General features: G+C 67.6%; 49 protein-coding genes. 26 read left to right on the top strand and 23 right to left on the bottom strand.

Translation table 11 applies throughout. The features are described from left to right. The first annotated feature begins 41 nt into the window (after window positions 1-41). The 4 genes from BHE75_RS08015 to BHE75_RS07995 all read left to right on the top strand — a co-directional run bounded on the left by BHE75_RS08015 (window position 42) and on the right by BHE75_RS07995 (window position 5453). Window positions 42-1238 carry a sensor histidine kinase gene (locus BHE75_RS08015; protein WP_015460058.1) on the top strand — a complete coding sequence of 399 codons (1197 nt, stop codon included), beginning with the start codon at window positions 42-44 and terminating at the stop codon, window positions 1236-1238. Between the two features lie 72 nt (window positions 1239-1310). Next, a complete protein-coding gene (locus BHE75_RS08010; RefSeq protein ID WP_015460057.1) occupies window positions 1311-2075 on the top strand; it encodes a LytR/AlgR family response regulator transcription factor in 765 nt (254 codons plus the stop codon). Window positions 2076-2567: 492 nt separating this feature from the next. Continuing rightward, a complete protein-coding gene (ligA, locus tag BHE75_RS08000) occupies window positions 2568-4703 on the top strand; it encodes an NAD-dependent DNA ligase LigA (RefSeq protein WP_070933561.1) in 2136 nt (711 codons plus the stop codon). 309 nt (window positions 4704-5012) lie between these two features. Continuing rightward, a complete protein-coding gene (locus tag BHE75_RS07995) occupies window positions 5013-5453 on the top strand; it encodes a DUF2834 domain-containing protein (RefSeq protein ID WP_015460054.1) in 441 nt (146 codons plus the stop codon). Window positions 5454-5475: 22 nt separating this feature from the next. Here BHE75_RS07995 and BHE75_RS07990 read toward each other — a convergent pair whose 3' ends face one another. After that, window positions 5476-6126 carry a glutathione S-transferase family protein gene (locus tag BHE75_RS07990; RefSeq protein ID WP_070935619.1) on the bottom strand — a complete coding sequence of 217 codons (651 nt, stop codon included), beginning with the start codon at window positions 6124-6126 and terminating at the stop codon, window positions 5476-5478. 129 nt (window positions 6127-6255) lie between these two features. Here BHE75_RS07990 and phhA point away from each other — a divergent pair, with 129 nt between their 5' ends. Continuing rightward, the gene (gene phhA / locus BHE75_RS07985) at window positions 6256-7119 is read left to right on the top strand and encodes a phenylalanine 4-monooxygenase (RefSeq protein ID WP_070933560.1); all 864 of its coding nucleotides are present in this window, start codon (window positions 6256-6258) and stop codon (window positions 7117-7119) included. 44 nt (window positions 7120-7163) lie between these two features. Here phhA and BHE75_RS07980 read toward each other — a convergent pair whose 3' ends face one another. The 3 genes from BHE75_RS07980 to BHE75_RS07970 all read right to left on the bottom strand — a co-directional run bounded on the left by BHE75_RS07980 (window position 7164) and on the right by BHE75_RS07970 (window position 9291). Further along, window positions 7164-8216 carry a ribonucleotide-diphosphate reductase subunit beta gene (locus tag BHE75_RS07980; RefSeq protein ID WP_015460051.1) on the bottom strand — a complete coding sequence of 351 codons (1053 nt, stop codon included), beginning with the start codon at window positions 8214-8216 and terminating at the stop codon, window positions 7164-7166. A gap of 105 nt (window positions 8217-8321) precedes the next feature. Beyond that, window positions 8322-8585 (bottom strand): hypothetical protein, encoded by a 264-nt coding sequence (locus tag BHE75_RS07975; RefSeq protein WP_015460050.1) that lies wholly within the window; start codon window positions 8583-8585, stop codon window positions 8322-8324. 301 nt (window positions 8586-8886) lie between these two features. Beyond that, the gene (locus BHE75_RS07970; protein WP_070933559.1) at window positions 8887-9291 is read right to left on the bottom strand and encodes a DUF805 domain-containing protein; all 405 of its coding nucleotides are present in this window, start codon (window positions 9289-9291) and stop codon (window positions 8887-8889) included. Between the two features lie 217 nt (window positions 9292-9508). On the opposite strand from BHE75_RS07970, the gene dinB reads away from it, so the two are divergent. The 8 genes from dinB to BHE75_RS07930 all read left to right on the top strand — a co-directional run bounded on the left by dinB (window position 9509) and on the right by BHE75_RS07930 (window position 16304). Beyond that, complete coding sequence (dinB, locus tag BHE75_RS07965; RefSeq protein ID WP_015460048.1) at window positions 9509-10600, top strand: DNA polymerase IV; 1092 nt, start codon at window positions 9509-9511, stop codon at window positions 10598-10600. 64 nt (window positions 10601-10664) lie between these two features. Next, entirely contained in the window at window positions 10665-11369 is a 705-nt protein-coding gene (locus tag BHE75_RS07960) for a 2OG-Fe(II) oxygenase (protein WP_070933558.1), read from the top strand. Next, window positions 11356-12021 carry a DNA oxidative demethylase AlkB gene (gene alkB / locus BHE75_RS07955; RefSeq protein WP_217494716.1) on the top strand — a complete coding sequence of 222 codons (666 nt, stop codon included), beginning with the start codon at window positions 11356-11358 and terminating at the stop codon, window positions 12019-12021. Before BHE75_RS07960 ends, alkB begins: the two co-directional genes overlap by 14 nt. An 84-nt stretch (window positions 12022-12105) precedes the next feature. Continuing rightward, a complete protein-coding gene (modA, locus tag BHE75_RS07950) occupies window positions 12106-12921 on the top strand; it encodes a molybdate ABC transporter substrate-binding protein (RefSeq protein ID WP_070933557.1) in 816 nt (271 codons plus the stop codon). Further along, window positions 12922-13590 carry a molybdate ABC transporter permease subunit gene (modB, locus tag BHE75_RS07945; protein ID WP_070933556.1) on the top strand — a complete coding sequence of 223 codons (669 nt, stop codon included), beginning with the start codon at window positions 12922-12924 and terminating at the stop codon, window positions 13588-13590. A 22-nt stretch (window positions 13591-13612) separates the two neighbouring features. Beyond that, on the top strand, window positions 13613-14302 hold the full coding sequence (locus tag BHE75_RS07940) for an ATP-binding cassette domain-containing protein (protein WP_070933555.1): 690 nt from the start codon (window positions 13613-13615) through the stop codon (window positions 14300-14302). A 252-nt stretch (window positions 14303-14554) separates the two neighbouring features. After that, window positions 14555-14968, top strand: coding sequence for a nucleoside diphosphate kinase regulator (gene rnk, locus BHE75_RS07935; RefSeq protein ID WP_070933554.1), 414 nt, complete (start codon window positions 14555-14557; stop codon window positions 14966-14968). Between the two features lie 214 nt (window positions 14969-15182). Next, window positions 15183-16304 (top strand): NADH:flavin oxidoreductase/NADH oxidase, encoded by a 1122-nt coding sequence (locus BHE75_RS07930; RefSeq protein ID WP_070933553.1) that lies wholly within the window; start codon window positions 15183-15185, stop codon window positions 16302-16304. A gap of 40 nt (window positions 16305-16344) precedes the next feature. Here BHE75_RS07930 and BHE75_RS07925 read toward each other — a convergent pair whose 3' ends face one another. The 3 genes from BHE75_RS07925 to BHE75_RS07915 all read right to left on the bottom strand — a co-directional run bounded on the left by BHE75_RS07925 (window position 16345) and on the right by BHE75_RS07915 (window position 18320). Beyond that, entirely contained in the window at window positions 16345-16833 is a 489-nt protein-coding gene (locus BHE75_RS07925; protein ID WP_070933552.1) for a hypothetical protein, read from the bottom strand. Window positions 16834-16897: 64 nt separating this feature from the next. Further along, entirely contained in the window at window positions 16898-17911 is a 1014-nt protein-coding gene (locus tag BHE75_RS07920; protein WP_070933551.1) for a L,D-transpeptidase, read from the bottom strand. Window positions 17912-17999: 88 nt separating this feature from the next. Further along, window positions 18000-18320 (bottom strand): YnfA family protein, encoded by a 321-nt coding sequence (locus tag BHE75_RS07915; protein WP_070933550.1) that lies wholly within the window; start codon window positions 18318-18320, stop codon window positions 18000-18002. Between the two features lie 80 nt (window positions 18321-18400). Between BHE75_RS07915 and BHE75_RS07910 the strand changes: the two genes are divergently transcribed. The 3 genes from BHE75_RS07910 to BHE75_RS07900 all read left to right on the top strand — a co-directional run bounded on the left by BHE75_RS07910 (window position 18401) and on the right by BHE75_RS07900 (window position 23126). Continuing rightward, complete coding sequence (locus BHE75_RS07910; RefSeq protein ID WP_070933549.1) at window positions 18401-19033, top strand: murein L,D-transpeptidase catalytic domain family protein; 633 nt, start codon at window positions 18401-18403, stop codon at window positions 19031-19033. 78 nt (window positions 19034-19111) lie between these two features. Continuing rightward, window positions 19112-21172 (top strand): amidohydrolase family protein, encoded by a 2061-nt coding sequence (locus BHE75_RS07905; RefSeq protein ID WP_254684394.1) that lies wholly within the window; start codon window positions 19112-19114, stop codon window positions 21170-21172. Between the two features lie 31 nt (window positions 21173-21203). After that, a complete protein-coding gene (locus BHE75_RS07900; protein WP_191225163.1) occupies window positions 21204-23126 on the top strand; it encodes a M61 family metallopeptidase in 1923 nt (640 codons plus the stop codon). A gap of 150 nt (window positions 23127-23276) precedes the next feature. Here BHE75_RS07900 and BHE75_RS07895 read toward each other — a convergent pair whose 3' ends face one another. From BHE75_RS07895 to BHE75_RS07860, 8 genes are all read right to left on the bottom strand, one after another. After that, the gene (locus BHE75_RS07895; RefSeq protein WP_070933548.1) at window positions 23277-24854 is read right to left on the bottom strand and encodes an MFS transporter; all 1578 of its coding nucleotides are present in this window, start codon (window positions 24852-24854) and stop codon (window positions 23277-23279) included. After that, window positions 24851-25270 (bottom strand): DoxX family protein, encoded by a 420-nt coding sequence (locus tag BHE75_RS07890; protein WP_070935611.1) that lies wholly within the window; start codon window positions 25268-25270, stop codon window positions 24851-24853. The genes BHE75_RS07895 and BHE75_RS07890 overlap by 4 nt, the downstream gene beginning before the upstream one ends. Further along, window positions 25270-27117 carry an amidohydrolase gene (locus BHE75_RS07885; RefSeq protein ID WP_070935610.1) on the bottom strand — a complete coding sequence of 616 codons (1848 nt, stop codon included), beginning with the start codon at window positions 27115-27117 and terminating at the stop codon, window positions 25270-25272. Before BHE75_RS07885 ends, BHE75_RS07890 begins: the two co-directional genes overlap by 1 nt. A gap of 110 nt (window positions 27118-27227) precedes the next feature. After that, window positions 27228-27740 carry a hypothetical protein gene (locus tag BHE75_RS07880; RefSeq protein ID WP_254684393.1) on the bottom strand — a complete coding sequence of 171 codons (513 nt, stop codon included), beginning with the start codon at window positions 27738-27740 and terminating at the stop codon, window positions 27228-27230. A 30-nt stretch (window positions 27741-27770) separates the two neighbouring features. After that, on the bottom strand, window positions 27771-28055 hold the full coding sequence (locus BHE75_RS07875) for a XapX domain-containing protein (RefSeq protein WP_015460030.1): 285 nt from the start codon (window positions 28053-28055) through the stop codon (window positions 27771-27773). A gap of 64 nt (window positions 28056-28119) precedes the next feature. Next, window positions 28120-28779: a hydrolase gene (locus tag BHE75_RS07870; protein ID WP_015460029.1), complete on the bottom strand. Its 660-nt coding sequence runs from the start codon at window positions 28777-28779 to the stop codon at window positions 28120-28122. A 142-nt stretch (window positions 28780-28921) separates the two neighbouring features. After that, complete coding sequence (locus BHE75_RS07865; protein WP_070933546.1) at window positions 28922-29956, bottom strand: 2-oxoacid:ferredoxin oxidoreductase subunit beta; 1035 nt, start codon at window positions 29954-29956, stop codon at window positions 28922-28924. Next, window positions 29953-31827, bottom strand: a complete 1875-nt coding sequence (locus tag BHE75_RS07860; protein WP_070935609.1) for a 2-oxoacid:acceptor oxidoreductase subunit alpha — start codon at window positions 31825-31827, stop codon at window positions 29953-29955. Before BHE75_RS07860 ends, BHE75_RS07865 begins: the two co-directional genes overlap by 4 nt. 417 nt (window positions 31828-32244) lie before the next feature. Between BHE75_RS07860 and BHE75_RS07855 the strand changes: the two genes are divergently transcribed. The 10 genes from BHE75_RS07855 to BHE75_RS07810 all read left to right on the top strand — a co-directional run bounded on the left by BHE75_RS07855 (window position 32245) and on the right by BHE75_RS07810 (window position 42944). Continuing rightward, a complete protein-coding gene (locus BHE75_RS07855; RefSeq protein WP_438830582.1) occupies window positions 32245-33276 on the top strand; it encodes an alpha/beta hydrolase in 1032 nt (343 codons plus the stop codon). Continuing rightward, complete coding sequence (locus tag BHE75_RS07850; protein WP_084653017.1) at window positions 33273-33746, top strand: RNA pyrophosphohydrolase; 474 nt, start codon at window positions 33273-33275, stop codon at window positions 33744-33746. The genes BHE75_RS07855 and BHE75_RS07850 overlap by 4 nt, the downstream gene beginning before the upstream one ends. Window positions 33747-33785: 39 nt before the next feature. Next, on the top strand, window positions 33786-34829 hold the full coding sequence (locus BHE75_RS07845; protein ID WP_070933544.1) for a DUF481 domain-containing protein: 1044 nt from the start codon (window positions 33786-33788) through the stop codon (window positions 34827-34829). A 16-nt stretch (window positions 34830-34845) separates the two neighbouring features. After that, entirely contained in the window at window positions 34846-35856 is a 1011-nt protein-coding gene (locus tag BHE75_RS07840; RefSeq protein WP_070933543.1) for an aldo/keto reductase, read from the top strand. Between the two features lie 64 nt (window positions 35857-35920). Beyond that, on the top strand, window positions 35921-36703 hold the full coding sequence (locus tag BHE75_RS07835) for a hypothetical protein (protein WP_041864971.1): 783 nt from the start codon (window positions 35921-35923) through the stop codon (window positions 36701-36703). 267 nt (window positions 36704-36970) lie between these two features. Beyond that, entirely contained in the window at window positions 36971-37918 is a 948-nt protein-coding gene (locus BHE75_RS07830; protein WP_070933542.1) for a DUF7065 domain-containing protein, read from the top strand. Next, a complete protein-coding gene (locus BHE75_RS07825) occupies window positions 37915-39219 on the top strand; it encodes a phosphotransferase family protein (protein WP_070933541.1) in 1305 nt (434 codons plus the stop codon). The genes BHE75_RS07830 and BHE75_RS07825 overlap by 4 nt, the downstream gene beginning before the upstream one ends. Next, complete coding sequence (locus BHE75_RS07820) at window positions 39216-39965, top strand: tyrosine-protein phosphatase (protein WP_070933540.1); 750 nt, start codon at window positions 39216-39218, stop codon at window positions 39963-39965. The genes BHE75_RS07825 and BHE75_RS07820 overlap by 4 nt, the downstream gene beginning before the upstream one ends. Window positions 39966-40110: 145 nt before the next feature. Continuing rightward, window positions 40111-40710 carry a TetR/AcrR family transcriptional regulator gene (locus BHE75_RS07815; protein WP_015460018.1) on the top strand — a complete coding sequence of 200 codons (600 nt, stop codon included), beginning with the start codon at window positions 40111-40113 and terminating at the stop codon, window positions 40708-40710. A 38-nt stretch (window positions 40711-40748) separates the two neighbouring features. After that, window positions 40749-42944: a TonB-dependent receptor gene (locus tag BHE75_RS07810; protein ID WP_084653013.1), complete on the top strand. Its 2196-nt coding sequence runs from the start codon at window positions 40749-40751 to the stop codon at window positions 42942-42944. Between the two features lie 33 nt (window positions 42945-42977). Here the strand turns inward: BHE75_RS07810 and BHE75_RS07805 are convergent, their stop codons facing one another. The 8 genes from BHE75_RS07805 to BHE75_RS07770 form a co-directional block, all read right to left on the bottom strand. Beyond that, window positions 42978-43946 (bottom strand): glucokinase, encoded by a 969-nt coding sequence (locus BHE75_RS07805; protein WP_070933538.1) that lies wholly within the window; start codon window positions 43944-43946, stop codon window positions 42978-42980. Between the two features lie 2 nt (window positions 43947-43948). Beyond that, a complete protein-coding gene (edd, locus tag BHE75_RS07800) occupies window positions 43949-45772 on the bottom strand; it encodes a phosphogluconate dehydratase (protein WP_070933537.1) in 1824 nt (607 codons plus the stop codon). Next, on the bottom strand, window positions 45765-47219 hold the full coding sequence (gene zwf, locus BHE75_RS07795; protein ID WP_070933536.1) for a glucose-6-phosphate dehydrogenase: 1455 nt from the start codon (window positions 47217-47219) through the stop codon (window positions 45765-45767). Before zwf ends, edd begins: the two co-directional genes overlap by 8 nt. A gap of 7 nt (window positions 47220-47226) precedes the next feature. Next, window positions 47227-49719, bottom strand: a complete 2493-nt coding sequence (locus tag BHE75_RS07790) for a glycoside hydrolase family 3 protein (RefSeq protein ID WP_070935606.1) — start codon at window positions 49717-49719, stop codon at window positions 47227-47229. A 76-nt stretch (window positions 49720-49795) separates the two neighbouring features. Next, complete coding sequence (locus BHE75_RS07785) at window positions 49796-51112, bottom strand: sugar MFS transporter (protein WP_070933535.1); 1317 nt, start codon at window positions 51110-51112, stop codon at window positions 49796-49798. Between the two features lie 43 nt (window positions 51113-51155). Further along, window positions 51156-53417, bottom strand: coding sequence for a beta-glucosidase (locus BHE75_RS07780; protein ID WP_070933534.1), 2262 nt, complete (start codon window positions 53415-53417; stop codon window positions 51156-51158). Between the two features lie 15 nt (window positions 53418-53432). Next, window positions 53433-54971, bottom strand: coding sequence for a tryptophan halogenase family protein (locus BHE75_RS07775; RefSeq protein ID WP_070933533.1), 1539 nt, complete (start codon window positions 54969-54971; stop codon window positions 53433-53435). A 103-nt stretch (window positions 54972-55074) separates the two neighbouring features. Then, entirely contained in the window at window positions 55075-57543 is a 2469-nt protein-coding gene (locus tag BHE75_RS07770; RefSeq protein WP_070933532.1) for a TonB-dependent receptor, read from the bottom strand. Window positions 57544-57671 lie beyond the last annotated feature (128 nt).

Genomic DNA, 57671 nt, shown 5'->3' with positions numbered 1-57671 from the left:
TGATGTGGCCAGTTGCTGCCGGACTGCCAAAAACCCCCGGCATGGAACTCGCACTGCGTGACGAAAGCGTGATTTTGGGGCAGAACGGCTCGCATACCCACCGGGGGGTCACCACGTTCATGCCAGCCGCGAAATCCGATGCGCGATGGGCCGATGCCGTGCCGCTCACGATCGGGCTATGGCTGTTCATGCTGCTCGTCTTCATGCCGGGCATCATCGCGCGCCATCCGGGGGACTGGGTGGGCGTGGCGATCGATTCCTCCACCGTCTGCCTTTCGATCGGCCTCGGGCTGCTTCTCTTCATATTGTTTCGCGGCACGGCGGACTGGCAGGGCGGCCCGCGTCTGGTGCTGATGGTTGCCGCCACGATCGGCATGGCGCTGGCCAGCACCATCTTCGATCTGAAGTTCACGGATTGGGGCGCTCGCAACCTCGGCGGCAACTGGCTGGCGATCCCGGTCGATTTCAAGCGCGCCTCGCAATCGCTGCTCAACTATCTCTGCGTCTTCTCGGTCAATGTCGCGCTGTTCCAGTTCTCCTTCTCCCGCCGCCGTTCGCTGACCCGCGAACGCCAGCTCGCCGCCGCTGAGACCGCCGCGCGGCAGGCGGAGCTGGAGGCGCTGCGGCTCCAGCTCAACCCGCATTTCCTGTTCAACACGCTGAACGCCATCTCCTCGCTGATCGTGACGCGCCGGAACGAGGATGCGGAGGAGATGACCGACAAGCTCTCCAGCTTCCTGCGCGCCTCGCTCGCCTGCAATCCGACCGAACTGGTCCCGCTGGAGGAAGAGCTGGACCTGATGGCCGATTATCTCTCGATCGAGGCCGTCCGCTTCGGCGAGCGGCTCCGCGTGGAGATTAGCTGCACGCCGGAAGCCCGCGCCGTCCATGTGCCGGGCCTCCTTATCCAGCCGCTGGTGGAGAATGCGGTGAAATATGGCGTGGCCCGCTCCGCCCAGCCGGTGACGATCGCGATCGACGCGGTGGTGGACGAAGGCGACCTCTGCATCGTCATCACCAATGATGGCGGCGCGGGCCTGCCTTCGGTGAAATCGACGGCCACCGGCGTCGGCCTGCGCAACGTGCGGCGGCGGCTGGCGGCGCTTTACGGGGAACGGGCGAGCCTGGTGGCGGAGCCGGTGGGCGCGGGCTTCCTGGCCCGCATCTGCCTGCCGATCGACAAGGATGTCGTGGCCGCCCTGCTGCACCGCCAACAGGGATTGCCCCTTCCGCGCTGATGCGGGGAAGCCGCATTTCTGATATGGGCGGAATCGGCGTGTGGGGGCGATGTGTTGGGGGTGGACGGTATAATGCGCGTGCTGCTGGTCGATGATGAGGTGCTTGCCCTCGATCGCCTGAAGGCGCTGTTCGCCAATGTCGACGGCGCCGAAGTCGTCGGCCAGGCGATGACCGGCGAGGAAGCGCTGGAAGCGATCGTCACGCTGAAGCCGGATCTCGTCATCCTCGATATCCAGATGCCCGGCCGCAACGGGCTGCGCACGGCCGCCGACATCGATGTCGATCCGCGGCCGGAGATCGTGTTCGTCACCGCGCACGAACATTATGCCCCCGATGCCTTCGACGTGGATGCCGCCGATTATGTGCTGAAGCCGATCCGCTTCGATCGCCTGCGCCAGGCGGTGGAGCGCGCGCGGCGGCGGCGCGTGCTGAGGGAACAGGCGGAGCGCGTGGACGTGCTGGAGGAGCAGGTGCAGACGCTCCGTTCCAGCGCGGCGGAATCGCGGGACGACGCCGCCTTCTGGATTCCCGAGCGCCACGGCCAGCGCCGCGTGCCGCTGGAGACGATCAACTGGATCGAGGCCGCGCGCGATTATGTGCTGCTGCATACCGAAATGCGCAGCCACATGCTGCGAACGACGATGAGCGCGCTGGAGGAGAAGCTGGCCGGCAGCGGCCTGATCCGCGTCCACCGTTCGGCCTTCGTGCGGCCGGAAAGGGTGATGGAGGTGCGCCGCGCCAACCGTTCGATCGCGCTGGTGCTGGAGGACGGGGCCGAGGTGCAGGTGGGGCCAAGCTATTCGCAGGTCGTGGATTCCGCGCTCGGCCTGAACTGAGGGAACGGGGTTCGCGCGCCCGGAGCCGGCCCCACGCCGGCGCCGGGCGGCGCATATCGCATCAGAGCATCTGGTGCAGCGGCCCCTGCGCGAAGGATGTCGCGGCCGTCACGAACAGGCTGGTCGTGAACAGGGCGGCGAACCAGGTGGCCGCGGTGCGAACATGATTGCTGGTCATTCTATGTCCTTCCCAATGTGATTCCGGTTTTCGGGCACGCGCCCGTCGCGGCTTGGGCATGGCCTGTTCCCGGCCCGGCCCCCGCTTTCCCCGCGGGATCGCCGCCATGCCGATCGATTCCCGTCCGGCGCGGGGGCAGCCATAGGCAGGCGCGCGCCGCATCGCCCCGCACCCGCGACCGCCCCGCGCGGCGGCGCGATGGATGTTCCGGCGAAACGACGAAATCGACGCTTTCATCGACGAAGCCGCGCGCGCCCATGCCGGCGCCCAAAAACCGGCTCCCTCCGACTCCCGAAATGTTCTAGCGCAGGGCCATGACGACGCCCCCGTTCCCGACCGATGCGCTCGCCGCTGCCGAGCGGCTGGCATGGCTGGCTGCCGAGATCGCCCGCCACAATGCGCTCTATCACGACAATGACGCGCCCGAGATTTCCGACGCCGAGTTCGACGCGCTGGTGCGCGAGAATAACACGATCGAGGCGGCCTTCCCGCATCTGGTGCGGGCCGATTCGCCCTCGCGCGCGGTGGGTTCCACGCCGAGCGGGCCGCTCGCCAAGGTGACGCATGCCAAAGCGATGCTGAGCCTCGACAATGCCTTCGCCGACGAGGACGTGGCCGAGTTCGTCGAGCGTATCCGCCGCTTCCTGCGGCTGGCGGACGACGTTCCCGTGGCGATGACGGCCGAACCGAAGATCGACGGCCTTTCCTGCTCGATCCGCTACGAAAACGGCCGCCTCGTCCAGGCCGCCACGCGCGGCGACGGCCAGGTGGGCGAGGACGTGACCCCCAACGTGCTCACCATCGCCGATATCCCGCACCGCCTGCCGGCCGGCGCGCCCGACCTGTTCGAGGTGCGGGGCGAAGTCTATATGGCCAAGGCCGATTTCCGGGCGCTCAACGCCCGCCTGCTGGCCGAGGCGCCCGACCCGGAAAAGGCCCGCCAGTTCGCCAACCCGCGCAACGCCGCCGCCGGATCGCTCCGCCAGAAGGATGCCGCCGTCACCGCCGCCCGGCCGCTGCGCTTCCTGGCCCATGGCTGGGGCGAGGTCTCGGCCCTGCCCGCCGACAGCCAATATGGCGTGATGCGCGCGATCGCCGGCTGGGGCCTGCCGGTTTCCGACGCGCTCGTGCTGGTCGATGGCGTGGCGGCGATGCTCGCCCATTATCGCGCGATCGAGGCGGAACGCGCCGATCTGCCCTTCGACATCGACGGCGTGGTCTACAAGGTCGATCGGCTCGACCTGCAGGAACGGCTGGGCTTCGTCGCCCGCGCGCCGCGCTGGGCCATCGCCCACAAATTCCCCGCCGAACAGGCGCAGACGACGCTGCGCGCGATCGACACGCAGGTGGGCCGCACCGGCAAGATCACGCCTGTCGCCCGGCTGGAGCCGGTGACGGTGGGCGGCGTGGTCGTCACCAACGCCACGCTCCACAATGCCGACGAGATCGAGCGGCTGGGCGTGCGCCCCGGCGACCGCGTGGTGGTGCAGCGCGCCGGCGACGTGATCCCCCAGATCGTCGCCAACCTGACGCGCGAGGAGCCGCGCGCGCCATGGCACTTCCCCACCCAATGCGCCGAATGCGGATCGGCTTTGGCGCGCGAGGAAGGCGAGGTCGACTGGCGCTGCACCGGCGGCCTCATCTGCCCCGCCCAGCGCGTCGAGCGGCTGCGCCATTTCGTGAGCCGCCATGCGCTGGACATCGAGGGGCTGGGCCTCACCCATATCGAGGCCTTCTTCCGGGACGGCCTGATCCATTCGCCCGCCGACATCTACCGCCTCCACGAAAGGCGCGAGGCGCTGATCGCGCGCGAACGCTGGGCCGAAACCTCGGTGGACAATCTGATCCGCGCGATCGATGCGCGCCGGACGCCGCCGCTCGATCGCCTCCTCTTCGCGCTGGGCATCCGCCATGTCGGCGAGGTGACGGCGCGCGATCTTGCCCGGCGCTATTCCACCTGGGAGGCGCTGACCGCGATGATCGACGCCGCCCGCGCCCGCCGCGCGGAGCTGGTGCAGGCGGTGGGCGAGACCGACGAGAAGTTCCGCGCCCGCACCGCCAAGGAACTTGCCGCCATCGTCGAGACGGCCGGCGTCGGGCCGGAGGTGGCGCAGGCGCTGGTCGATTTCTTCGACGAGCCCCACAATCAGGAGGTGCTGGCCGATCTGCTGGCGCAGGTGACGATCGAGCCCGTGATCCACCAGACCCGCGCCTCGGAGGTCAGCGGCAAGACGGTGGTGTTCACCGGCAGCCTCGAAACCATGTCGCGCGACGAAGCCAAGGCCCAGGCCGAGGCGCTGGGCGCGAAGACGGCGGGATCGGTTTCCAGCAAGACCGATCTGGTGGTGGCCGGCCCCGGCGCGGGCTCAAAGCTCAAGAAAGCCGCCGAACTCGGCATCCGCGTGATCGACGAGGCCGAATGGCAGGTGATCGTGGCGGCAGCGGGATAGGTCGCGGCGCAATGCCGCGCCCTTTGGAAGGCGGATAAGCGAAAGGCCGGCGGCCCCCATCCGTCATGCTGAACTTGTTTCAGCATCCATCCATCGACGCACACCAAGCTCGGTTTGGAAAGATGGCGCCCGAAACACGTTCAGGTGGCGATGGGGCGGTGTCCGTGATGGGGCCAAACTCGAACAACTGCCTTCTAAGCGCCCGCATCGATGTCCGCCCCTGCCCCACGCCCGTGCTGGCGCTGCCCCGTTTTCTCCCATAGCCTCGGATAAGGCCGGTCGTCCGAACCGGCCGGGGGGAGACATGCCATGACGATGAAGGAGCTGTTCTACGTCGCGATCGGCCTCGTGGCGATTGCGCTTACCATCTATCCCAACCGCCACCTCCTTTCGCGCCGGGCGGGCGGCGTTTCCGCGCTGGAGGGCTTTTATTACCTGATCGCGATCGCGGCCCTGCTGGTCGGCTGGTATTTCAACTTCCGCTTCATGCGCGAATATGGCGATGAGGCGACCTGGGCCAATTGGGTGCGGCTGCTGTTCGTCAATCCGGCGTCCGCCTCCGGCGGGCAGGACCTGCTGTTCGCCAATGCCGTGCTGTTCATCCCCTGGACGATCGTGGACGGGCGGCGCGCCGGCATGAAATGGAACTGGATCTGGTTCCCGATGAGCGCCGTCACCAGCTTCGCCTTCGCCATGGCCCTGTTCCTGGCGCTGAAGGAACGGCAGTTGCGCTGGAAGGCCGAAGCCTGACGCGGGTGCGCGGGGCCGGGGTTCAGTCCCGGCCCCGCCAGCCTTTGCGCAGATCGTCCAGGTCGTGCGCCCCGCCTTTCTCCAGCGCCCGCCGGTAGGCCGGGCGGGCCTGCATCAGCGCCAGATAGCGGCGGAGCGCGGGATAGGGATCGAGCATGCCGCGCAGCGACGCCGCCTCCACCACGAAGGCGGCCTGGATGTCCGCGCCCGTCAGCGCATCGCCCACCACATGGTCCCGGCCGGAAAGCTCCCGCTCCATGAAGCCGAAATGGCGATCGATCTCGCCATGGATGCGTTCATGGATCGGCGCGCCGGCCGGCCCCAGCATCTCGAGGTAGATGCCCATGATATAGGGCAGCATCACCGATCCCTCGATCAGGTGCATCCATTGGAGATAGCGCACCCAATCGTCGCTGCCGACCGGCGGCCGCAGCCGCCCGCCGCCGTGCACCTCGATCACATATTCGATGATCGCCCCCGATTCGGCGACCACCCTGCCCCCGTCGGTGATGACCGGCGCCTTGCCGAGCCCGTGCAGCCGTTCATATTCCGGCGGAGAAAACAGCCGGTCGCGCCGCTTGTAGCGTTCGATCGCATAATCGAGCCCCAGTTCCTCCATCAGCCAGAGGATGCGGTGGGATCGCGAATTTTCGAGATGGTGGACCGTTATCATCAGGGCCTCCCGCCAGGCGAGCCCGATCATAAGCCCACCCGGCGCCGCCCGTCATGCCGCCATGAAGGCCACCCCCATGATCCGGGCCGCCATTTCCCCTCGCCGCCCGAGGCTGCTACACTCGGGCCCATGGAACTAACGCTGGAACGCCCGCCGGAGGGCGCCGCCGCCGACTGGACGATTGATCAGAACTGGGAACGCTTCACGCCGCAGGAACATGCGGTGTGGGACACGCTGTTCGAACGCCAGGCAAGATTGCTGCCCGGACGCGCCTCCAAGGCGTGGCTGCGGGGGCTGGACGTGCTCAGGCTGTCGCGCCCGGGCATCCCCAATTTCGAGGAGCTTTCCGAACGATTGATGGCCGCCACCGGCTGGCGCGTGGTCGCCGTGCCGGGGCTGGTGCCCGACGACATTTTCTTCGACCATCTCGCCAACCGCCGTTTCGTCGCCGGCAATTTCATCCGCCGCGCCGACCAGCTCGATTATCTCCAGGAACCGGACGTGTTTCACGACGTGTTCGGCCATGTGCCGATGCTCGCCGATCCGGTTTTCGCCGATTATATGCAGGCTTATGGCCAGGGCGGCCTCAGATCGCTGGGCTTCGGCGCGCTGCACAAGCTTGCCCGGCTCTATTGGTATACGGTGGAATTCGGGCTGGTGGAGGAGGAAGGCGCGCTCCGCATCTACGGATCGGGCATCGTATCCAGCCGGGGCGAAAGCCTGTTCGCGCTCGACGATCCCAGCCCCAACCGCATCGCCTTCGATCTCCGACGCGTGATGCGCACCCGCTATCGCATCGACGATTATCAGCAGACCTATTTCGTCATCCCGAGCTTCGAGGAGCTGCTGCGCTGCACGCTGGAGACGGATTTCGCCCCGCTCTATGCCGAGCTGGAGGGGATGGAGGATCTCGATCCCGAAACGGTGCTGGCCGAGGACAGGGTGCTGACGCAGGGCAGCCAGGCCTATGCGCGGAGCCGCCCGCGCGGCTGAAACGGAAGGCCGGCGGTCGAACCGCCGCCGGCCCTTTCCATCCCTTATTCCGCGGCCACCCCGGCGCGGCTGAACATGTCCTCGCCGCCGGCATCCTCATTGGCGGCCGGCCCGTTATGCGCGGCCTTGCGGCGATCGAAGGCGTCCCACACCTCGCCCCAGTTGCCGCGCGTCGCGGCCTTGGAATATTCGGTGGCGCGGGTTTCGAAGAAATTGGCGTGCTCCACGCCGTTCAGCAGCGGGGCGAGCCACGGCAGCGGATGCTCGTCGATCATGTAGATCGGCTTGAAGCCGAGCTGCCCCAGCCGCCAGTCGGCGATGTAGCGGACATATTTCTTGATGTCCTTGGGCGTCATGCCGGGCACCGGCCCCATTTCGAACACCAGGTCGATGAAGGCGTCCTCCAGTCGCACCGTCTTCTGGCACTGGTCGAGAATGTCGTCGCGCACCGCCGGCGTCAGGCAGTTCCGTTCCTTCACGAAGGCGTGGAACAGGCGGATGATGCCGTCGCAGTGCAGGCTTTCGTCGCGCACGCTCCACGACACGATCTGGCCCATGCCCTTCATCTTGTTGAAGCGCGGGAAGTTCATCAGCATCGCGAAGCTGGCGAACAGTTGCAGCCCTTCGGTGAAGCCGCCGAACATGGCGAGCGTGCGGGCGATGTCCTCGTCCGTGTCGACGCCGAACTGGGACAGATAGTCGTGCTTGTCCTTCATCTCCTTATATTGGAGGAAGGCCGAATATTCGGTTTCCGGCATGCCGATCGTATCGAGCAGATGGCTGTAGGCGGCGATGTGCACCGTCTCCATATTGCTGAACGCGGTCAGCATCATCTTGATCTCGGTCGGCTTGAACACGCGGCCATATTTGTCGTGGTAGCAATCCTGCACCTCGACATCGGCCTGGGTGAAGAAGCGAAAGATCTGCGTCAGCAGGTTGCGTTCCGACTGGTCGAGCTTCTGCGCCCAGTCGCGGCAATCCTCGCCCAGCGGCACCTCCTCCGGCAGCCAGTGGAGCTGCTGCTGGCGCTTCCAATATTCGAACGCCCACGGATATTCGAAGGGCTTGTAGGTGCGGGAGGCCTGGAGGAGAGGCATGGTCTTCGTCCCTTCGTCAGTCCCGGCCGGGCCGGGCGGTAATGGCTTGGTCCGCCGAGGGACCGGCAATGGCCGGCGCCTCGGCGCGGAATTCGTGGGCCGCCGTCATCCGGCCCAGGGCAGATAGAGCAGCATCAGCAGCACCACGCCGGACAGCAGCAGGATGATGCCCTTGGCGCGGGCGGAGCTCACTTCCTTCAGCCCCGGAAAATCGGGGTGGCGGCTATGTTCCTCGAACAGCGGGTCGTTCGCGCCGATGCGGCTCTTTATATAGTGATTGTGGCGCGCGGCGTCACGCAGCGTCCACAGGCCGATCACGATGTTGAACACGGCGATCGGCACGATCAGGGTCCAGCCCGGCGCGGTCATCGCTGATTCGCCTTCCGGCCTGTGCCCATATTCCCGACAATCGCGGGCATCCCCGCACCCTTATCCATAGATCGGCCCCGCCAGTTCCGGGCCGCCTGATCCGACGCCGAACGGCTAACCGGATCGAACGCTGCGGCACCCTTTCCGAACATGAAGGCAGCCTATTCAATCGGCCCCGGCATGGCTACCCGGAAAGTGGGCCGTGATCGACAAATCTGGGGATAGTCTCGCAACAGCTTGTGGCCCGGCGGCTAACCGGGCACAATTTATGGGTGAAGCCGCGACATGCGGAAAGCCGGCTTCAAGGCCGGATCGCCACGTCTTCCGCCACGGGATCGGCACCGTAACGATTGGGTCCGCTCGTCCCCGGCAGGCACATGAAATAGAGGATGGCGAAGACGCCGACGACGGGCACGAAACCGATCAGCACCATCCAGCCCGGACGCCCCAGATCGTGGAAGCGGCGGACCTGCACGGCCAGCCCCGGCACGAACATCACCGCCACATAGAGGCCCAGCAGCGGCACAATCACCCCGAGCGTAGCCGGCAGGACGCCGGCCATCCCCCGGAAGAAAATGCCCGACAGCGGAACATAGAAGAGCAAGGCGACAAGGGCGTGGAGGGCGGCGAACATCCAGAATTCCCTGCGGCTCGAACGACCGGTGAAATCGGCATAACGTTTGAGCGGCAGCAGCATCCACTCCATTCCCAACCCCCTGTTTTGGCGACCTTTGCCCGTTATTCGGGCCATCATGCCTCGTGCCGCATCGCCGGAAAGGCGGCCACGCCCGCGCGACGAGCACGCATTTCGGGACTGCGAACGCGCAAGGGCATACGACGAAAATGCCATTTCCTTCGACGAAAGCCCTTTGTCGGGGTGACTCGAAGGCCCTTTGTTCCTATGATGTTCCAAAAGGGAAGCCATGGGCCAGCCGGAACGGCCAGCAGTGACGCGCAAGATCATCCACATCGACATGGACGCCTTCTACGCCTCGGTGGAGCAGCGCGATTCCCCGGAACTGCGCGGCAGGCCGGTGGCGGTGGGCGGTTCCAGCGCGCGGGGCGTGGTGGCGGCCGCCAGCTATGAGGCGCGGCGCTATGGCGTGCGATCGGCGATGCCTTCGGTCACGGCGACGCGCAAATGCCCGGAGCTGGTGTTCGTCCGCCCGCGCTTCGATGTCTACAAGGCCGTTTCGCGGCAAATTCGGGAGATTTTCGCCGAATATAGCGATCTGGTGGAGCCGCTTTCGCTGGACGAAGCCTATCTGGACGTGACGGCCAACCGCCAGCAGCTGCCTTCCGCCACCGCCACGGCGGAAGCCATCCGCGCCCGCATCCTGGCGGAAACCGGGCTCACCGCATCGGCCGGCATCTCCTACAACAAGTTCCTCGCAAAGCTGGCTTCGGACCAGAACAAGCCCAACGGCCAGTGCGTCATCACCCCGGCGCAGGGCGAGGCCTTCGTCGCCGGGCTGGAGGTCGGCCGCTTCCACGGCATCGGCCCGCGCACGGCCGAAAAGCTCAACCGTTTCGGCATCCATACCGGCGCGGACCTGCGGGCGAAGGACGCGGAATGGCTCCGCCGGCATTTCGGCAAGTCGGGCGCCTGGTATCATGCGATCGCGCGCGGGATCGACGATCGGCCGGTGACACCAGACCGGCCGCGCAAATCCAGCGGATCGGAAACCACCTATTTCGAGGATCTCGCCACGGCGGAGGCGGTGGAAAATGGCGTCCGCGCCATGGCGGACGAGGTGTGGGGCTGGTGCGAACGCACGCGGGCCGCCGCGCGGACGGTGACGGTGAAGGTGAAATATGCCGATTTCCAGCAGATCACCCGCAGCCGCACCCTTCCCGCCACGATCGACAGCCAGGCGATGCTGCATGCCGTCAGCGTCGATCTGGTCCGCACCATCTTCCCGCTGGTGAAGAGCGTGCGGCTGCTGGGCGTCACCCTCTCCAATTTCGAGGATGAGCAGTCGGCCGCCCAGGCGCAGCTCGCCTTCGTGCTTTGATCGCAAGCGGCGGGATGCGGGCCTGCCGCGTTCCCGCCAGGGAAGGCCGATGGAACGACGGGACATGACAAGGCATCGGATCGAGGCCATCGACAGGCGGGCGATCGCCGCCGGGCTGGACGGCGGCGGCTGGGCATTGCTGCCCGGCCTGCTCGATCCAGCCGGCTGTGCGGACATGGCGGGGCTGTATGACCGGCCGGCCGGCTTCCGCAGCACGGTGACGATGGCGCGGCACAGCTTCGGCCGGGGCGAATATCGCTATTTCGCTTATCCCCTGCCCCCGCTGGTCGAAACGCTGCGCACGGCCTTCTATCGCCTGCTCGCGCCCATCGCCAATCGCTGGCAGGAACGGATGGGGCTGGCGGCGCGCTTCCCGGAGGAGCATCGCGATTTCCTCGCCCGCTGCCACGCCGCGGGGCAGGCGCGGCCCACGCCGCTGATGCTGCGCTATGGGCCAGGCGATCATAATTGCCTGCATCAGGATCTCTATGGCGAACATGTGTTTCCGCTGCAGGCGGCGATCCTACTTTCGGCGCCGGGCGCGGACTTCACCGGCGGCGAATTCGTGCTGACCGAGCAGCGGCCGCGCATGCAATCGCGGGTCGAGGTGGTGCCGCTGGCGCAGGGCGATGCGGTGGTCTTCGCGGTGAACCAGCGGCCGATCGCGGGCGGCCGGGGCGACTATCGCGTCACGATGCGCCACGGCGTCAGCACCGTCCGCAGCGGCCGGCGGCACATGCTGGGGATCATCCTGCATGACGCGGCCTGAGGAGATGTCGGCCGGCCCCGACCTGTTCGACGCCGAGCCGCGCGATCAGGCGCTAAGCCCCGGCGCGATGGTGCTGGGCGGATTCGCCCGCGACATGGACAGGGATCTGCTTGCCGCGATCGAGGGCGTGCTGGCGGACGCCCCGCCGCGTCACCTCGTCACCCCCGGCGGCCGGCGGATGTCGGTGGCGATGAGCAATTGCGGCCGCGTCGGCTGGGTCAGCGATCGGCGGGGCTATCGCTACGATCTGATCGACCCGGAAAGCGGGCGGCGCTGGCCGGCCATGCCGGATATCTTCACCGATCTCGCCATCCGGGCCGCGGCGGCGGCGGGCTTTGCCGGGTTCGCACCGGATGCCTGCCTGATCAACCGATACGAGCCCGGCGCGCGGCTGTCGCTGCATCAGGATCGCGACGAGCGGGACCGGGCGGCGCCGATCGTCTCCGTCTCGCTGGGATTGCCCGCCACCTTCCTGTGGGGCGGCGAGAAAAGGAGCGACCGGCCGCGCCGGATCAGGATCGTCCACGGCGATGTGACCGTATGGGGCGGGCCGGCGCGGTTCGCCTTCCATGGCGTGGAGCCGGTGGCGGACGGCGCGCATCCACTGACCGGCCGGGCGCGCTACAACCTGACGTTCCGCAAGGTTTTCTGATGCCCGGCCATGCTATCGCGCTATAGCTGGCTGTATATAATGGTCCTTATGATGCGGGGCATGTTCAGATTGGGGAGGCCGGCCATGCAATCCTTTGGGCGCCGGGCGATATTGGCGCTGGCCGGGACATTCGCCCTTGCGGGGTCCCTGGCCCCGGCGGCGATCGCCGCGCCGACCGACGAGCCCGCGATCGCGGCGGCGGCGGACCTCAATGCCGCCCTGCCCCAGATCGCCGATCTGTTCCGCAGGAAGACGGGCCGGACGGTGAAGCTGACCTTCGGCGCATCGGGCAATCTGACCCAGCAGATATTGAACGGCGCGCCCTTCCAGCTCTTCCTTTCCGCCGACGAAAGCTATGTCGCGCGGCTGGCGGAGGCGGGGCGGACGGTGGATGGCGGCACGCTCTACGCCACCGGCCGGATCGGCCTGTTCACGCCCAGGGGATCGCCGGTGAAGGCCGACGGCAGGCTCGCCGATCTCGCCGCCGCGATCCGCGACGGGCGGCTAAGGAAGTTCGCCATCGCCAATCCCGAACATGCCCCCTATGGCCGCGCCGCGCGCGAGGCGCTGACCACGGCGAAGCTGTGGGATGCGATCCAGCCCCGGCTGGTGCTGGGCGAGAATGTGGCGCAGGCCACCCAGTTCGCCACCAGCGGATCGGCCGACGGCGGCATCATCCCGCTTTCGCTGGCGATGACGCCGCAGGTGCAGGCGGCCGGCCGCTTCGCCCTGATCCCGGCCGAATGGCACAAGCCGCTGCGGCAGCGCGCGGTGCTGATGAAGGGCGCGGGCGAGACGGCGCGCGCCTTCTACGCCTTCATGCAGAGCCCGGAGGCGCACAAGCTGCTCGATCATTACGGCTTCACCCTGCCCCGGACGGGCCAAAGCAAGCCGCGCTGAGTGGACTGGACCGCCTTCGCCCTGTCGCTGAAGCTGGCCGGGTGGACGGCGGCGCTGCTGCTGCCGATCGGCCTCGTCGCGTCGCGGGCGCTGGCCTTCCATGCCCGCCGCTCCCGCCCGCTGTTCGAGGCCGCCGTCGCCCTGCCGCTGGTGCTGCCGCCCACAGTGCTGGGCTATTATCTGCTGGTGGCCTTCGGCGGCGCCTCGCCGCTGGGGAAGCTGTGGACCGACCTGTTCGGCCACGGCCTGGCCTTCAGCTTCCACGGCCTGCTGGCGGCATCGGTGCTGATCAACATCCCCTTCGCCGTCCAGCCGATGCAGCGCGCCTTCGAGGCGCTTCCCGCCGACATCCGCGAGGCGGCCTGGGTAAGCGGGCTCACCCCCTGGGCGACCTTCTGGCGGATCGAGCTGCCGCTGGCCTGGCCGGGCGTGCTTTCCGCCTTCGTGCTCACCTTCGCCCATACGCTGGGCGAATTCGGCGTGGTGCTGATGGTGGGCGGTTCGATCCCCGGCGAAACGCGCACGGCGGCGCTGGCGATCTACGATCGGGTTCAGGCGTTCGACAATCAGGCGGCGGGCGCCATGTCCCTCCTGCTCCTCCTGATCTCCATCATCGCCATCCTCATCGTCCACGGCCTCTCCTGCCGGATCGGGCGGCGCCGTGGCTGAGGGGCTCGGCGTATCTCTGGCCATGGCGCGGCCGGTGCCGATCGCGGTGGATTTCACCTGCGCGCCCGGCGAGCTGGTCGCGCTGATCGGCCCCTCGGGCGCCGGCAAGACGACGATCCTGCGCGCGATCGCCGGGCTGGACCGCGCCGCCGCCGGCCGCATCGCCTGCCGGGGCGAAACCTGGCTGGACAGCGCCGCCGGCATCCGCCTGCCGCCGCATCGCCGCCGGGTGGGGCTGGTGTTCCAATCCTATGCCTTGTTCCCGCACCTGACCGCGATCGGCAACGTGGCCGCCGCCATCGAAGGCCGGCCGCGCGGGGAAAGATTGCGGCGGGCGGCCGAGCTGCTGGCGCTCGTCCATCTCGACGGGCTGGNGCAGCGGCGGCCGGCCGAGCTTTCCGGCGGCCAGCAGCAGCGCGTGGCGCTCGCCCGCGCGCTCGCCCGCGAGCCCGAGGCGCTGCTGCTGGACGAACCCTTCTCCGCCGTCGACCGCCGCACCCGCCGGCGCCTGCGCGAGGAACTGGCCGAGCTGCGCGGCCGGGTGCGGGCTCCGATCATCCTTGTCACCCACGACCTCGACGAAGCGACGGCGCTGGCCGACCGGCTGGTGGTGATCGACCAGGGCGCAATGCTCCAACAGGGCCGGCCGGCGGACGTGCTGGCGGCACCGGCATCGGAACGGGTGCGCGCGGCGCTGGACCTGGAAGGATGATCCCCCGCTGGCGGCACCCCTTCCCCCATCATTGACTTGCCCCCCACCCTCCCGCATCAATGCGGGCATGATAACGGCGCGGCAACGGCGACATCGCCATCATTCTGGGCAGCTTCCGGCGCGCATCTAGCCCGGGTCTGACAGCAGGCGCGCGTCCGGCCCAGGCCCGGGACTTTCATTTTCGAAACCGAAAAGCGGCCGCCCGTCCGTGGGCGTGGCCGTCCCGTTCCCATTCCCGAAAAGGCTCCGCCCGTGACCAAGACCGATATCCCGCCGTCAACCCGGCCGCCCCTGCACATCATCGACAGCGAATATGACGCCATCGCCGGCATCGCGATGCGCGCCGAGCATAGCCAGCCGGAGCTGGCCCGCCTGCTGATGGCGGAGCTGGACCGCGCCGAGATATGCGACGCGGCCAGCTTGCCGCCCGACACCGCGGCCATGCATTCGCGCATCAGCTTCATCGACGAGGGCAGCGGCGCGAGCCGGACGGTGGTGCTGGTCTATCCGCAGGAAGCCGATATCGAGGCCGGCAAGATATCGATCCTCACCCATGTCGGCGCCGGGCTGATCGGCATGCGGGCCGGCAGCTCCATCCTGTGGCCGGACCGCGACGGCCGCGAACGGCGGCTGAAGATCGTGCGCATAGAGCGGCCAGCGCCGTGACACGGGGCCGCCGCGGCTGGATGCGGCGCGGCTTCCGCCCGGCCGGCGGGCCAGGCGAACAGGCTCGGGCGGACGATGATGGCGGCCGAGACCCCGCCCCGTGCGATACCGCCGCGCCCGCGCCGGGTGCGGGAGGAGGACCGGAAATCCAGCATTCGCGACATTCCCGCGAGGCTGCTACCATTTCCGTGGAATCGCGGCAGGGAAGCACCACATGAACGCGCCCAGACTTTTCGAGCCGATCGACATTGGCGGGCTGAAACTGGCCAACCGCATCGTCATCGCACCGATGTGCCAATATTCAGCGGTCGACGGCCGCATGACGGACTGGCACCTGATCCACCTCGGCCATCTAGCCCTTTCGGGCGCGGCGCTGCTGACGATCGAGGCCACGGCGGTGCTGCCCGAAGGCCGGATCAGCTATGCCGACGTCGGGCTGTGGGACGACGCGACCGAGCAGGCGATGGCGGAGACGCTGGCGAGCGTCCGCCGCCATTCCGACATGCCGATCGCCATCCAGCTCGCCCATGCCGGGCGCAAGGCATCGACCGACCTGCCCTGGCTGGGCGGTGGGCAGATCGCACCCGGCAACGCCAATGGCTGGCAGACGGTGGCGCCGTCGCCTTATCCCTTCGCCGACGGCGAAAATGCCCCGCTGGCGCTGGACAAAGCGGGTTTGGCGCGGGTGCGCGACGCCTTCGCCGATGCCGCACGCCGGGCGGCCCGCATCGGCATCGATGCGATCCAGATCCATGGCGCGCACGGCTATCTGCTGCACCAGTTCCTCTCGCCGCTGTCCAACCGGCGGGAGGACGAATATGGCGGCAGCCTGGAAAACCGGATGCGCTTCCCGCTCGAGGTGTTCGATGCGGTACGGCAGGCTTTCCCCGCCGACCGGCCGGTGACGATGCGGGTATCGGGCACCGATTGGGTGGCTGGCGGCTGGGATGCGGAGCAGACCATCGCCTTCGCCCAGGCGCTGGAAGCGCGCGGCTGCGCCGCCATCCACGTATCGAGCGGCGGGCTGGACCCGCGCCAGCAGATCCCGGTGGGGCCGAGCTATCAGGTGCCGCTGGCCCGTGCGGTCAAGCAGGCGGTTTCCATGCCGGTCGTGGCGGTGGGGCTGATCACCGATCCCGAGCAGGCCGAGGCGATCGTCGGCACGGGCGACGCCGATCTCATCGCGCTTGCGCGGACGATCCTCTACGATCCCCGCTGGCCGTGGCATGCGGCGGCCCAACTGGGCGCGCGGGTGCATGCTCCCCACCAGTATCTGCGATCCCAGCCCCGGCAATATCGGTCCCTCTTCGATATTGCCGGCAGCGCGGAGAATTGAGGGCCGGCCGTTCCGGCCCCCCTCGCTTCGTCGCCCGTCTTTATCTGGATTTTGTCGGTGCGGCGGCGGAAGCCTTTGGAATGCCGGCCTCCGCATTGAAGGCGGCCCATTTATCCTCGTCGAGATGCTCGGCGAACTTGCCGACTTGCCGGGCCGTATTTTCCTCCGCCATCAATTCCCGCATCGCGATCTGGCCCAGCAGCCCGAAGCTGGTCTCGATGGCGTGAGGGCCATCATATTTCACCGCCTGCACCGCTTCCTTCCGGCAATCGGCGAGCAGCAGACGCTCCACCGTCGCGGCCATCTTCACATCGCTTTCGGCCAGTTCCCGATCAGTGACGTTCACCATCGATTTCAGCGAGGGATTCCCCGACAGCGCCGAGAATATCCAGCGGATCATCGCCGCCTTGTCCTCCGTGGAAGTCTGCCTGACCACGCAACGGTCGAGATCGTCGGAATAGACCGACGCCTGGGCCGCAGGCGCCAGCGCAACCAGCGCGCAGGCGCATGTCGACAGGATCCTGTTCATGAAATTCCCCCAATGATTTGAATGGACATGCAGGCGGCCCCGCCGCTCCCCGGGGGCCGACGCTTCAATAACGGTCGCCCGGATCCTTGATGTCCTCGCCCTTGATGACGGTGAGCTTCTTGCCCGATCCGCTCGATTTCAGGCTGTCCGGCGTGAGGACCACGGTAGTGCCGGGCGCGAGGATGGCAGCGAGACGGGCGCGGAAGCCTTCGGGAACGTGCAGGCGCTTGCGCTCCTCGGGCAGCAGCTCCTGATTGGGCGACACCGTCTGCCCCGGCAGCGGCAATTGCAGCCAGTGATACTGATTGCCCTCGATCGCGCGGAGCGTATAGGCCGTCGTCTCGGCGACAGGCCCGTCGATGGTAATCGGGGTGCGGCCGATCTCCACGCCGTCGCGCAGCACGATGAGCTTGAGGTCCTTGGCGCTGATGACGATCGAGATCGGGCCGGTGGGGGCGAGATTGGGCTCCCATTTGCCGCTATCGCCGTCCGTCGCCACCGTCCCGCCATCGGCGCGCAGGGCATCGGGCGTGGGGGCCACGCGCGGCACCTCCCCGTTCCGGGTGATAACGACGGTGAGGCCGAGCGAGGTGACGCCGTAGAGCTGGCGGGCGAAGGCCATGGGCAGGCGGATGCAGCCGTGCGAGGCGGGATAGCCCGGCAGGCTGCCGGCGTGCATGGCGATGCCGTCCCACGTCAGCCGCTGCATGAAGGGCATCGGCGCATTGTTGTAGAGGTTGGACTTATGGTCCTTCGCCTTCTGAAGGACGGTGAACACGCCGGTGGGCGTTTCATGCCCCTTCTTGCCGGTCGATACGGTGGAAACGCCGATCAGCACGCCGTTGCGATAGACGTAGGCGCGCTGTTTTTCGAGGCTGACGATGATCATCACCGGGCCGTCGGGCGCGACATCGGGCGCCCAGATGAACTGGCCGGGGCGCAGCTTGGCGACGGCCTCCTCCACGCTGCTGCCCGACAGGGCGGCCTGCATGGCACGCGCAACGCCCGGCAGCGTGCCGAGCATCACCGTCCCGCCCGCCAACCATGAGAATGCGCCGCGCCGATCGATCTGGATCATTACCGTCCGTTCCGTTGCCTGCCCGGCCCCGAGCATGGCAAATATCCGGCCCGGACGCTACTGCTTAGCCGGTTTCCCAAGGGCCGGATCAGGCGCGCGGGCCACCCAGAATCACCGCCGCGCCGGCGACGCAGACCAGCCCGCCGAGCAGATCCCACCGATCCGGCCGCGCGCCTTCCACCAGCCACATCCAGCCGATCGCCGAAACGATGTAGATGCCGCCATAGGCCGCATAGGCGCGGCCGGCATGATCGGCCGCCACCAGCGTAAGCAGCCAGGCGAACAGGCAGAGCGAGGCGATGCCGGGGACGAGCCACCAGGCGGGGCGATCCATACGCAGCCAGGCCCAGAAGGCGAAGCAGCCACCGATTTCCGCCAGCGCGGCGCCGATATAGATCAGGAAGGCCATGGCGACCAACCTGCCATCGCGGGGCGGGTCGCGCAACGGCCGGAATTCCGGGACGGACGAATTCGCGCTAGGATGGCGCCATGGATGCCGCCTTGCCGCTTTCGCGCCGCGAAGTGCTGGGCGCCGCCTGCGGCCTCGCGGCGCTGGCGGCTGCGCCTTCCCGCGCGCTCGCCCAGAACGTGCCGGGCCTGTGGAGCATCGGCAGGAACATCCGGCTGGAGCTGCGCGCCGAGGTAATGGCGGCGCTGGCCCGGCACGAACGGCGGATATGGTCCCGCGACGTGATCGGCGTGGTCGATTACGGCCAGCCGTCGAACGTGCCGCGCTTCCACATCGTCAACCTGCTCGCCGGCACCAGCCGATCCTTCCTGGTGGCGCATGGCAGGGGTTCCGATCCGGCCTTCGAAGGGCGGCTCAGGATGTTTTCCAACATGGAGGGCTCGGAGGCCAGTTCGCGCGGGGCCTATCTGATCGGGGAGGCCTATCAGGGCGATCACGGCCTGTCGCGCCGGCTGATCGGGCTCGATCCCACCAACGACAATGCGATGGATCGGGCGATCGTGCTCCATTCCGCCCCCTATGTCGGCCCCGATGTGCTGGCGCGGCAGGGCAAGCTGGGCCGCAGCAACGGCTGTTTCGTGGTATCGCCCGCCGATATCGATGCGGTGCTGGCGGCGCTCGGCCGGGGGCGGCTGCTCTATGCGGGCGCGTGAGAAGTATCGGTAACGCGCGGACTTTTAACGGCCCCCAGCCCTTTATTTCCGGCGCTCTTCATGGTCTATCAACGGCCCATGAAACGATCCATCCGCATGGCCCTGTGCCTTTCCGCCGCTTTCGCCCCCTCCATCCTGGCTCCATCGGCGGCGTCGGCCGCGACGGAGCGGTTCACCGTGATCTTCGGCGGCCGCAATGTCGGCCACCTCAATGCCGACACCGATGGCGACACCACGAAGATCGATTTCGATTATAAGAATAATGGCCGCGGGCCGACCATGGCCGAAACCGTGCGCACCAACGCCGCCGGCCTTCCCGTCGCCTGGACGGTGAACGGCACCACCACCTTCGGCAGCAAGGTGAGCGAGAGCTTCGCGCTGAACGGCAACCGCGCGACCTGGACCGATTCCACCGGCACCGGCAAGGCGACGCTGAAGGAGCCCGGCATCTATGTGGCGCAGGGCGCGAGCCCCTGGGCGCTCGGCCTCTATGCCCGCGCGCTGCTGAAGGATGCGGATCATGCCATGCCGGCGCTGCCGGGCGGCACGCTGCGGCTGGAGAAGGGCGAGGCGTTGCAGATCGCCGGCACGGCGGGCACCGTCGCCGTCACCGCTTATGAGGTGGGCGGGATCGACCTCAACCCCGATACCGTGCTGATCGACGGCGATGGCGGCATGTTCGGCTATGTCACGCCCGAATTCATCATCATCCGCGAAGGATATGAAGGCGAGGAGAAGCGCCTGCGCGGGCTCGCCGCCAAATGGTCCACCGATCGCTACGTGGCGATGCAGAAAGAGGTGGCGCACCATTATGGCGCGCCGGTGCGCATCACCAATGTCCGCCTCTACGATCCCAAGACGCTGACCCTGACCGCGCCGGTGGCCGTGGTGGTGAACGGGCGCGAGATCGCCGCCGTCGAGCCCGCCGACAGCCCCGCCACTCCCGGCGAGGTGACGATCGATGGCGCCGGCGGCACGCTGGTGGCCGGCATGTACGAAATGCACGCCCATATCGGCCAGGACGATGCGCTGCTGAACCTGATCGCCGGCATCACCTCCGTCCGCGACATGGGCAACGACAATGCCGTGCTGGACAAGCTGATCGACCGGATCGAAGGCGGCGTGATCGCCGGCCCGCGCGTGGTGCGCAGCGGCTTCCTGGAAGGGCGCACCAAGTTCAGCGCCAATAACGGCATCGTCGTGGAGAATGAGGCGCAGGCCGTGGATGCGGTGCGCTGGTATGCCGCGCGCGGTTACTGGCAGATCAAGGTCTATAACAGCATGAACCCGGATTGGGTGCCCGCCGTCGTGGCCGAGGCGCATCGTCTGGGCCTGCGCGTCGCCGGGCATGTCCCCGCTTTCTCCACCGCCGATGCGATGATGGAAGCCGGCTATGACGAGATGACCCACATCAACCAGTTCATGCTGGGCTGGGTGCTGAAGCCGGGCGAGGATACGCGATCGCTGCTGCGGCTGACGGCGCTGAAGCGGCTGGAGACGCTCGATCTCAACAGCGCGCCGGTGCAGCACACCATCGGCCTGATCACCAGCAAGAAGCTGCCGATCGACGTGACGCTGGGCATCCACGAGCAGTTGACGCTCAACCGCGACGGCCAGGTGCCGCCGGGCGCCGTCGACTATATCGATCACATGCCGATCGGCTACCAGCGCAGCGCGCGCAAGGCGTGGGTCGATACCTCCGCGCCGGGCGACGACAAGGCCTATCGCGCGGCGTTCGAGAAGATCATTGCCACCGTGAGGATATTGAACGATCGCGGCGTGATGCTGATCCCCGGCACCGACACGGGCGGCGCCTTCACCTATCATCGCGAGTTGGAGCTGTTCCAGCGCGCGGGCATGACGCCGGCCCAGATCGTCAGGCGCGCCACCTGGGACATGGCCCATTATCTTGGGCAGGACCAGCGGCTGGGATCGATCGAAAAGGGCAAGCTGGCCGATTTCTTCCTGATCCCCGGCGATCCGACCAAAGACCTGAAGGCGATCAAGACCATCGGCATGGTGGTGAAGGATGGCGTGTTCTACTATCCGAGCGAGGTCTATCCCAAGTTCGGTATCAAGCCTTTCGCCCCTGCCCCCAAGGTGACGCCGGCGGCCGCGACGCCCGTGGCCGATCGCTGATCCATCGATAATATCGGGACTTAGCCAAGACATGTATTCCAAGCTGAAGATGCTGCCGCTGGTGCTGGCGGCGACCACCGCCCTTGTTGCCCCCGCCGCCGCGATCGAGCGGAGCGCGCCCGAGCCGGCTTACCTGACCGACACCATCCCCGCGCCCAAGGACGTGGCCTATCCGGGCACGATGGTGCTGAACGTGGACGCGACCGATATCGATCGCGCCATATTGCGCGTGAAGCAGGCAATCCCCGTGGCGGAAGCCGGGCCGATGACGCTGCTTTTCCCGAAATGGCTGCCCGGCAAGCACGGCCCGCGCGGCGAGATCGAGAAGCTGGCCGGCCTGAAGATCATGGCCGGCGGCAAGGTGCTGCCCTGGCGGCGCGACAATCTGGACGTCTACGCCTTCCACATCGACGTGCCCCAGGGCACGAGCCAGCTGGACGTGAGCTTCGAGTTCCTGGGCGCCACGAACAAGCCCCAGGGCCGCATCACCATCACCCCGGCGATGATGAACATCCAGTGGGAACAGGTTTCGCTCTACCCCGCCGGCTATTTCACCCGCCGCATCCCGATTTCGGCGACCGTGACCTATCCCGATGGCTGGAAGGCCGCATCCGGCCTGCCTTCCACCGCGACGGGATCGACCTACCGCTACGAGACGACGGATTATGAGACGCTGGTCGACTCCCCGGTCTTCGCCGGCAAATATTTCCGCCAGGAACGGCTTTCGCCGCGCGTGCGGCTGAACATCGTTGCGGACGAGGCCAAATTCCTGGAAGCCAAGCCCGAGCAGATCGAGGCGCACCGCAAGCTGGTGGATCAGGCGGTGAAGCTGTTCGGCGCCCAGCATTATGACAATTACGAATTCCTGCTGGCGCTGACCGACAAGATGGGCGGCATCGGCCTGGAGCATCATCGCAGCTCCGAAAACGGCGTGAACCCGGAATATTTCACGGAATGGAACAAGGGCCCCGGCCGCCGCAACCTGCTGCCCCATGAATTCACCCATAGCTGGAACGGCAAGTTCCGCCGGCCTGCCGGCAACTGGACGCCCGATTTCAACACGCCGATGAACGACGACCTGCTGTGGGTCTATGAAGGGCAGACGCAGTTCTGGGGCTATGTGCTGGGCGCGCGTTCGGGCCTGTTCACCAAGCAGGAGACGCTGGACGCGCTGGCCGCCATCGCCGCCAACCTGGATATCCGCCGCGGCCGCGACTGGCGGGCGCTGCAGGACACCACCAACGATCCGGTCATCACCGCGCGTTCGCCCAAGGGCTGGGTGAGCTTCCAGCGATCCGAGGATTATTACAACGAAGGCATGCTGGTGTGGCTGGAGGTGGACAGCCTGCTGCGCGCGCAATCGGGCGGCCGCAAGTCGATGGACGATTTCGCCCGCGCCTTCTTCGGCCAGAAGGATGGCGACTGGGGCATCGACACGTTCGAGTTCAAGGACGTGGTGGCGACGCTGAATTCGATCGTGCCCTATGACTGGGATGCCTTCCTGACGACCCGGCTGGGCGAGAAGGCCAAGGGCGCGCCGTTCAACGGCTTTGTCAACGGCGGCTATCGCCTCACTTATGTCGACGAGCCGACGCCCTTCATCAAGGACCAGGAACGCACGTCGAAGGCGATCGACCTCAGCTATTCGATCGGGCTGACCAGCAAGGGCGGCGAGATCACCCAGGTGATCTGGGACGGCCCCGCCTTCAACGCCGGCCTCGCCATCGGCAGCAAGATCCTGGCGGTGGACGGCATGGCCTATTCCGACGACCGCCTGAAAGAAGCGATCCGCGCGGCCAAGGGCGGCAAGGAACCGATCCGCCTGCTCGTCCAGTCCGGCGACCGTTTCCGCGACATCGCCATCGAATGGAATGGCGGCCTGCGCTATCCGAAGCTGGAAAAGACGGGCAGCGGCACCGGCACGCTGGACCTGCTGCTGACCGCGCGGAAGTAAGCGTCGTCAGCCCTTCCCTCGGGGGAAGGCTGCGGCGGCGGGCGGGGCGTCCGATGGACGGCCCCGCCCACGCCCTTTACGGAAAGCAGGCTTCTTTCAGGCCCTGTCGCCGCGCCATGGCCTTTCACCCGTGGGCGGCGCCTTTCCGCCTCATGGCGCCAGCAAGTGGCGGACGAGCGGCGGGTCTGTGCCGATGTGGAACTGGTTGACGGCCGCCTGATCGAGCCGGTCCGCCTGCGTCACCCGTTCATGCTGGCGGAGATGTTCCAGCCAGCTTTCGAGGACAAAGCTTTCGAGCATGATGCCGGGCTGGGCCGCATCCTCGTTCAGGCACCAGTTGAGCGCCCCGTCCCGCCGGCGAATGCGGCGCATCTCCTGCATGGCCCGCACGAATTCAGCCTTGCGCGCTGGATCGATCCGATATTCCACCGTCACCATCACCGGCCCGCGATCGGGCGCGGGGTCCTCGGCGACGATTGGCGCCGGCCAGTGCGAGGAAGGCGCGAGATCGCGGCTCTCGCCCCCGATCCGCCAGCGCAGCGCCAGCAGCAACGCCACCACCAGCCCGGCAGCGGCGATGACCAGCGCGAGCGGAATGCCGATGCGCCCCGCCAGCCAGCCCCAGAAGGTGCTGCCTGCCGCCATCGCCCCCTGGAAGACGACGAGATAGACGGCGAGCGCGCGGGCCTTCACCCAGGCCGGCACCGCCATCTGCGCCGCGACATTGAGCGCGGAGAGCATGGCGATCCAGGCGAGACCGGCGATTGCCATCACCAGGCAACCGACCGCGAAGCTGCCCGTCTTCGCCAGCCCGAGCATGGCGACGGCGAACAGGATCGCCGCCAGCACCGTCAGCTGGTTGGATGGGATCAGCCGGCGCAGGCGCGGCAGCAGCAGCGCGCCCGCGATCGCGCCCGCGCCCATGAAACCCAGCAGGCCGCCATAGCCGGTCGGGCCAAGCCCCAACTCGCGCCGGGCGATGATCGGCAGGAAGGCCCAGAGCGCGCTGGCGAAGGGAAAGAAACCCAGGCAGCGGACCAGCACCGTCTGCAACTCCGGCGACTGGCGGGCATAGCGCCCGCCCGCCCGGAGCGCGCCGAAGAAACGTTCGGCCGGCAGCGTCGCGGCCTGGGCTTCCCGTTTCCATGCGAACAGCACCCCCAGCACGCCCAGCACCGACACGGCATTGAGCGCGAACACCGCCGGCGGCCCGGCCATGGCGATGATGACCCCGCCCAGCGCCGGGCCGATGGCGCGGGCGATGTTCACTCCCAGGCTGTTGAGCGCGACCGCATCGGCCAGCGCGGGGCGCGGCACCAGTTCGGGCACGATCGCCTGGAAGGCGGGCGCGCTGAGCGCCGCCCCGGTCGCGAGCGCGAAGGTGAAGGCGAGCAGCAGGGCGGGCGTGGTGAGCCCCGCGAAGGTGATCACCGCGAGCAGCCCGGCCGCGATCAGCACCCATAGCTGGGCGCCGATCAGCAGGCGGCGGCGATCGACGATATCGGCGAGCGCCCCGCCCGGCAGCGCGAAGAGGAACATCGGCAGCGTCGTCGCGGCCTGGACGAGGGCGACCATCAGCGGCTCCGCCGACAGCGACGTCATCAGCCAGCCGGCGCCGACATCGTGCATCCACGTGCCGACATTGGAGACGACCGTGGCGATCCACAACGCCCGGAACATGGGATAGCCGAGCGGGCGGCCGCCTTCCTCCCTGGCCTGCCCGCTCATCGTGCCGCGCGCCCGCGTTCGGCGAGGATCGCAGCCAGCATGAAGCCGCCGACCAGGCCGATATGTTCTAAAAAGCTGTTGCGATCGTGGAAGCGGGCGACGGGATCGGCGACCGTCCAGAAGGGATGGCCGATCAGGGTGGCGATGATCGTGAACACGCCGAGCGCGCCGGCCGCGAGCCACACCCAGCGCCCGGCGACCAGCAGCAGGGACGCGCCGACCTGGACGAGGATGGTGGTCGCGACGACCAGCCCGGCCGGCTCCAGCCCGAAATGGCGCGCTTCGCCCAGCGCGCCGGGCAGATCGAACAGCTTGGCGAGGCCGCTCATCCAGTAAGGCAAGGTGAGCAGCGTGCAGGCGAGCGTGGTGAACCAGCGGCTGGCGAGCAGCTCGGCGATGGGAGCGGGCGCCGCCATCAGACCGCCCAGCAACCGCAGCCGAGCGTGCCCCAGAAGGACTGGACATCCGCTGTGGGGATATCGGCGGCGAGGGCAGCGGCATGATCGTGGCCATGGACATTGCAGGTGCTGGCGCAACCACAGGCCGACGCCAGCTTCGCCGCCTGTTCGGGACGGCGATAATAGCCGCCGAAGGTGGCGACCGGCGACCAGTCCGGCATCGGCTTCGGCAGGGGTGGCGCGAGATCGCGATATTCGCCGGCGCCGTGCACCACCTCGCCCCCCAGCAATGTCAGGACGGATTCGATATGGGCGATCCCGTCCTCCGGCACGCTGAAATAATCATCGCTCAGCAGCACGAGATCGGCGAGCTGACCGACCTTCACCTGCCCCTTTTTGCCCTGCTCGTTGGAGAACCAGCTATTCGCTTCCGTCCACAGCCGGAGCGCGGTTTCGCGGTCCAGCCGGTTGGCGGGCGGATAGAGCCGGAGCCCGCCCACCGTCTTCGACGTCACCAGCCAGGAAAGCGAGACCCACGGATTGTAGCTCGCCACCCGCGTCGCATCGGTGCCGCCGCCCACCGGCAGGCCCGCCGCCATCATCCGCCTGATCGGCGGCGTCCGCTCCGCCGCCCTGGCGCCGTAGCGCTCGACGAAATATTCGCCCTGATAGGCCATGCGGTGCTGCACGGCGATGCCGCCGCCAAGCGCCGCGATGCGATCGATATTGCGGTCGCTGATCGTCTCGGCATGGTCGAAGAACCAGTGGAGGCCGTCGAACGGAATGTCGCGATGGACCTTCTCGAACACATCGAGCGCGCGGCTGATCGTCTCATCGTAAGTGGCGTGGAGCCGCCACGGCCAGCGATTTTCGACCAGCAGGCGGATGACGGGCTCCAGGTCGCCTTCCATATTGGGCGGCATATCCGGCCGGGCGACGCGGAAATCCTCGAAATCCGCGGCCGAATAGACCAGCATCTCGCCGGCGCCGTTATGGCGATAGCTGTCGTCCCCCTGCCCCGGATTCACCGTTTTCGCCCAGCCCGCGAAATCGNCCAGCTCCTCCTTCGGCTTCTGGGTGAAGAGGTTGTAGCTGATGCGCAGCGTCAGCTCGCCGTCCGCATGCAGCTTCTCGATGATCGCATAATCTTCCGGGTAATTCTGGTATCCGCCGCCCGCGTCGATCACGCCGGTCACCCCCAGCCGGTTCATCTCGCGCATGAAATGGCGGGTGGAGTTGACCTGATATTCGGGCGGCAGCTTCGGCCCCTTGGCCAGCGTCGCGTAGAGGATCGTCGCATTGGGCTGGGCCAGCAGCAGCCCCGTCGGATTGCCGGCGGCGTCGCGCACGATCTCGCCCCCCGGCGGGTTGGGCGTATCCCTGGTATAGCCCACCACCCTGAGCGCCGCCGCGTTGAGCAGCGCGCGATCGTAAAGGTGGAGGATGAACACCGGCGTATCGGGGGCGACAGCGTTCAGCTCGTCGATCGTCGGCAGCCGCTTTTCGGCGAACTGATGCTCGGTGAAGCCGCCGACCACGCGCACCCATTGGGGGGCTGGCGTATTGTCCACCTGCCGCTTCAGCATCCGCATTGCCTCGGCCAGGCTCGGCACCCCGTCCCAGCGCAGCTCCAAATTGTAATTCAGCCCGCCACGGATGATGTGCATGTGGCTGTCGATCAGGCCGGGTATCGCCCGGCGCCCGCCGGCATCGATCACCGCCGCGTCCGGTGCCGCCGCCGCGCGCACATCCGCGGCACTGCCCACGGCGGCGAAGCGCCCGTCCCGGATCAGCACGGTATCCGCCTGCGGGTTGGCGCGATCCAGGGTGGTGATCTTCGCATTGGTGACGATGAGATCGGACATGGTTTTCCTCCCGGAAGCGCGGGAACGGGCGGCCAGGGGCGCCCCGTGAAGCGATGATGCGAGAAGCGCGGCGGCGCCGCCCGCCAGCGTCGTGCGGCGGTCGAGATCGCTCACCTCGAAGGCTCCCGCCGCACCGGCACGGCAACCGGCACCGGCCGATAGCGGATCGCCGCCATCAGCCCGATCAGGACGAAGAGCAGGAGCACGGCGAGCTGGGTGAGCTGGAAGGGACGTTCCGCCCCCGTGGGCGCGAGGCTGTGGAGCGACGGCACCTTGAGAAACGCCTGCACCACGCCGACGAACACCAGCAGGTAGAGACTGGCGACCATGCCGGCAGCGTAGATCCAGCGCCATGCGCCGACGAGGCGGAAGCGGCGATAGGCGAGGAGGACGAAGGCCAGGATGATGAGCGCCACCACACCGGTGACTATCGCGGGCGTGACGCCGTTGAACGGAAAGAAGAAGCCGGTGACGCTGGTGGCAATGGCCGTCACCAGGAACAGGCTGGTCCATGCGCGATAGGCGCCGCCGTGAAAGAGGCCGGCGACCGCGACGAAGCCGGCCGCGATGGCGACGAAGCTGATGGCGGTGTGGAAAATCGTGATCGCCTGAAGATAGGTCATCATCCGATCCTTCCCTGATATGCGGTTCGTTCAGGCGGCCCCGTGCGGTGGATCATGCGGGGGATCGCGCGCCTCATCGTCCCCGCCGCCCGGCATCGTCCCCAGCACCTGTTCGGCACAGCTCGTCCGCACGTAGGAGGCGACCGGGCGGCCCGCGATCAGCCGTTTGGCGATGGGCACGACCTGCTCGCCTAGGAGCATGCCGAACAGCCCGATCAGGGCAATGACCGGCGGCGCGGGCGATCGCACGTTGAGCGCGCCGTATAATATGCCCACGACAAGGCCGACGGCGAGCGAGATCAGATAGGGTTTCATGGGCGCGACCCCCGATATGGACCGGGCGGCCTTCCGGCACGGGAAAGGCCGCCCCGCCCCGGTTTCAGTGCCCGCCTTCAGAAGCGCCGAACATCGTCTTGGCGTAGATGATGCCGAGGCCGTAGGCGCCGCCATATTTGCGGGCGATGCCGGTGGTCATGTCGTAGGTTCCGGTCCGCGCCCAATCGCGCTGCAGCTCGAGCAGATATTGCAGCGACGTCATCGGCCGCACGCCGGCCTGGATCATCCGTTCCATCGCGCGTTCGTGCGCCTCGTCGGAAACGTCGCCACAGGCGTCGGAGATCACATAGACCTCATAACCCTGGTCGATCGCCGACAGGGTCGGGCCGACGATGCAGACCGAGGTCCACAGCCCGCCGAACACCAGCCGGTCCTTGCCGATCGCATTGACCCGCTTGATGACGTTCGCATCCTCCCACGTGTTCATCGAGGTGCGATCCGTCACCTCCACATCGGGCAGCGCCTCCTTGATCTCATCGAAGATCGGGCCGGAAAAGCTCTTCTCGGCGACGGTGGTGAGGATCGTGGAAACCTTGAAGCCGGCGGCCGCATGGGCGACCAGCGCAGTGTTGGTGCGCAGCGTCGTCGCGTCGATCGAATGGGTGGCGAAGGCCATCTGCGACTGGTGATCGATCAGGATCAACGTGTGATCGCCCGGGGAGAGCAAGGTCTTCCCCGGGGTGGGCGTGGCGGTGATCGGCATGAGGCAAATCCTTGGCGGATGAGGATTTAGGCCCGGCGATCATGCCATGTGCGCAACGATGCTTCTTGTATGGAATCGACATCGCGCAAGGAGCGCGGCGGCGGCGGACGAGCGTGCCGCGCGCGCCGCCCCGCGCGTCCGATCACATTGTATGGGGCTGCTTTTCCACCTGCCAGGTCTGGCCTTTTGAGATCAGCTTCTGGAGATCGCGCGCCTTGCCGGCGGCGGCGGCGGCGTTCTGCTCCACCACCGCCCGTTCGAAGGTGGGGCGCGGGTGGTTGTAGANCACGCCCAGCACCACCGGGCCGCCTTCGCCCGGCGCGAAATCGATCAGCATCTGGGCCAGGCCGTGATTGGTCTGGTCGTGGACGATCACGCCCGCGCCCTTCCAGTCCCCGTCCACGACATCCACGATGCGCAGGCGCAGCGCCTCGCCGTCCATCGCCAGCCCCTTCGCGCCGCCGGCGAACAGCACGGGTTCGCCATGTTCCACCCAGATCTGGCCTTCGGGCGCGGCCTTCTTCTCGGTGAAGGGATCGAACACGCCGTCATTATAGACGATGCAGTTCTGGTAGATTTCCACGAAGCTCGCGCCCTTGTGGGCATGCGCGGCCTTGAGCACGGCGGGCAGGTTCTTGTGGGTATCGATGCCCCGCGCCACGAAGCGCGCGCCCGATCCCAGCGCGAAGCTGCACGGGCTGGCCGGCCGGTCCACCGATCCGAACGGCGTCGAGGGCGATCGCGTGCCCACCCGGCTGGTCGGCGAATATTGGCCCTTGGTGAGGCCATATATCTCGTTGTTGAACAGCAGGACCTGGCAGTCGAGATTGCGCCGCAGCAGGTGCATCGTGTGATTGCCGCCGATCGACAGCGCATCGCCGTCGCCGGTGATGATCCACACGTCGAGTTCCGGGTTCGCGAGCTTCACGCCCGTCGCCACCGCCGGCGCGCGGCCGTGGATGGTGTGGAAGCCGTAGGTCTCCATATAATAAGGGAAGCGCGACGAGCAGCCGATACCGGACACGAACACGGTATTTTCCGGCCGCACGCCCAGTTCCGGCATGGTCCGCTGCACCGCCTTCAGGATCGCATAGTCGCCGCAGCCGGGGCACCAGCGCACTTCCTGATCGGTTTCCCAATCCTTGGGGCTGGTGGGGATGCTGGTCATCTCGTTCATGCGAGCGCCTCCTCGATGGCGGCTTCGATCTCGGCGATGCGGAAGGGCTGGCCGGATACCTTGTTGAGCGGGCGGGCATCGACCAGATACTGGTCGCGCAGCACCGTCTTGAGCTGGCCGGTGTTCATTTCCGGCACGATGATCTTGTCATATCCCTTGAGCAGATCGCCCAGGTTGCGCGGCAGCGGCCAGATATGGCGGATATGGACGTGGTGGACGTCCCGGCCCTTAGCCCGCTGGCGCCGCACCGCCTGATGGATCGGCCCGAAGGTGGAACCCCAGCCGACCAGCACCAGCCGGCCCTTCGCCTCGCCCAGCGTGACCTCCAGTTCGGGAATATGATCGGCGACGCCGTCCACCTTGGCCCTGCGCAGGTCCGTCATCGCCTGGTGGTTGGCGGGGGCATAGTCGATATGGCCGGTGTCGACCGCCTTCTCGATCCCGCCGATGCGGTGGATCAGGCCAGGCGTGCCGGGCTTCACCCACGGGCGGGCGAGCTTTTCGTCCCGGCCATAGGGCTTGAAGCCGCCTTCGGGCACGTTTTCCAGATACTGCACCGGGAAGGGCGCGTAGCCGCTCATGTCCGGCACCTTCCACGGCTCCGCCGCATTGGCGATATAGCCGTCGGTCAGCAGGATCACCGGCGTCATGAACTGGGTGGCGATGCGCACCGCCTCGATCGCGCAATCGAAGGCGTCGGCGGGCGAGCGCGCGGCGATCACCGGCAGCGGCGCATCGCCGTTGCGGCCATAGACCGCCTGATAGAGATCGGACTGCTCGGTCTTGGTGGGAAGCCCGGTGGAAGGGCCGCCGCGTTGCGAGTTGACGATGACCAGGGGCAGCTCCGTCATCACCGCCAGACCCATCGCCTCGCCCTTCAGCGCGATGCCGGGGCCGGAGGAGGAGGTAACGCCGAGCTGGCCGGCATAGGATGCGCCGATCGCCGCCGCGATGGCCGCGATTTCGTCCTCCGCCTGGAAGGTCGTGACCTCATATTCCTTCAACCGCGACAGATGGTGCAGGATCGCGGAGGCCGGCGTGATCGGATAGCCGCCGAAGAACATCTTCACGCCCGCGAGCTGCGCGCCCGCGACGAGGCCCAGCGAGATCGATTCCGCGCCGGTGATCGTGCGGTAGAGGCCGGGTTCGGCCGGCGCCGCGGCGATATGGTGCTGCTTGAGCGGGCCGGAAATCTCCGCCGTCTCGCCAAAGGCGTGGCCGGCATTGAGCGCGGCGATGTTCGCCTCCGCCAGCGTCGGCGCCTTGGCGAACTTCTCCTTCAGCCACTGGATCAGCGGCTCGCGATCGCGATCGAACATCCAGAGCGCGAGGCCCAGCGTCCACATGTTCTTGCAGCGCAGCGCCTCCTTGTTGCCGAGGCCGAAGGGCTTCACGGCATCGAGGGTGAGCTGCGAGATGTTGAAGCTGAGCACCTGCCAGCGGGCGAGGCTGCCGTCTTCCAGCGGCGATGCCTCGTAACCGGCCTTGGCGAGGTTGCGGACGCCGAACTCGCCCTCGTCGGCGATGATCAGGCCGCCGGGCTTGAGCGCGCCGACATTGCTCTTGAGCGCAGCCGGGTTCATCGCGATCAGCACGTCCGGCGCGTCGCCCGCCGTCTCGATTGCCGTCGATCCGAAATTGATCTGGAAGGCCGACACCCCGAACAACGTGCCCTGCGGCGCCCGTATCTCCGCCGGGAAATCCGGGAACGTCGCGAGATCGTTCCCCGCCAGCGCGGTCGACAAGGTGAACTGACCACCCGTCAGCTGCATCCCGTCGCCGCTGTCCCCCGCAAAGCGAACCACGATCGCTTCGGCCGGCGGATGGGCGTTTGCTTCCTTGGGGGTAAGTTCGTGAACGGCAGTCGCCATGCCCAGGTCACCTCGATATTTGTCGTTGCCTTCCTCGTTCCCGGTCATCCGGGCCTTCGACGCGAAAATATCCAAGGCCGCCACGCATGTCGCAGCGGCACGCAGGCGCCATCATAGCCCCGATGCGGGGCGGCGCCACCTCTCTCCTGTCTTCCACCATAGTCCCCGTCGCACCCGCTTGCCAGCGCCGGTTGCCATGGCCCCTTATGCTCTTAAGACGCACGCTGAACGCGGGAACGGAGCCGGTAAAGTAGCAAAAGAAGACGGAATCCTGAGATAAAGCCATCAACATGGCTCATCCGGGGTTCAGGCGGGCCGGTCCAGGGCGGGCGCGGCAAAGGCGCCGACCGGCTCGACCGGGGCCGCCGCCGCCGCTAAACCGGGCGAAACCAGCCAGCCGAAGGAGATAGCGCGCGCATGACAGGGCCATCCGTTCCCCCCGCCCGTCGCCCGGCGAAAGCGGACCGCGTGCCCGAGCGGCCGCCGGTGCGGCCCGACGTGCGGGCGATGCTGGACTATATCGCCACCGCCCCCATCCCCAGGCTGCACGAGATGACGCCGGCCGACGCGCGCGAGCTGATGAAGACGGGGCGCGACCTGATCGACCTGCCCGTGGGCGAATTGGCGGTGAAGCGGGATTTCGCCATCCCCGGCCCGCATGGCGCGGATATCCCCGCCCGCCTGTATGACGCGCGGGCGACGCGCGCGCCGGGACCGCTGATGATCTTCTTCCACGGCGGCGGCTTCGTGCTGGGAAGCCTGGACAGCCATGATCCGCTGTGCGCGGAGATCGCCCGCGCGCTCGACATGCCGGTGATCGCGGTGGATTACCGGCTCGCGCCCGAGCATCCCTGGCCCGCCGCCCCTGACGATGCCGAGGCGGCCGCGCGCTGGATCGCCGCCAACCCGCCCGAAACCGGCCGGATCGCCACCGGGCTGGTGCTGGCCGGCGACAGCGCCGGCGGCACGCTGACGATCGTGACCACGCTGGCGCTGCGCGACGCGCCCGCCGCCGTGCCGGTGCTGGCGCAGTGGCCGATCTATCCGGCGGCGGACCCCGGCGGCCGATATTATTCCTACCGCGACTTCAGCGACGGCTATTATCTGGATTCCGCGCTGCTGACCTGGTTCCACGAAAGCTATGGCGCCGATCTGGCGCACTGGCGCGCCTCCCCGATCAAGGCCGACCATGCCGGCACGCCGCCGACGCTGGTGGTGACGGCGGGGCTCGATCCGCTGCGCGATTCCGGCCGGGCCTATGCGGCGGCGCTGGTGCAGGCGGGCGTGCCGACCGTCTATCGCGAGGCCAGGGGCAATATCCACGGGTTCATGAACATGCGCAGGGCCATCCCTTCCTCGCAAGACGACCTCGCCGGCTGCCTCGCGGCGCTGGCGGCGATCGTTGCCGAGGCGGAAGCAGGGCGCGCGATGCTGGAGAAAGCGGCGTGAAGGAAAACGACCTCCCCTATCGCGATGCGGCGGCGGTGATGCTGCTGAACGGGGACAATAAGGTGTTCGTGGCGCTCAGGATCGATAATGCCGCCGAGGCCTGGCAGATGCCGCAGGGCGGGCTGGAGGAGGGCGAGGCCCCCGAGGCCGGCATGCTGCGCGAGCTGGAGGAGGAAACCAGCATCCGCCCCGATCTGGTGCGGGTGATCGCCCGCGCCCGGCGCACCCTGTTCTACGACCTGCCGGAGGATCTGGTGGGCAAGGTGTGGAAGGGCAAATATCGTGGCCAGCGCCAGCACTGGTTCCTCGCGCGCTTCCTCGGCACCGACGCCGACGTGAACCTGGAAACCGCCGAACCCGAATTTCGCGGCTGGCGGTGGGCGGAACCGGCCGAGCTGCCGCGCATCATCGTGCCGTTCAAGCGCCGTCTCTATGAAGATGTGCTAGAAGAATTCGCCGACCACCTTTGACATTATCGTGACGCTTCACGGCCCGATGGAAGGACCGCGATGACCCCTGTTCTCGCTTTTGTATTGCTTGCCCAGGCCGGCCAGCCACCGCTGATCGCGCCCCACCCGCCCGTGATGGCCGCCGATCCCATGGAGCCGGTGCCCGAGCCGCTGGCGCCGGTCCTGGATATCCCGCCGGCGCCCCAGCGGCCCCTGCCCCTGCCCCGGATTGATGTCGCCCGCCCGACCGAGCTTCCGCCAGCGGTGCGCGCCATGCTGGACGCGGCGATCGCCAGCGGCGACGCCCAGGCGGTGGCGACGGTGACGAAGCTCGCCAAGCAGGCCGCCCCGTGGGGCGCGCGCCAGGCCGAAGGGCTGAAGGACGGTTTCGACAAGGATCAGGCCGACAAGAAGGCGCTGGCCGAACGGCAGCGGCAGGAACGGATCAAATCCGCCAGCTTCTTCGATAATTGGGGGGGCGAGGTGGAGATCGGCGCCGCCCGGTCCACCGGCAACACCCGATCGCTGGGCCTCTACCTCGCCGCCAAGGGCGAGCGCGAGGGGCTGCAGGTGCGCCATCGCTTCAACGCGCGCGCCGACGTGCAGGAAACCAACAACGTCACCACCACCGAACGCGTGATCGCCGCCTACCAGCCGAACTTCAAGTTCGATGACAGGCTCTACGCCTATGGCCTTGCCCAATATGAGCATGACCGGTTCCTCGGCTATGACAGCCGCTACACGCTGGGCGGCGGGATCGGCTACACGCTGTTCACCGGCCCCAAGCTGAAGGTGGACCTGGAAGGCGGCCCGGCGGTGCGATACAGCAACTATATCGAGGAGCCTGACAAGACGACCGTGGCGGGCCGCGCATCCGTGGCGCTGCGCTGGCAGATCGCGCCGACCGCCAGCCTGACACAGGATGCGGCCCTGTTCATGGAAGCGGGCAACACCAACGCCAGCACCACGCTGGCGCTGGACACCAAGCTGTTCGGCCCGCTGAAGACGCGGATATCCTATAACGTGCAATATGAACGCGATGCGCCGGCGGGCCGCGATCCCGTGGACACGCTGACCCGCGCCACATTGGTCTACAGCTTCTGAGGATGGACCCCCGCCCATGACGCTTCCTACCCGCCGCATCGGCCCCTTCACCGTTTCCGCCATCGGCCTGGGCTGCATGAACCTGAGCCACGGCTACGAGCCGTTTCCGGCGGAGGAGGATGCGGCGCGGCTGCTGAACCGGGCGCTGGACCTGGGCGTGACCTTCCTCGACACCGCCGCCATCTATGGCGACGGCGCGAACGAACGGCTGATCGGCAAGGCGGTGATGCATCGCCGACGCGAATTCACGCTGGCCAGCAAGTGCGGACTGGGCGTCCATGACGGCAAGCGCGGGCTGGACGGGCGGCCGGAAGCGGTCGTATCCACGCTGGATGGGGCGCTGGCCCGGCTCGGCACCGACCATATCGACCTTTATTATCTCCACCGGCTGGACCGGAACGTGCCGATCGAGGATTCGGTCGGCGCCCTGGTCCGCGCGAAGGAAGCCGGCAAGATCGGTGCGATCGGCCTTTCGGAAATGTCCGCCGCCACCATCCGCCGGGCGCATGCCGTCCATCCGATCGCCGCGATCCAGACCGAATATTCGCCCTGGGTGCGCAACCCCGAAGTGGCGGTGCTGGATGCGTGCCGCGAACTGGGGATCGGCTTCGTCGCCTTCTCGCCAGTCGCGCGCGGCTTCCTGGCAGGGGCGGTCCGCGACGATCGCTATTCGGGCAGCGACATCCGGGCGGTGATGCCCCGCTTCCTGGAACCGCAGCTTTCGCGCAATCTGGCGCTGTTCGATCGGTTCCGCGCCGTGGCGCAGGCGGCCGGCTGCACGCCCGCCCAGCTTGCGATCGGCTGGGTGCTGGCGCGCGGCGAGAATATCGTGCCCATACCCGGCACCCGCAGCATCGCCCATCTGGAGGAGGATGTGGCCGCAGCGGGCATCGCCATCGATCCCGCCGCGCTGGCGGCGGTGGATGCCATCTTCACCCCCGGCGCGGTCGCCGGCCGCCGCTATCCGCCGGCAATGCAGGCGCAGGTGGATACCGAGCTGCTGCCCGAGGAACTCGAGGACGCCTGAGGCGCGCGGTCACGGCGACAGGCCCGATTGCGGCTGGCATCCGGCTCCTGTAGGCGAACGGCCAATGCCCCCGGCGTCCTATCAGCCTTCATCCTATCGAAACGAGGCGCCGCTCCACCGCCGGGCCGGCGCCCTTTTCGTGGCGATCGCGGCCAATGTGCTGCTGGTTGTGATGCTGATCCGCATCGCGGCCATGCCGCCGTCGGAGCCGACCGAGCCCACGAAGCCGCTGACGGTGGAATTGCTGCCGGATACATCCACCTCCTCCACGCCGTCGAAGGCGGCCGAGAAGAAGAGATCGGCCGAGGCGGCATCGCAACGATCGCGGGCGCCCAGGGCGGTGCCCGTGCCGACGCCCACCCAGCCGCCGCCGGCCCAGGCGCTCGGCCCGCTCAAGATGCTGATCCTGACGCCCGAGGAGTTCGCGGCGTCGGACATATCCAAGCTGCCGTCGCACGCCGAGGGCCGCGCCACCGCAGATGCCAGCACGGCCGGCAGCGGTGCCGGGCAGGACAGCAGCTCCGACGGGCCGGGTTCCGGCCCCAATGGCGAGCGGCTCTACAATGCCGAATGGTATCGCCCGCCGACCAATGCGGAGCTCAATTATTATCTGCCCGCCAATGCGCCGCGCGTGGGCACGGGCCTGATCGCCTGCCGGACGGCGCCCAATTATCGCGTCGAGGATTGCCGCGAGATCGCGGATGCGCCGCCGGGCTCGGGCCTGGCCCGCGCGATCCGCCAGGCGGCCTGGCAATTCCGCGTGCTGCCGCCACGGATCGGCGGGCGGCCGATGGTGGGCGCCTGGGTGCGGATCAGGATCGATTTTACCGAGCGCGGCGCGAACTGATCGGCCGGAAAGGGAAAGGGAGGCCGCCGACCCGACGACCTCCCGATGCGACCCTGCGGGTATTCTTGCCTGAGGGTATTCTTGCTCGAGTCCGCACAATAATATGGTCAGGACGGATTGACAGTTAATTACCGTTAAATCCCCTCCGAAGCCGCATAATGCGTGGCCGCGGGCGATCCCGCCGGGCCGGGCGGGCCCGCGCCAAGTTGGCCCTTGCCTTCGCGCCTCATGTTTTTTAGTCCATACGGACGATAAAAGGAGAATGCGGTGGCGATTCTGGGCGAAGAGGACAGGCTCCACCCGTCGGGCACGGACGATAGCTGGTTCGAATCCTGGTGGTTCGCCTTCTACGTGCCCGAGCGACGGCTATCGGTTTACATCTATCCCTGGTTCCGCCCGAACCTTGGGATATGCGGCGGCGGCGTGTTCGCCTGGGACGATCGCGGCTCCCTGCCCTGGACGATGCTGCACCACGACTATCTCTGGAGCCGGCGCTTCGACGGCTGGGATGCGATGGCCGAGGGCGGACGGATCGCCATGCCGCAGGGCGTGACCATCGACGTGATCGAGGGCGGCCGCGCCTATCGCATCCGATACGATCATCCGGGCCTGGCCTTCGACGTCCGCTTCGAAGCCACGGCGGCCGTGGAGGCCACCAGCGCATCGACCACCGAGGAGAGCATCTTCAAGGGCCATATCGATCAGCCGGGCCGCTATGCGGGCTGGGTGCGCACCGGCGGCGAGACGCTGGCGGTGGATTGCCATTGCGTGCGCGACCGGAGCTGGGGGCCGCGCCGCGACGACGTGACCGGTATGCATATCGGCTATTTCCACGCCACCGCATCGGCGGACGACGCCTTCCTGATGGTGACGCATGCCGGCGCCGATCCGGAGAGCTTCTCCCTGCTTTCGGGCTATCTGATCCGCGACGGCGCGCATTCGCTGCTGGCCGAAGGCAGCGCCCGGATCACGCGCGGCGACGATCTTTCACCTGAAAGCTGCGTCATCGAAGCCACGGACCGGCGGGGCCGCCGGCTGGAGGCGCAGGGCCGCGCGATCACCCGCATGGCGGTGCAGGTGCAGCCGGGCATGTTCAACTGGTCCAGCTTCGCCGAATGGAATTTCGGCGAGGCCACGGCCTATGGCGAGCTGCAGGATACCTGGCACCCGGACGGATATCGCGCCTTCGCCCGCGAACGGGGAGCCGCGGCGTGACCGGCATCGTCGATGACGAGGCCCTCGACGCCAGCCTGCGCGCGTGGATCGAGGCGACGACCGGCAGCGGCATCACCGCGATCCAGCGGGTGAGCGGCGGCGCCTTCCGCACGAGCTGCCGGGTGGACCTGGATGGCGCGCCCGGCGCCGCCTTCCTGAAGATCGACCTGGGATCGGCCCCGCGCACCCCCTTCGACCTGCGCCGCGAGCATGAACTGCTGACCCGGCTGGACGGGCGCGCCCGTACGCCGCGCACGATCGGCTGGCACGAAGGCGCGACCGCGATGGCAATGCACTGCCTGCCGGGCGAGGCGCGCTGGGCGGGGATCGCCGACGAGGCCCATCGCGACCGCATCGAACGATCCTTCGCCGAGGCGCTGGTGGAATGCCATGCGGTGGACATCGCCTCCCTCGCGCTGGATCACCTGCCGCCGGGCCTGACGATCGGTGAGGCGATCCGCCGGGAACTGGACATGTGGGAGGAGCTGCTCGACGCCAATGTCGCCGATCCCGATCCGCTGACCCTGTTCGCCTTCCGCTGGCTGCGCCACCGCCTGCCGGCGGACGACCGCCCGGCCGTGCTGGTGCAGGGCGATGCCGGCCCCGGCAACTTCCTGTTCGATGCTGAGCGCGTGACCGGGCTGGTCGACTGGGAGATGACGCATCTCGGCCATCCGCTGGAGGATCTGGGCTGCGTGCTGGCCCGATCGCTGGTGCAGCCGATGGCGAGCGCGGAGCGGCTGCTGTCGCTCTATCGCGCGGCATCGGGCCGAGACTGGACGATGGACGAGCTGCTCTATGCCACCATCCTGGTGATGGCGCGGTTCAGCGTGCCGATCGCGCTGGCGCTGGAAAGCCGCCATACCGGCATGGATTTCGGCCTGACCAATGGATATTTCCGGCTGTCCCAGATATCGCTGATCCGGCTGATCGCCCGCGCCGAGGGGCTGACGCTGGACGAGACGCCGCCCGCATCCGGGCCACGCCCCGCCATCGGCTTCGAATTCGATTATCTGCGCGACGTGCTGGGCACGATCGTGCGGCCAGCGATCGACGATCCCTATGTGCAATATCGGCTGGACGGGGCGATCGGCCTGATCGGCTATCTGCGCGCGGCGCTTGCCGACGATGCGGCCGGCCCGCGCAGCGACCGCGATGAGCTGCGCGCGCTCTATGCGGACCGGATCGCCAAGGGCGACATCGCCGCGACGCTACAGGAATTCCTCGCCGAGGCGCTGTGGCGCGAGACGCTGATGAAGGACATGCTGGGGCCGCTCCATGGCGGGCGCGTGAAACTGTGACGCAGCCGGATGCCGACGCGCTTCTGGCCGCCATCCGGGCTCACGCCCCCAATTTCCGGCCGCTGGGCGAAGGGCTGATCGCGCCCGGCCTGCTCTATCGATCGGGCGAGCTGGCCAGCCTCGACGGCCATGCCTGGGCGGCGATGGAGCGGATCGGCATCCGCACCCTCATCGACCTGCGCGGCCCCATGGAGATCGAGGCGATGCCGGTCCGGCCCCCGGCCGCGATGCGGCTGGTCTCCATCCCGCTTCATCCTGGCCAGGGCGCCGGGATCGGCGCCGGCGCCATCGACAATGCCGCCGCCGCGCAACGGATCGGCAATGCCTATCGCCATCTGGTCCAGGCATATGGGCGGGATATCGCCGGCATCCTCCATTTGCTGGCGGGGGAGGATGCGCTGCCGGCCGTGCTGTTCTGCACCGCCGGCAAGGACCGGACGGGAATCGTCTCCGCGCTGCTGCTGGCGGCAATCGGGGCGGACAGCGCCGCCATCCATGCGGACTATGCCATCACCAATGCGATGCTGAGCGGGGCGGCCCGCCAGCGCGTGTGGGACATGAGCACCCGGCTTGCCACCTTCGACATGCCGGCCGGCCCGATCGTCGATGCCATGCTGGCGGCGGACCCCGCCTATCTGGAGGCCGCGTTCGACGCCATCGCCCCCCTGCCCGCCTTTTTCGAACGCAGCGGCTTGGACGGCGCCGCGATCGATCGGCTGCGGAAGCGCCTGTTACCGCGCACCTGAATCTTTTTCGTCCATCTGGATTGGAATATTGACTTTATCGTCCGAATGGATGATAAAAATCACATGGCGTCTTTCATCACCCCCGATCAGCCGTTTAGGAGCGGATCGACGGCGCAGCCCGCCCGTCGAATCGGGGAGGTGCCGGATGCCCAAGATTGTCGACCATGACGAACAGCGCCGGATCATTGCGGCGGCCGCCGTCCGCTGGATCGCCAGCCACGGGCTGGAAACCCTGTCCCAGCGCAACGTCGCGGCGCTCAGCGGGCGGTCCAAGGGCAATGTGCAGCATTATTTCCCGGACAAGGCCTCGCTCATGTTCGGCGCGCTGCGCTGGATCTCCGGCGAGCGGGCGGAACGCGAGCGGCCCCGGCCGGGCGATCCTCAGGCGGACGATCCCTTCGCCACGCTCAGCCGCCGCCTCTATGCCGTGCTGCCCACGGACGAGCAGCGCGCGGACGAATGGCGCGTGCGCCTGTCGCTCTACGTCTATGCACACAACGATCCCGACATGCAGGCCTATCTGGCCGAGCATGGCCGCGAGCTTGCCGAGCGCGGCGTCGCCGATGTCCGCGCCTGCCAGGAAAAGGGGGAGATCCGTGCCGATCTGGACCCTGCGCTCACCTATCAGCGGCTCTCGGCCGCCGTATCCGGCATCGCCGTGGCGGCGCTGGCCAATGGCGGCGAACTGGGGCCGGACGACCAGAAAGCGATGCTGGCCGAAATATTGAAATCGATCGCAGCCTGAGGGGGCGCCAGACCCTCCGGGCAAAAGGGAGGGGAAAAATGAAGATCCGGGTTATCGCGGCTTTGCTGGGCTGTTCATCCTCATTCTGCGCCATCGCCCAGGCGCAGGAAGAAGCGCCGCCGCCGGGCGGCCTCGCCGATATCGTCGTCACCGCGCAGAAGCGGGAGGAGAATCTGCAGGAGGTGCCGATCTCCATCGTATCGATGGGATCGGAACGGCTGACCGACCTCAATGTCGATCGCTTCACCGATATCGGCTTCACCGTGCCGGCGCTGCGCCTGAGCCAGCATCCGACGACGCCCTTTTCCACCCGCCTGTTCATCCGCGGCATCGGCAACAACGATGCGCAAGTGACGCAGGACCCGGCGGTGGGCGTCTATGTCGACGGCGTCTATATCGCGCGCTCCACCGGCCTCGCCTTCGACTTCGGCGATGCCGAACGGGTCGAGGTGCTGCGCGGGCCGCAGGGCACGCTATACGGCCGCAACACCACTGGCGGCGCGATCAACATCGTCACCCGCCGGCCGAGCGGCGAGCTGAAGGCCACGGCCGAATTCGGTTATGCCACCAAGGATTATATCCGGGCGCTGGGGCGGATCGACCTGCCCGAATTCGGCGGCATCGCCACCAGCATAACCGCGCTCTACGCGGAACGGGACGGGCTGGTGAAGAACGTGGGCGCGGGCCGCGATTTCGGCGAGAATGATCGCTGGGGCGTGCGCTTCGTGGCGGCGGCCGACCTGTCGGACAATGTGGACGCCTTCTTCGCCTACGACCATTCGCTGGAGCATAACACGCCCTTTTACTATCAGGCCGAGGACGTGGCGGCAGGCCCGCCCTTTTATTATGACAGCTTCATCCCGGTGGCGACCAAGCGGGTGAAGCGGGCGACGCTCGCGGCACCGGTGGAACAGAGCCGGCTGCGCACCGACGGCCTCGCCTTCACGCTGACATGGAAGCCATCGGACGGGCTGACGGTGAAATCGATCACCGGCTATCGCGATTTCAACGCCAGCGTCTATGCCGACTTCTCCGGCAATCCGGTGGCGACCCTGTTCCGCACCAACCGGCAGGATACCGACCACCACCAGTTCAGCCAGGAGCTGCAGCTGCTGGGCACGGCATTCGGCGACCGGCTGGAATATATCCTCGGCGGCTACGTCTTCTCCGAGCAGGCGGACCAGACCGAGGATTATGACGCCGGCGCCTTCGTCATCAGCAACCGCTACATCTACGCCAGGAACAGGGCGCAGGCGCTGTTCGCCAATGCGACCTGGGCGTTCGACGACCGGCTGAAGCTGACGGTGGGCGGCCGATATTCCTGGGATCAGCGCCGCGCGACCAAGGACAATGTGGATTTCACGCTCCCCGATCCCGATACGGGGTTGCCGCCCTTCGCCTTCATCGGCCAGGGCGACCGGCATTTCTCCAAGTTCAACCCTTCGGCCAACATCTCCTGGCAGCCGATCGACGACCTCAACCTCTATGCCAAGATCGTCACCGGCTATCGCGCCGGCGGCTTCGGCACCGGGGCCGCGACGAAGGCGGATTTCGAGCGCGGGTTCGACGAGGAAAACCTGACCTCCTACGAAGCCGGGATCAAATGGCAGGGCTGGGACAGGCGCCTGCAGTTCAACAGCGCCTTCTTCTATTCCCGCTACAAGGACATATTGATCGATCTGGCGGTGCTGGGCGCGCCGCAGTTTGTCGCCAGCTTCAATGCCGGTCGCGCGCGCATCTATGGCATGGAAGCCGATATCAGCCTGCTGCCCATGGAAAGCCTGCGGCTGGATCTGAGCTATGCCTATCTCAACGCAAAATATACCGAGGTGATCGATCCGCAGACCGGCGCGGACGTGACCGACCTGTTCAAATTCCCCAACGCGCCCAAAAACAGCTTCAGCATCACGGCGGACCAGCGGCTGGCCTATATCGGCGGCGATGCGCCGCTGCACCTGATCCTGAACTATGCCTGGCAGGACAAGGTCGTCACCACCGCGCCCTATATCGAGCGGCCGGGCGCGCGCATCGGCGCCTATGGCCTGCTGAACGCGCGGCTGGAGGTGAAGCGGCTGCCGCTCGGCTCCGCCAATGTCGATCTGGCGCTGTGGGGCCGGAACCTGACCGACAAGGCCTATGTGATCGATGCCGTCGGCAGCTTCCCCTGGTCCACCAACATGAAGGCCTATGGCGAGCCGCTGACGGCGGGCGTGGAAGCCCGGCTGCATTTCTGAGCCGGGCGCTGCGGCGCCCGCCGCCGGCGATATCTACCGGTTCGCCTCCTGATAGGCGGCGGCGGCGCCCAGCAGGCCGGGATCGGGGTGGACGGCAAGGCGGATGGGGAATTCGGCCATGCGCTGCGCGAACCGCCCCTTCGCCCGGAAGCGATCGTTGAACAGCGGCCCGGCCAGCCGATCGCGGATGCGGTTGGCGAGGCCGCCGGTGACGACCACGGCGTTGGCGCCATGGGCGAGCGCCAGATCGCCCGCGACCGATCCGAAGGCCATGATGAAATGATCGAGCGCCTGCGCGGCCAGCTTGTCCGTGCCTTCGATGGCGGCCGCCCATAGTGTCGCATCGTCGCCCGGCACGATCGAATGGGCGCCGACGAAGGCCAGGGTCTCGTGGATTTCGCCCAGGCCAGGGCCGGAGACGACGCGCTCGGTGGAAACGCGGCGATGGCGCTGGCGGAGGCGACGGAGCAACTTCTCCTCGAAATCATCGAGCGCCGCGAAATCGAGATGGCCGCCCTCCGTCGCCAGCACGATCCGCCGGCCCTGCCAGCGCAGAAGCTGCGCCACGCCCAGCCCCGTGCCCGGCCCGATCACGGTGGTGACGCCATTTTCCGGCATCGGCCCTTCCGGCCCGCCGATATGGACGAGCTCCTCATCCTCCAGCACGGCGACGGCGGCGGCCATGGCGGCGAAATCGTTGATCAGCAGCGGATCGCCGGCCAGCCCGAGATCGCGGCCCAGCGTGGCGGGCTGGAGCGTCCAGCCATTGTTGGTGAAGCGGATCAGTTCCCCATCCACCGGCCCGGCGATGGCGATGCAGGCGGCCCGGGGCAGATCGCCGCCGCTGTCGCGGCCGAAGGCGGCCCAGGCATCCGCCAGGCTGGCATGGTTGGCCGTCTTATATTTGCGCACTTCCTCGAGCACGGGGCGCCCGTCATCCCGAAGGTGCGCGATGGCGAAACGCGCGTGGGTGCCCCCAACGTCAACAGCAACGATACGCATGTTTAAAGTCCGGCCTCGTGAAGCATGGCGGAGGCGCCTTGTTCGGCGCCGTCGGCGGAGTGGCGCATGAAGGCGAAGAGTTCGCGGCCGGTGCCTGGCTGGGCGCGGGGCGGGGCGGCTTCGGGGCGGGATGCCCATTCGGCCTCGTCGACCAGCGCCTGCAGCGTGCCGGTGGCGGCGCAGACGCGGACGACATCGCCGTCGCGCAGCCGCGCCAGCGGGCCGCCGCCAAGCGCTTCCGGCGTGATGTGGATCGCGGCCGGCACCTTGCCCGACGCCCCCGACATCCGCCCGTCCGTCACCAGCGCCACCTTGAACCCCTTGTCCTGCAGCACGCCCAAAGGCGGCGTCAGCTTGTGCAGTTCCGGCATGCCGTTGGCGCGCGGGCCCTGGAAGCGCACCACCACCACCACGTCGCGATCCAGCTCGCCCGCCTTGAACGCCCGGTTCACATCGTCCTGGTCGTGGAACACCCGCGCCGGCGCCTCGATCGTCCAGCGGGACGGATCGACCGCGCTCGTCTTCATCGTCGCCCGGCCGAGATTGCCCTGGAGCAGCCGCATCCCGCCATCCGGCTGGAACGGATCGGCCACCGGCCGCAGCATCTGCGGGTCCAGGGGATCGGCCGGCGCCGGCTGCCAGGCGAGGCTGTCGCCCGCCAGCACCGGATCGGCCGCATAAGCGCGCAGCCCCCCCTGCCAGATGGTGAGGATATCGCCATGGAGCAGGCCCGCATCGAGCAGGGTCGAGATCACATAGGCCATGCCGCCGGCCGCCTGGAAATGGTTCACGTCGCCCGATCCGTTGGGATAGACGCGCGCGATCAGCGGCACCGCCGAGGACAGCCGGTCGAGATCCTCCCAGTCGATGACGATGCCCGCCGCCCGCGCGATCGCCGGCAGGTGGATGGCGTGGTTGGTCGATCCGCCCGTCGCCAGCAGGCCGACCGCGGCGTTGACGATCGCCTTCTCGTCGATCACGCGGCCGATCGGGCGGTAATCCTCGCCGCCCCAGCCGATCGCCGCCAGGCGGTGGACGGCGGCGCGCGTCACTTCCTGCCGCAGCTTGGTGCCCGGATTGATGAAGGCCGCGCCCGGCACGTGCAGGCCCATCACCTCCATCATCATCTGGTTGGAATTGGCCGTGCCGTAGAAGGTGCAGGTGCCGGCATCGTGATAGGAGGCGGCCTCCGCCTCCAGCAGCTCCGCCCGGCCGACCTTGCCTTCGGCATAAAGCTGGCGGACGCGCTGCTTCTCCTTGTTGGCCAGCCCCGAGGGCATCGGCCCGGCCGGCACCAGCACCATCGGCAGATGGCCGAAGCGCAGCGCGCCGATCAGCAGGCCCGGCACGATCTTGTCGCAGATGCCGAGCAGGGCCGCGCCCNCGAACATGCCGTGGCNCAGCGCCACCGCCGTCGACAGGGCGATCACGTCGCGGCTGAACAGCGACAGCTCCATGCCGCGCTGCCCTTGCGTCNCCCCGTCGCACATCGCCGGCACCCCGCCCGCCACCTGCGCGGTGATCCCCGCCTCGCGCGCCCAGAGCTTCATCCGCTCCGGATAGCCGCCATAAGGCTGATGGGCCGAAAGCATGTCGTTATAGGCGGTGACGATCCCGACGTTCATCGCCCCGCCCGCCCGGATCGCGGGCTTGTCCGCCCCCGACGCCGCGAAACCGTGCGCCAGGTTGCCGCACGACAGACGCGGACGATCCACCCCGCCATCCCGCTCCCGCTCGATCAGCTCCAGATACGCCCCGCGCCCCGCCGCCGACCGCTCCACCACCCGAGACGTAACTGACGATATAATCGGGTGAAGATCAGTCATGCCAGCTTACTCCATCGCGTTCGGTGAGCGCGATCGCGGCGGTCGGCCCCCAGGTGCCGGCCGCGTAACCGCCGGGGATCATGCCGGTGGCCTTCCAGCCGGCGCGGATGCCATCGATCCAGCGCCACTGCGCCTCCACCTCGTCCCGCCGGACGAACAGGGTGGGATCGCCCTCGACCAGATCGAGCAGCAGCCGTTCATAGGCGATGCGCCGCCGGACGCCGGCAAAGGCATTGGGCACGGAGATGTCGAGCGGCACTTCCCGCACCAGTATGCCGTCGCGATCGAGGCCCGGTTCCTTCGCCATCACGAGGAGGCGGATATTCTCGTCCGGCTGGAGACGGATGACGAGCTTGTTGGCCGTAAGCCGGCGGCCCTCGAAGATCGAATGCGGCACGCCGCGGAACTGGACGATGATCTCCGACTGGCGGGCGGGCAGCCGCTTGCCGGTGCGCAGATAGAAGGGCACGCCCTTCCAGCGCCAGTTATCGATATGCGCCTTCAGGGCGACGAAGGTTTCGGTATCGGACGCGCGGCCAAGCTCGTCCGCATAGCCCGGCACGATCGCGCCGCCGACCGCACCGGCGCGATACTGGCCGATCACGCTGTGGCTGCCGATGCTGGCCGCGTCGATCGGGCGCAGCGATTTCAGCACCTTCACCTTCTCGTCGCGCACGGCGGCGGCATCGAAGCGGGCCGGCGCCTCCATGGCCACCAGCGCGAGGAGCTGGAGCATGTGGTTCTGCACCATATCGCGCAGCGCGCCGGTGCCGTCGTAGAAATCGACGCGCCCTTCGAGGCCGACGGTTTCCGAGACGGTGATCTGGACATGATCGATGCCGGCGGCGTTCCACAGCGGCTCGAACAGGCTGTTGGCGAAGCGCAGCGCGATCAGGTTCTGGACGGTTTCCTTGCCCAGATAATGATCGATGCGGAACGTCCGGTCCTCCGGGAAGGCGGCGGCCACCGCATCGTTGATCGCCCGGCTGGACGCGAGATCGAAGCCCAGCGGCTTTTCCAGCCCGATGCGAACGTTGTCACCGGCCAGACCGGCGGCGGCGAGGCCGGCGATCGTGGGTTCGAACAATTGCGGCGCGGTCGACAGGAAGATGGCGATCCCATCGCCCGCGCGCGGCCCCAGCGCGTCGGCCAGCCGGCCGAAGCTTTCCGGCCGCGAGGCATCGAGCTCGACATAGCTCAGCCGGTCCAGGAAGGCGGCGATGCTGTCCGCGCTGCGGTTTTCCGGCAGGACGTGCCGTTCCAGCGCCGCTTCGGCCATGGCGCGGAAGGAGGCATCGTCCTCCCCGCTCCGCGCCGTGCCGACGATGCGGAAATCCGGGGCGATCAGGCCATCCGCATGCAGGCCGTAGAGCGACGGCAGCAGCATGCGGCGCGCGAGATCGCCCGTCGCGCCGAACAGGATGAGGGTCTTCGCAAGCGACGGCATGGGAGGCTTACCGGTCTCCACAAACCGTCATCGGGGTCGAGACATAATCGAGCCGGATATCGGAGATCGACAGATCGAGGCCAGCCCCGCCCGAGAGGATGAAGGGCACGCGCACCTGCGACATATCGAGCCCGTCGCGGCGGAAGCAGCCGAGCGGGATGGCGAGCGTGGTCCATTCGCCCGGCTTGGCGGCGATGGTGCGGGTGACGGGCATCGCCTGGCGGCGGCCTTCGGTGCCCATGCCGATCGTCACCGGCCCCTGCCCGGCCTTGTCCAGCCGATATTCGACGATCAGGCTGATCTCGCCATTGGTCTCGCGCGAATAATCGAGCGGCTTGGGCGCCTCCAGCCGCGCCTCGGCCGTGCCGCTCCAAACGAGGCGGCGCGAATCCTCCTGCGCGCGATGGTCGACGCCGGTGACGGCAAGCGCGCCGCCCTTGCCGACCGCGCCGGCAAGCTTTGCGCCGCCCGCCCAGAAGGACCAGCCGTCCGGCAGGCGCCCCTTGCTCCAGAAACGGGTGGCCGGGCCGGTTTCCATGCCCTTGGGCCGGGTTTCGTCCAGCTTGCCGACATGGGCCGGCTGCGCATAGGTGAGGCCGTAGCCGATCGGGAAGAGCGGGTCATAGCCCGGATCGCGGCGGTTGAGGACGAACTGGTTGGGCAGCTTCGGCCAGGAGAAGCTGAGCCTGCCGCGCCAGTCATAGGCGATCGAGCCATCCGGCTTGCGGAACAGCATGTCGGCCACGCCGGCGCCTTCGGCACCCGGCAGGAAGGCCGCGACGAAGGCGTCCGAAGCGTTGATCTCCGCATTCACCCAGAGCGGCCGGCCGGAAAGGAACACGGCGACCACCGGGATGCCCTGCGCCTTCAGGCGGCGCAGCATCTCCAGATCGGACTTGTCCTCGGCGCTATATTCCAGATCGGCGCGGTCGCCGCGGAACTCGGCATAAGGCTGTTCGCCGAACACGACGATCGCCGCATCGGGCTTGGCGGTGAAGCGGCCTTCGGGCGAGAAGGTGGCGGTGCCGCCGCCGGCCTTAACCGCATCGGCGATGCCGCTCCAGATCGACTGGCCGTTGGGGAAGGCCGAATTGGGCACGTCGATCCCCTGCCAGGTGATCGACCAGCCGCCGGCCGCCTGGCTGATCGTATCGGCGCCCGCCCCGGCGACGAGGATGTTGGCGCTGGGCTTCAGCGGCAGCACGCCTTCATTCTTCAGCAGCACCATGGATTCGCGCACCGCCCGGCGCGCCAGCGCGCGATGGGCCGGGGCTGCGATATATTCGAACTTGCCGGCCATCGGCCGCGAGGACGGGCGGCCCCGTTCGAACAGGCCGGCGCGGATCTTCACGCGCAGGATGCGGCGCACGGCATCGTCCAGCCGCGCCATCGGGATCTCGCCCGATTTCACCTGGGCGAGCGTGTTGGCATAGAGCTTCTTCCAGTCCGGCCCCGAATACATGAACATGTCGAGGCCGGCATTGATCGCCTTGGCGCAGCTTTCGTTGGTGCAGCCATCGACCTGGCCGTGGCTGTTCCAGTCGCCGACGACGAAGCCGTCGAAGTGCATGCGATCCTTGAGCACGCCGGTGAGCAGGCTCTTGTTGCCGCTCATCTTCTCGCCGTTCCAGCTCGAGAAGCTGGCCATCACCGATTGGGTGCCCGCCTCGATCGCCTGCGGGTAGCCGCCGAGATGGACGTCGCGCAGCACCTCCTCGGTCACGCGGGTATCGCCCTGATCGCGGCCGCCGGTGCCGCCGTCGCCCAGGAAATGCTTGGTCGTGGCGATGACATGGCGGGGCGAAAGGAAATCCGGCGTGTTCACCTTGCCCTGCACGCCTTCGATCATGGCGCCGGCATAGGCCTGGGGGATGGCCGGTTCTTCCGAATAGCTTTCGTAGGTGCGGCCCCAGCGATCGTCCTGCACCACGGCGAGCGTGGGCGCGAACGTCCAGTCGAGGCCGGCCGCCGCCGTCTCCAGCGCGGTGGCGGCACCGATTTCGCGGATCAGATCGGGATCGTTGGCGGCGCCCAGCCCGATATTGTGCGGGAAGAGCGTGGCGCCGACGATGTTGTTGTTGCCGTGGACCGAATCCGTGCCCCAGATGATCGGGATGCGCGGGCGGCCGTCGCTGCGCTCCATCGAGGCGTCATAATATTCGTCCGCAAGCTGCATCCACTTGGCGGGCGAGGCGTATTCGTCGCCATAGGGGCCGGAATTGCCGCCGTTCAGAACCGATCCGATCTTCCACGTGCGGACATCGGCCGGCGTGATGCTGCCGATATCGACCTGGATGAGCTGGCCGACCTTGTCCTCCAGGCTCATCGCCGCCATCAGCTTGTCGATCCGCGCCTCAACGGCCGGATCGCGCGAGGGCTGCGCCTTCACCTCAGGCCAAATTTCCGGCCGGGCGACCGACGAGAGGTTTTCGGCGGTCGCCGGCCATGCCCCGACCAGAGCGACGGCGGCGAGGGAGACGGCAGTCAGATAGCGTGTCATCTTCTTGTCCCGGATCAGGCTGAAGCAGGCGGCCCAGCGACCGCCCGGATGGAAGAATGGAAAGGTGCGGCCGGCATCAGGCCTCCACCGGCGGCAGGGCATCGCCAGGCTCGGCGAGCCCAAGCTCGGTGGGATTGCGCCGGCAATAATAAGCGAAGGCCGCGATCAGCGCGTAGCAGACGGCCGGCACGATCAGGGCGAAGCGCAGGCTGGTGACGTCAGCCGCCTTGCCGGTGAGGAGCGGGACGATCGCGCCGCCGACGATGGCCATGCAGATGATGCCCGATCCTTCGGCCGCGCGTTCGCCCAGCCCCTCGCTCGCCAGGCTGAAGATCGTCGGGAACATGATGGCGTTCATCAGCCCGATGGCAAGCAACGACCAGCCCGAGACGATCCCGGTTGTGTTGGCCGAGATCAGGATCAGCAGGATCGCGCCGAAGGTGACCGCCATCAGCATCCGGGCGGGCGCGATGAAGCGCATCAGCGCGGCGCCGATGAAGCGGCCGACCAGCGCGCCACCCCAGTAGAAGATCAGGTGCTTGCCGGCATCCTCCGCGCCCAGCCCCATCACGTCCGACTGGACGAGATAGTTGACGATCAGCGATCCGATCGCGACCTCCGCCCCGACATAGAGGAAGATGCCGAGCGTGCCGAAGGCGAAGCGGAGGCGCTTCAGCAGGCCGAACGCCTGCAGGATATTGTCCTGCGCCTGATGCTCGCGCAGCCGGTTGCGGCCCATCCACACCACGCCGGCGATCACCAGCAAGGCGGCGGCGAGGCCGAGATAGGTGTGGACGATGGTGCGGGTCTCCTCCGCCCGGAACGCCGCCAGCGCGCCGCCGGAAAGCGTGGAGGGATCGACTGTGGCGAGCGAGCCCAGGATGAGGATCGACCCCACCGGCGGGAAGATGGTGGTGCCCAGCGAGTTGAACGCCTGCGCGAAGGTGAGCCGGCTGTGCGCCGTGCGCGGCGCGCCCAGCATCGAGATCAGCGGATTGGCGACGACCTGGACGATGGTGATGCCCGCGCCCAGCACGAACAGCGCGCCCAGGAACAGGCCGAACTCGCCCGCCCCCGATGCCGGCACGAACAGCAGGCAGCCCGCCATCATCGTCAGCAGGCCGATCGAGGCGGTGCGCATATAGCCCATGCGCTGCACGATCATCGCGGCCGGCAGCGAGACGATGAAATAGGCCGCGAAGAAGGCGGACTGGACGAGCATCGCCTCGTGATAGCTGAGCGTGAAAAGCTCCTTCAGCTTCGGGATCAGCACATCGTTGAGGCTGGTGATGCCGCCGAAGATGAAGAAAAGCGCGAAAACGAACCAGCGGAGGCTGGCGACCGATCCGGTCGTCTCAGCCGCCCGGCCCGTGGACGCCACGGAAAGCGCCATGTTTATTTCCCCCCTGCGATATGGCGGCCGATGACCGGAACCGTCACGGCTGCATCCGGTCCGCGGCGAGCGTAATCGTCCCTTCCGCGACATGATCGATCGCGGTGCGGCCGATGGCGAAGCGGCGCGGGCCGCCATCCACCACCCAGCCGCGCTGCGCGGTATCGAAACGCGCGAAGGTGCGGCGTTCCAGCGGGATCGTCACCCGCTGCGTCCGGCCCGGATCGATCGAGACGCGGGCGAAGCCGGCCAGCCGCCAGGTCGGCGCATCCGCCCCGCCCTGCACATAGACCTGGACGACATCGTCGCCGGCCCGCGCGCCGCTGTTGGTAACGTCGATGCTCACCGTCGGCGCGGCGCCGCCGGTCGCCTCGGGCTTGCCATAGGTGAAGCGGGTGTAGCTGAGGCCGTGGCCGAACGGGAAAAGCGGCTTCCGACCGGTCTTCTCATACCAGCGATAGCCGACGTCCGCGCCTTCCTGATAATCGACCGGGAAAGACTCCACGCCCGCGGATACGCCATGGTTGGAGGTGGCGCCCGCCGCCTTCGCCGCCTGCATCGCCTTTAGCTGGGCAAGGCCCACCGGCTCGGGCCGGGGCGCCTGGTTGGCACTCGCCGGGAAGGTGATCGGCAGGCGGCCCGAGGGGTTCACGGCGCCCGTCAGGATATTGGCGATCGCCTCGCCGCCGCGCTGGCCGGGATACCAGGCCTGCAGCACCGCCGGCACCTTGCCGATCCACGGCATCAGCACCGGGCCACCGGTTTCCAGCACCACCAGCGTCTTGCCGTTGGCAGCCGCGACCGCATCGATCAGGGCGTCCTGATCGTCCGGCAGCGCGATCGTCTCGGTATCCTGCGCCTCGGTCTGCCATTGCCAGGCGAAGACGATGGCGAGATCGGCATCGCGCGCGGCGGCCGCGGCGGCGGCGGGGTCCTTCCCGTCGACATAGCGGACGTCCGCGCCCGGCAGTGCCGCCTTGATCGCCTTCAGCGGCGACGAAGCGTGCCAGGTGACGCGGGCGAAGGACGCGGCCTCGCCCTCGGTCAGCGGGATTTCCACTGGCGCGCCGCCGGTAGACCGCACCTGCGAGGAGCCGCCGCCGGAAAGCACGCCGACATCGGCATGCGCGCCGATCAGCACCACCTTGCGCGCGGTGCGCGCCAGCGGCAGCAGTTCGCCTTCATTCTTGAGGAGAACGATGCCCTTTTCGGCCACCGCCTGCGCGACATCGGCATGATCGTCGAGCGGGATGGGCTGCGGCGTGGCGGGCACCGGATCGTCCATCAGCCCGCTGGCGATCACGCCCGTCAGGATGCGGCACACCATATCGTCCAGCCGCGCCTGCGGCACCCGGCCGGCCTTGATCGCCGCGCGCAGCGGCTTGTCGAAATAGATCGCCTTGTCGAGTTCCTGGCCGGACTGCTGATCCAGCCCCGAAAGCGCGGCCTTCTCGGTCGAATGGACGGCGCCCCAATCGGACATCACCCAGCCCGGATATTTCCAGTCGCCCTTCAGCACGCCGTTCAGCAGCGCATCCTGCTCGCACGCATAATGGCCGTTGATCTTGTTGTAGGCGCACATCACCGAACCGGGCCGGCCGCGCTCGATCGCGATCTGGAAGGCGAGGAGATCGCTTTCGCGCAGCGCCTGCTCGCCGATCCGCGCGTCGAGCACGTGGCGGCCGGTCTCCTGCGAATTCAGCACATAATGCTTCACGGTGGAGACGATGTGATTGCTCTCTACCCCGGCGATCGCCTCGCCGCCCAGCACGCCGGCCAGCAGCGGGTCTTCGCCCAGATATTCGAAATTGCGGCCGTTCCAGGGATCGCGCGTCAGGTTGACGCCGCCGGCTAGCAGGATGTTGAACGTCTTGGCGCGCGCCTCCGCGCCGATCATGACGCCGCCCGCGCGGGCCAGTTCCGGGCTGAACGTCGCCGCCGTGGCGAGGCCGGCGGGAAGCGCCGTCGCCGTATCGCCCTTGCGCTGCTCGATCTGGTTGGCGACGCCAAGGCTCGCATCGCTTTCGCGCAGCGTGGGGATGCCCAGGCGCGGGATGCCGGGGATATGGCCGGCGGACGGGATCATCCCCATCTTCTTCGCCGGCTTGGCGAGCGGCGGGAAATAGCCGTGCACCATCTGGATCTTCTCGTCGAACGTCATCGCCTTGACGAGGAGGTCGGCCCGCGCGGCGGCATCCAGGCTGCGATCCGCCCAGGGCTGCGCTGCGGGAGCGGCCATGGCCGGCAGCGCCGCGACGGGCACCGCACTGGTTGCGAGGAGGACGGAGAGGATCAGCTTCTTCATATCGGTCCTTGACGCTTACGCAGCCCGCAACTGTTCGAGCAGCGCACGATGGGGCGGAAGTTCGGCCACCGCCTGGCGGGCGGCCTGGAAAACGCGGACGAAGGCGGCGCCGGCCTGCTCATCGTCGCGATGGCTGGAGGAGACCGCCGCCGGATCGGTGCGGAATCCCATGCCGTAGAGGATGAATTGCCAGCTCGCCGGCAGGAAGGTTTCGTGATCGACGACGAAATCGAAGCGCGAGGGCGGGCGGTGGCGCCATTGCGCCAGCTTGTCGCGCAGCCCCTCGGGAATGCTCGCCGCGTCGCTATTGTCGCGCCAATAGGCGGTGTCGCGGCGGCCGCTGATGCAATAATGGAGCTTCAGGAACTCGACGATCGCATCGAAGCGGGCGAGCATGAGGCGGTTATACTGGCGCGCGGCGGCCGCCATTGCGGCCTCGTCGATCGCCGGGGAGCCGAGGAAATCGGAGATCATCCGCGCCGCCACCTCGATCAGCATGATGCCGGTCGATTCCAGCGGCTCGAAAAAGCCGGCCGAAAGGCCGACCGCCGCGCAATTGCCGATCCACTGGACCGAGCGATAGCCGCTTTCGAAACGAAGCTGGCGGGGCGAAAGGCCATCCGCCGCCTTGCCGACATAAGCGCGCAGCACGCGCTCGGCCGCCTCGTCGTCGCTGTGGCGGCTGGAATAGACATAACCGATGCCCCGGCGCGCGCCGAGGCCGATATCCCACGTCCAGCCCGCCTCGTGCGCGGTCGCCAGCGTATAGGGGCGGATCGGGGTATCGGCATCGCCGTGCGGCACCTGCATCGCCAGCGCGCGATCGTTGAACAGCACGTCGCCGACATGCCGGAAGGGCGAACCCAGCGCCTTGCCGATCAGCAGCGCGCGGAAGCCGGAGCAATCTATGAAGAAATCGCCCTCGATGGCCGCGCGGCCATCCCCGGGAACCACGGCGGCGATGCGGCCGTCCTCGGCCTGCCGCACCTCGTTGATGGTCGCTTCGATCCGCTCGACGCCGTTGGCCGTGGCCACCTTGCGGAGATAATCGGCGAAGCGCGCCGCATCGAAATGATAGGCATAGTTCATCGGGCCGTCGAAGCCCGGATCGCTGGCGCGCTTGGGCGCGCAGCCGGCGCGGATCACATGCCCCTGCACCGTCACGGCATCGGCATAGGAAGGCCGCCTGGCCTCGCCCGCCGCCTTGATCCAGTAGGGAAGCAGCCCTTCGTCGCCGCCATAAGGCAGGTTGAAGGGGTGGAAATAATCGTCGGTATCGTTGCCGGGCGTCGGACCGCCGGTCCAGCCGGAAAAGCGCACCCCCTGCTTGAAGCTGCCGTCCGCCTCGCGCAGGAATTCCCGTTCGTCGACGCCGATGGCCGACAGGGTTTCGCGGATCGTGGGGAAGGTGCCCTCGCCCACGCCGATGATGCCGATATCCGGGCTTTCGACCAGGGTGATCGACCAGCCGGACCGGCCGAGCGAGCGGATGAGATAAGCAGCCGTCAACCAGCCGGCGGTGCCGCCGCCCACGATGATGATCCGCTTCGCCATACCGCACCGTCCTTCAAAAAGGAGGCGGTCATTGCCTTCCGAAGATTGCAATGACCGCGAAGGGTTGGGCCGCGCGAGGGGACGCGCGGCCCGGGGAGAGACCTTAGAACTTGGTCCGCGCCCGCACGCCCCACGTGCGCGGCGGCTGGAGGTTGGAGAGGAAGACCGGGTCGTAACGCGGTGCGCCGAAGGCGCCTGCGCTGGTGCGGATCTTCCCGTTTTCGATGTTCTGGATGAAAGCCTCGACCGAATATTTGTCGTCCGCGGCAGTGAAGCGGATCGACGCATCGGTGCGGATATAGGCCTTCTGACGATCCCAGCTCGTGCCCCAGCCACCGCGGTTCGGAATGTTATCCGTATTCTCGGTGATGAAGGGGTTGCCGTCGCCGTTGAAGTAGCTGAGCCAGCTCTTCGTCTCATAGTGGGTGCTGACGCGCGGCGTGATCGTCGCGCCGCTGGCCAGCTCGAAGTCATGCTCGTAGCTTGCCGTGGCCGAGAAACGCGGCGCGTGGGCCAGCTCGTTGCCCTTCAGCTGAACGACCGAGGAAGGCTTGCCGCCGTCGTAGAGGCGGCCGTCCACGCTCTCCAGATCCTCCAGCTTGGTCTTCTGGATGGTGCCGGAGAATTGCAGGCGATCCTGATCCGTGACGTTGGCGACCAGTTCCGCTTCGAGACCATAGGCCTTGGCGCCCTTGGCGTTCTGCGTGACCATCTGGCTCCGGATGACATTGCCTTCGTCGTCGCGGAAGGTGACGGCCTGGTTGACCTGATAGCCCTTGAAGTCGCTGTAATAGGCCGCGAGGTTCAGCGTCACGCGACGATCGAACAGGCGGGTCTTCAGGCCGACTTCATAGTTGGTCAGCGTCTCCGGCTTGGTGAGGCCGGCATTGTCCTGGATGTTGCCCGACTTGAAGCCCGAGCTGATGCTCGCATAGCCCAGGATGTCGTCGGCCAGATCCGCATCGACGCGGGCGAGGTAGGTCACCTTGTCCCACTTGCCCTTCACGTCGTTGTTCGAGATCGAGTAGCCGGGCAGCAGGTTGACGAGCTCATCGGCGGTCGCATCCGGATAGGCGCCGAAGATGCCGCCCTGGCAGGCGCCGCCGGGGGCCTTGTCCGCATCCGAGCAACCATCGCCCGAATACATCACGTTGCGGCCGCCCTTGTCCTGCTTCTTGTCGGACGTGTAGCGCAGGCCGCCGGTGACGCGCAGCCAATCGGTGGCATGCCACACGGCCTGGCCGAAGACGGCGCGGGAGTCGATCTGGCGGTTGGCCTGGATGAAACTGCCCGCCCAGGAGAAGGTGCCGTCGCGATAGCCGTTCCGCTGGTCGATATCGAAGCGGATCTTGTTCTTCTCGTGGCTGTAATAGGCGCCGAGGATCCAGTCGACGGCCTGCTCGCCGGTCGACTTCAGCTGGAGCTCGTGGCTCTGGAAGTCATAGCGCGACCAGACGGTGCGGTTCTCGTTGAAGGCGCCCAGATACAGGTCGTTGCCGTCGGCATCGACCTGGCCGGTCGGCGGCAGCGCGCCGGCATCGGAATCGACCTGGGTGGAACCGCCGATGCGAGACCAGCCGGCGATGTAGCTGACCTGGATGCCATCGGTGACGTCATAGTTCATCGTGCTGCGCACGGCGACCGAGTAGCGATCGGTGTCGGGCGCGGTATCGCTCAGCGTCGACCAGCGCTTGGTGCCGGCACGCGCGGTCTGGAGCAGGCCGACGACCGGGGCGCCATTGTCGAGGAAGCCTTCAGCGGAGAGGTTCCAGCTAAAGCGATCGCTGGGTTCCCACAGCATCGACACGCGGCCGGACTGCTGATCCGCGGCATAATATTTCTTGCCGGTCGACACGAAGGCCGACTTGTTGATCCCCGGAACGTCCGGCGCCTGCTGGAAATCGGCATAGCCATCGTGACGATCGGTCACGAAGGCGACGCGGAAGGCCAGAGTGTCGGTGACGGGGATGTTGATCGCGCCGCGAACGCCGAGGCGATCATAGTTGCCCGCGACGACTTCGACATTGCCGCCGAATTCGCCGAGCTTCGGCTTGGCCGAGATCAGGCTGAGCGCACCGACGGTGGCGTTGCGGCCGAACAGCGTGCCCTGCGGGCCGCGCAGCACTTCAACGCGCTCCATGTCGTACATGAGCACCGAGGCGCCCTGCGCGCGCGGCGAATAGATGCCGTCGACATAGATGGCGACTTCCGGGTCGGCGACTTCCGTGAAAGCGCTGTCATTGCCGATGCCGCGAAGCGTGAGCAGCACGGCCGACTGGTCGCCCTGCTGGTTGAACTGGAGGCTCGGCACGAAACGCGCCAGATCCGTGACATCCTTGACCTGCTGCTTGTCGAGCGCGCCCTGGCTGAAGGCCGAGACGGCGATCGGCGTGCTCTGCAGGTTGGTTTCGCGACGCGTGGCCGTGACAACGATGTCATCAACGCCACGATATTCGCCGGCCGTCTGGGCGGCATCACCCCCCGCGGGCGAGGTCTGCGCGAAGGCGCCCTGCGTCCACGAAATCGCTACGGCGAAGGCGGTGCTGGCCGCCAAAATGCCCCTATTCTTCATGCTCGGTCTCCCTGGCCGGGCCTTATTATCAGGCCGCGACATACGTCAACACGCCCGAAATCGTCCAGCGATTTCGGGATTTATCGATTATACGACAATATCACCCGCCACCCCGTTGGGATCGCGAG

It is taken from the genome of Edaphosphingomonas haloaromaticamans, from assembly GCF_001853345.1.
Lineage (GTDB): Bacteria > Pseudomonadota > Alphaproteobacteria > Sphingomonadales > Sphingomonadaceae > Sphingomonas_E > Sphingomonas_E fennica.
The sequence above is the reverse complement of the archived record's forward strand: the minus strand, read 5'-3'. Positions and strand labels throughout refer to the sequence as shown.

What these genes read in the sequence shown, in the direction of transcription:
- BHE75_RS08015 (WP_015460058.1), top strand. Translation starts at nt 42, where the DNA reads ATGGAACTCGCACTGCGTGACGAAAGCGTGATTTTGGGGCAGAACGGC.
- BHE75_RS08010 (WP_015460057.1), top strand. Translation starts at nt 1,311, where the DNA reads ATGCGCGTGCTGCTGGTCGATGATGAGGTGCTTGCCCTCGATCGCCTG.
- ligA (WP_070933561.1), top strand. Translation starts at nt 2,568, where the DNA reads ATGACGACGCCCCCGTTCCCGACCGATGCGCTCGCCGCTGCCGAGCGG.
- BHE75_RS07995 (WP_015460054.1), top strand. Translation starts at nt 5,013, where the DNA reads ATGACGATGAAGGAGCTGTTCTACGTCGCGATCGGCCTCGTGGCGATT.
- BHE75_RS07990 (WP_070935619.1), bottom strand. Translation starts at nt 6,126, where the DNA reads ATGATAACGGTCCACCATCTCGAAAATTCGCGATCCCACCGCATCCTC.
- phhA (WP_070933560.1), top strand. Translation starts at nt 6,256, where the DNA reads ATGGAACTAACGCTGGAACGCCCGCCGGAGGGCGCCGCCGCCGACTGG.
- BHE75_RS07980 (WP_015460051.1), bottom strand. Translation starts at nt 8,216, where the DNA reads ATGCCTCTCCTCCAGGCCTCCCGCACCTACAAGCCCTTCGAATATCCG.
- BHE75_RS07975 (WP_015460050.1), bottom strand. Translation starts at nt 8,585, where the DNA reads ATGACCGCGCCGGGCTGGACCCTGATCGTGCCGATCGCCGTGTTCAAC.
- BHE75_RS07970 (WP_070933559.1), bottom strand. Translation starts at nt 9,291, where the DNA reads ATGGAGTGGATGCTGCTGCCGCTCAAACGTTATGCCGATTTCACCGGT.
- dinB (WP_015460048.1), top strand. Translation starts at nt 9,509, where the DNA reads ATGGGCCAGCCGGAACGGCCAGCAGTGACGCGCAAGATCATCCACATC.
- BHE75_RS07960 (WP_070933558.1), top strand. Translation starts at nt 10,665, where the DNA reads ATGACAAGGCATCGGATCGAGGCCATCGACAGGCGGGCGATCGCCGCC.
- alkB (WP_217494716.1), top strand. Translation starts at nt 11,356, where the DNA reads ATGACGCGGCCTGAGGAGATGTCGGCCGGCCCCGACCTGTTCGACGCC.
- modA (WP_070933557.1), top strand. Translation starts at nt 12,106, where the DNA reads ATGCAATCCTTTGGGCGCCGGGCGATATTGGCGCTGGCCGGGACATTC.
- BHE75_RS07930 (WP_070933553.1), top strand. Translation starts at nt 15,183, where the DNA reads ATGAACGCGCCCAGACTTTTCGAGCCGATCGACATTGGCGGGCTGAAA.
- BHE75_RS07925 (WP_070933552.1), bottom strand. Translation starts at nt 16,833, where the DNA reads ATGAACAGGATCCTGTCGACATGCGCCTGCGCGCTGGTTGCGCTGGCG.
- BHE75_RS07920 (WP_070933551.1), bottom strand. Translation starts at nt 17,911, where the DNA reads ATGATCCAGATCGATCGGCGCGGCGCATTCTCATGGTTGGCGGGCGGG.
- BHE75_RS07915 (WP_070933550.1), bottom strand. Translation starts at nt 18,320, where the DNA reads ATGGCCTTCCTGATCTATATCGGCGCCGCGCTGGCGGAAATCGGTGGC.
- BHE75_RS07910 (WP_070933549.1), top strand. Translation starts at nt 18,401, where the DNA reads ATGGATGCCGCCTTGCCGCTTTCGCGCCGCGAAGTGCTGGGCGCCGCC.
- BHE75_RS07905 (WP_254684394.1), top strand. Translation starts at nt 19,112, where the DNA reads ATGAAACGATCCATCCGCATGGCCCTGTGCCTTTCCGCCGCTTTCGCC.
- BHE75_RS07900 (WP_191225163.1), top strand. Translation starts at nt 21,204, where the DNA reads ATGTATTCCAAGCTGAAGATGCTGCCGCTGGTGCTGGCGGCGACCACC.
- BHE75_RS07895 (WP_070933548.1), bottom strand. Translation starts at nt 24,854, where the DNA reads ATGAGCGGGCAGGCCAGGGAGGAAGGCGGCCGCCCGCTCGGCTATCCC.
- BHE75_RS07890 (WP_070935611.1), bottom strand. Translation starts at nt 25,270, where the DNA reads ATGGCGGCGCCCGCTCCCATCGCCGAGCTGCTCGCCAGCCGCTGGTTC.
- BHE75_RS07880 (WP_254684393.1), bottom strand. Translation starts at nt 27,740, where the DNA reads ATGACCTATCTTCAGGCGATCACGATTTTCCACACCGCCATCAGCTTC.
- BHE75_RS07875 (WP_015460030.1), bottom strand. Translation starts at nt 28,055, where the DNA reads ATGAAACCCTATCTGATCTCGCTCGCCGTCGGCCTTGTCGTGGGCATA.
- BHE75_RS07870 (WP_015460029.1), bottom strand. Translation starts at nt 28,779, where the DNA reads ATGCCGATCACCGCCACGCCCACCCCGGGGAAGACCTTGCTCTCCCCG.
- BHE75_RS07860 (WP_070935609.1), bottom strand. Translation starts at nt 31,827, where the DNA reads ATGGCGACTGCCGTTCACGAACTTACCCCCAAGGAAGCAAACGCCCAT.
- BHE75_RS07855 (WP_438830582.1), top strand. Translation starts at nt 32,245, where the DNA reads ATGACAGGGCCATCCGTTCCCCCCGCCCGTCGCCCGGCGAAAGCGGAC.
- BHE75_RS07845 (WP_070933544.1), top strand. Translation starts at nt 33,786, where the DNA reads ATGACCCCTGTTCTCGCTTTTGTATTGCTTGCCCAGGCCGGCCAGCCA.
- BHE75_RS07840 (WP_070933543.1), top strand. Translation starts at nt 34,846, where the DNA reads ATGACGCTTCCTACCCGCCGCATCGGCCCCTTCACCGTTTCCGCCATC.
- BHE75_RS07835 (WP_041864971.1), top strand. Translation starts at nt 35,921, where the DNA reads ATGCCCCCGGCGTCCTATCAGCCTTCATCCTATCGAAACGAGGCGCCG.
- BHE75_RS07815 (WP_015460018.1), top strand. Translation starts at nt 40,111, where the DNA reads ATGCCCAAGATTGTCGACCATGACGAACAGCGCCGGATCATTGCGGCG.
- BHE75_RS07810 (WP_084653013.1), top strand. Translation starts at nt 40,749, where the DNA reads ATGAAGATCCGGGTTATCGCGGCTTTGCTGGGCTGTTCATCCTCATTC.
- BHE75_RS07805 (WP_070933538.1), bottom strand. Translation starts at nt 43,946, where the DNA reads ATGCGTATCGTTGCTGTTGACGTTGGGGGCACCCACGCGCGTTTCGCC.
- zwf (WP_070933536.1), bottom strand. Translation starts at nt 47,219, where the DNA reads ATGCCGTCGCTTGCGAAGACCCTCATCCTGTTCGGCGCGACGGGCGAT.
- BHE75_RS07790 (WP_070935606.1), bottom strand. Translation starts at nt 49,719, where the DNA reads ATGACACGCTATCTGACTGCCGTCTCCCTCGCCGCCGTCGCTCTGGTC.
- BHE75_RS07785 (WP_070933535.1), bottom strand. Translation starts at nt 51,112, where the DNA reads ATGGCGCTTTCCGTGGCGTCCACGGGCCGGGCGGCTGAGACGACCGGA.
- BHE75_RS07780 (WP_070933534.1), bottom strand. Translation starts at nt 53,417, where the DNA reads ATGAAGAAGCTGATCCTCTCCGTCCTCCTCGCAACCAGTGCGGTGCCC.
- BHE75_RS07775 (WP_070933533.1), bottom strand. Translation starts at nt 54,971, where the DNA reads ATGGCGAAGCGGATCATCATCGTGGGCGGCGGCACCGCCGGCTGGTTG.
- BHE75_RS07770 (WP_070933532.1), bottom strand. Translation starts at nt 57,543, where the DNA reads ATGAAGAATAGGGGCATTTTGGCGGCCAGCACCGCCTTCGCCGTAGCG.